The 55,022-nt window shown below is 73.3% G+C and carries 53 protein-coding genes, 1 other RNA gene and 2 pseudogenes (1 of these 56 cut by a window edge); 22 read left to right on the top strand and 34 right to left on the bottom strand.

Going from position 1 to position 55,022, the window contains the following annotated elements; genetic code table 11:
- A protein-coding gene (locus AB0B40_RS16715; RefSeq protein WP_362264209.1) for a peptidoglycan-binding protein crosses the window boundary here: on the bottom strand, window positions 1-826 show its 5' portion. Its footprint begins 95 nt before the window's first position; 826 of the gene's 921 nt are visible here — the first part of the coding sequence; the start codon lies at window positions 824-826; its stop codon lies beyond the left edge, outside the window.
- A 129-nt stretch (window positions 827-955) separates the two neighbouring features.
- Between AB0B40_RS16715 and AB0B40_RS16710 the strand changes: the two genes are divergently transcribed.
- Window positions 956-2,998 (top strand): MDR family MFS transporter, encoded by a 2,043-nt coding sequence (locus AB0B40_RS16710; RefSeq protein WP_362264207.1) that lies wholly within the window; start codon window positions 956-958, stop codon window positions 2,996-2,998.
- On the opposite strand, the pseudogene AB0B40_RS16705 reads toward AB0B40_RS16710, so the two are convergent.
- Window positions 2,982-3,305, bottom strand: a pseudogene (locus AB0B40_RS16705) (GNAT family N-acetyltransferase); the annotation flags it as partial. The gene AB0B40_RS16710 and the pseudogene AB0B40_RS16705 sit on opposite strands and share 17 nt — an antisense overlap.
- Window positions 3,306-3,415: 110 nt before the next feature.
- Between AB0B40_RS16705 and AB0B40_RS16700 the strand changes: the two are divergent.
- Together AB0B40_RS16700 and AB0B40_RS16695 are read left to right on the top strand one after the other, a co-directional pair.
- Window positions 3,416-4,096 carry a hypothetical protein gene (locus AB0B40_RS16700; protein ID WP_345047038.1) on the top strand — a complete coding sequence of 227 codons (681 nt, stop codon included), beginning with the start codon at window positions 3,416-3,418 and terminating at the stop codon, window positions 4,094-4,096.
- A 5-nt stretch (window positions 4,097-4,101) separates the two neighbouring features.
- Entirely contained in the window at window positions 4,102-5,061 is a 960-nt protein-coding gene (locus tag AB0B40_RS16695) for a hypothetical protein (protein WP_345047037.1), read from the top strand.
- Here the strand turns inward: AB0B40_RS16695 and AB0B40_RS16690 are convergent.
- Window positions 5,050-5,484, bottom strand: coding sequence for a DUF1992 domain-containing protein (locus AB0B40_RS16690; RefSeq protein ID WP_362264204.1), 435 nt, complete (start codon window positions 5,482-5,484; stop codon window positions 5,050-5,052). The two genes, AB0B40_RS16695 and AB0B40_RS16690, sit on opposite strands and share 12 nt — an antisense overlap.
- Window positions 5,485-5,583: 99 nt before the next feature.
- Here AB0B40_RS16690 and AB0B40_RS16685 point away from each other — a divergent pair, with 99 nt between their 5' ends.
- On the top strand, window positions 5,584-5,976 hold the full coding sequence (locus AB0B40_RS16685; RefSeq protein WP_345047033.1) for a hypothetical protein: 393 nt from the start codon (window positions 5,584-5,586) through the stop codon (window positions 5,974-5,976).
- Between the two features lie 25 nt (window positions 5,977-6,001).
- Here the strand turns inward: AB0B40_RS16685 and AB0B40_RS16680 are convergent, their stop codons facing one another.
- The 3 genes from AB0B40_RS16680 to proP all read right to left on the bottom strand — a co-directional run bounded on the left by AB0B40_RS16680 (window position 6,002) and on the right by proP (window position 8,888).
- Window positions 6,002-6,673, bottom strand: a complete 672-nt coding sequence (locus tag AB0B40_RS16680) for an O-methyltransferase (protein WP_345047032.1) — start codon at window positions 6,671-6,673, stop codon at window positions 6,002-6,004.
- Between the two features lie 63 nt (window positions 6,674-6,736).
- Window positions 6,737-7,114 (bottom strand): DUF2330 domain-containing protein, encoded by a 378-nt coding sequence (locus AB0B40_RS16675; RefSeq protein WP_362264202.1) that lies wholly within the window; start codon window positions 7,112-7,114, stop codon window positions 6,737-6,739.
- 394 nt (window positions 7,115-7,508) lie between these two features.
- Window positions 7,509-8,888, bottom strand: a complete 1,380-nt coding sequence (gene proP, locus AB0B40_RS16670) for a glycine betaine/L-proline transporter ProP (RefSeq protein WP_345047030.1) — start codon at window positions 8,886-8,888, stop codon at window positions 7,509-7,511.
- Window positions 8,889-9,165: 277 nt separating this feature from the next.
- Between proP and AB0B40_RS16665 the strand changes: the two are divergent.
- Window positions 9,166-9,267, top strand: a pseudogene (locus AB0B40_RS16665) (DUF397 domain-containing protein); the annotation flags it as partial.
- Window positions 9,268-9,284: 17 nt separating this feature from the next.
- Here the strand turns inward: AB0B40_RS16665 and AB0B40_RS16660 are convergent.
- Window positions 9,285-10,454: a steroid 3-ketoacyl-CoA thiolase gene (locus AB0B40_RS16660; protein WP_362264201.1), complete on the bottom strand. Its 1,170-nt coding sequence runs from the start codon at window positions 10,452-10,454 to the stop codon at window positions 9,285-9,287.
- Between the two features lie 230 nt (window positions 10,455-10,684).
- Between AB0B40_RS16660 and AB0B40_RS16655 the strand changes: the two genes are divergently transcribed.
- Complete coding sequence (locus AB0B40_RS16655; RefSeq protein ID WP_362264199.1) at window positions 10,685-11,920, top strand: cytochrome P450; 1,236 nt, start codon at window positions 10,685-10,687, stop codon at window positions 11,918-11,920.
- Between the two features lie 13 nt (window positions 11,921-11,933).
- Here AB0B40_RS16655 and AB0B40_RS16650 read toward each other — a convergent pair whose 3' ends face one another.
- From AB0B40_RS16650 to AB0B40_RS16615, 8 genes are all read right to left on the bottom strand, one after another.
- Window positions 11,934-12,620 (bottom strand): YoaK family protein, encoded by a 687-nt coding sequence (locus tag AB0B40_RS16650; protein ID WP_345047026.1) that lies wholly within the window; start codon window positions 12,618-12,620, stop codon window positions 11,934-11,936.
- Between the two features lie 196 nt (window positions 12,621-12,816).
- Entirely contained in the window at window positions 12,817-13,230 is a 414-nt protein-coding gene (locus AB0B40_RS16645; protein WP_345047025.1) for a transglycosylase SLT domain-containing protein, read from the bottom strand.
- A 332-nt stretch (window positions 13,231-13,562) separates the two neighbouring features.
- Window positions 13,563-14,423: an ECF transporter S component gene (locus tag AB0B40_RS16640; RefSeq protein WP_362264197.1), complete on the bottom strand. Its 861-nt coding sequence runs from the start codon at window positions 14,421-14,423 to the stop codon at window positions 13,563-13,565.
- Window positions 14,420-16,162, bottom strand: coding sequence for an ATP-binding cassette domain-containing protein (locus tag AB0B40_RS16635; RefSeq protein ID WP_362264195.1), 1,743 nt, complete (start codon window positions 16,160-16,162; stop codon window positions 14,420-14,422). Before AB0B40_RS16635 ends, AB0B40_RS16640 begins: the two co-directional genes overlap by 4 nt.
- Window positions 16,159-17,262, bottom strand: a complete 1,104-nt coding sequence (locus AB0B40_RS16630; protein WP_345047008.1) for an energy-coupling factor transporter transmembrane component T — start codon at window positions 17,260-17,262, stop codon at window positions 16,159-16,161. Before AB0B40_RS16630 ends, AB0B40_RS16635 begins: the two co-directional genes overlap by 4 nt.
- Window positions 17,263-17,665: 403 nt before the next feature.
- On the bottom strand, window positions 17,666-18,310 hold the full coding sequence (locus AB0B40_RS16625; protein ID WP_362264193.1) for an SCO2322 family protein: 645 nt from the start codon (window positions 18,308-18,310) through the stop codon (window positions 17,666-17,668).
- Window positions 18,307-19,530 (bottom strand): prenyltransferase/squalene oxidase repeat-containing protein, encoded by a 1,224-nt coding sequence (locus AB0B40_RS16620; protein ID WP_345047005.1) that lies wholly within the window; start codon window positions 19,528-19,530, stop codon window positions 18,307-18,309. The genes AB0B40_RS16625 and AB0B40_RS16620 overlap by 4 nt, the downstream gene beginning before the upstream one ends.
- A gap of 359 nt (window positions 19,531-19,889) precedes the next feature.
- On the bottom strand, window positions 19,890-20,942 hold the full coding sequence (locus AB0B40_RS16615) for a hypothetical protein (RefSeq protein ID WP_345047003.1): 1,053 nt from the start codon (window positions 20,940-20,942) through the stop codon (window positions 19,890-19,892).
- A 243-nt stretch (window positions 20,943-21,185) separates the two neighbouring features.
- Here AB0B40_RS16615 and AB0B40_RS16610 point away from each other — a divergent pair, with 243 nt between their 5' ends.
- Window positions 21,186-21,779, top strand: coding sequence for an XRE family transcriptional regulator (locus AB0B40_RS16610; RefSeq protein WP_362264191.1), 594 nt, complete (start codon window positions 21,186-21,188; stop codon window positions 21,777-21,779).
- 91 nt (window positions 21,780-21,870) lie between these two features.
- Here the strand turns inward: AB0B40_RS16610 and AB0B40_RS16605 are convergent, their stop codons facing one another.
- Window positions 21,871-22,896, bottom strand: coding sequence for an MBL fold metallo-hydrolase (locus AB0B40_RS16605; RefSeq protein ID WP_345047000.1), 1,026 nt, complete (start codon window positions 22,894-22,896; stop codon window positions 21,871-21,873).
- A gap of 106 nt (window positions 22,897-23,002) precedes the next feature.
- Here AB0B40_RS16605 and AB0B40_RS16600 point away from each other — a divergent pair, with 106 nt between their 5' ends.
- Together AB0B40_RS16600 and AB0B40_RS16595 are read left to right on the top strand one after the other, a co-directional pair.
- Window positions 23,003-24,454, top strand: coding sequence for an aldehyde dehydrogenase (locus tag AB0B40_RS16600; RefSeq protein ID WP_362264190.1), 1,452 nt, complete (start codon window positions 23,003-23,005; stop codon window positions 24,452-24,454).
- Between the two features lie 2 nt (window positions 24,455-24,456).
- A complete protein-coding gene (locus AB0B40_RS16595) occupies window positions 24,457-24,690 on the top strand; it encodes a ferredoxin (protein ID WP_345046996.1) in 234 nt (77 codons plus the stop codon).
- A gap of 350 nt (window positions 24,691-25,040) precedes the next feature.
- On the opposite strand, the gene AB0B40_RS16590 is transcribed toward AB0B40_RS16595, so the two are convergent.
- Window positions 25,041-25,661, bottom strand: a complete 621-nt coding sequence (locus tag AB0B40_RS16590; protein ID WP_345046994.1) for a TetR family transcriptional regulator — start codon at window positions 25,659-25,661, stop codon at window positions 25,041-25,043.
- A 220-nt stretch (window positions 25,662-25,881) separates the two neighbouring features.
- On the opposite strand from AB0B40_RS16590, the gene AB0B40_RS16585 reads away from it, so the two are divergent.
- From AB0B40_RS16585 to AB0B40_RS16575, 3 genes are read left to right on the top strand one after another with little or no spacing between them, the layout of a single operon-like run.
- On the top strand, window positions 25,882-27,300 hold the full coding sequence (locus AB0B40_RS16585) for a glycosyltransferase family 4 protein (RefSeq protein ID WP_345046993.1): 1,419 nt from the start codon (window positions 25,882-25,884) through the stop codon (window positions 27,298-27,300).
- Window positions 27,294-28,040: a class I SAM-dependent methyltransferase gene (locus AB0B40_RS16580; RefSeq protein ID WP_345046991.1), complete on the top strand. Its 747-nt coding sequence runs from the start codon at window positions 27,294-27,296 to the stop codon at window positions 28,038-28,040. The genes AB0B40_RS16585 and AB0B40_RS16580 overlap by 7 nt, the downstream gene beginning before the upstream one ends.
- Window positions 28,037-29,104 (top strand): prenyltransferase/squalene oxidase repeat-containing protein, encoded by a 1,068-nt coding sequence (locus AB0B40_RS16575; protein ID WP_345046989.1) that lies wholly within the window; start codon window positions 28,037-28,039, stop codon window positions 29,102-29,104. The genes AB0B40_RS16580 and AB0B40_RS16575 overlap by 4 nt, the downstream gene beginning before the upstream one ends.
- Window positions 29,105-29,228: 124 nt before the next feature.
- Here the strand turns inward: AB0B40_RS16575 and AB0B40_RS16570 are convergent, their stop codons facing one another.
- Complete coding sequence (locus AB0B40_RS16570) at window positions 29,229-29,519, bottom strand: hypothetical protein (RefSeq protein WP_345046988.1); 291 nt, start codon at window positions 29,517-29,519, stop codon at window positions 29,229-29,231.
- Between the two features lie 140 nt (window positions 29,520-29,659).
- Between AB0B40_RS16570 and AB0B40_RS16565 the strand changes: the two genes are divergently transcribed.
- The gene (locus AB0B40_RS16565; RefSeq protein ID WP_345046986.1) at window positions 29,660-30,226 is read left to right on the top strand and encodes a hypothetical protein; all 567 of its coding nucleotides are present in this window, start codon (window positions 29,660-29,662) and stop codon (window positions 30,224-30,226) included.
- Here AB0B40_RS16565 and AB0B40_RS16560 read toward each other — a convergent pair.
- The 5 genes from AB0B40_RS16560 to AB0B40_RS16540 all read right to left on the bottom strand — a co-directional run bounded on the left by AB0B40_RS16560 (window position 30,223) and on the right by AB0B40_RS16540 (window position 35,830).
- A complete protein-coding gene (locus AB0B40_RS16560) occupies window positions 30,223-31,233 on the bottom strand; it encodes an LLM class F420-dependent oxidoreductase (protein ID WP_345046985.1) in 1,011 nt (336 codons plus the stop codon). The genes AB0B40_RS16565 and AB0B40_RS16560 overlap by 4 nt on opposite strands.
- A gap of 104 nt (window positions 31,234-31,337) precedes the next feature.
- Window positions 31,338-32,156, bottom strand: coding sequence for a hypothetical protein (locus AB0B40_RS16555; protein WP_362264230.1), 819 nt, complete (start codon window positions 32,154-32,156; stop codon window positions 31,338-31,340).
- An 83-nt stretch (window positions 32,157-32,239) separates the two neighbouring features.
- Window positions 32,240-33,163, bottom strand: coding sequence for an N-acetylmuramoyl-L-alanine amidase (locus AB0B40_RS16550; protein WP_345046982.1), 924 nt, complete (start codon window positions 33,161-33,163; stop codon window positions 32,240-32,242).
- A 10-nt stretch (window positions 33,164-33,173) separates the two neighbouring features.
- Window positions 33,174-33,836 (bottom strand): class I SAM-dependent methyltransferase, encoded by a 663-nt coding sequence (locus AB0B40_RS16545; protein ID WP_362264186.1) that lies wholly within the window; start codon window positions 33,834-33,836, stop codon window positions 33,174-33,176.
- A gap of 248 nt (window positions 33,837-34,084) precedes the next feature.
- Window positions 34,085-35,830, bottom strand: a complete 1,746-nt coding sequence (locus AB0B40_RS16540) for an MFS transporter (protein WP_362264184.1) — start codon at window positions 35,828-35,830, stop codon at window positions 34,085-34,087.
- A 164-nt stretch (window positions 35,831-35,994) separates the two neighbouring features.
- On the opposite strand from AB0B40_RS16540, the gene AB0B40_RS16535 reads away from it, so the two are divergent.
- The gene (locus AB0B40_RS16535) at window positions 35,995-37,182 is read left to right on the top strand and encodes a beta-ketoacyl synthase N-terminal-like domain-containing protein (RefSeq protein WP_362264182.1); all 1,188 of its coding nucleotides are present in this window, start codon (window positions 35,995-35,997) and stop codon (window positions 37,180-37,182) included.
- 239 nt (window positions 37,183-37,421) lie between these two features.
- The gene (locus tag AB0B40_RS16530; protein ID WP_345046978.1) at window positions 37,422-38,990 is read left to right on the top strand and encodes an alpha-L-arabinofuranosidase B; all 1,569 of its coding nucleotides are present in this window, start codon (window positions 37,422-37,424) and stop codon (window positions 38,988-38,990) included.
- Here AB0B40_RS16530 and AB0B40_RS16525 read toward each other — a convergent pair.
- Window positions 38,956-40,155, bottom strand: a complete 1,200-nt coding sequence (locus AB0B40_RS16525) for a sensor histidine kinase (RefSeq protein WP_345046977.1) — start codon at window positions 40,153-40,155, stop codon at window positions 38,956-38,958. The genes AB0B40_RS16530 and AB0B40_RS16525 overlap by 35 nt on opposite strands.
- A gap of 326 nt (window positions 40,156-40,481) precedes the next feature.
- On the opposite strand from AB0B40_RS16525, the gene AB0B40_RS16520 reads away from it, so the two are divergent.
- From AB0B40_RS16520 to AB0B40_RS16510, 3 genes are all read left to right on the top strand, one after another.
- Complete coding sequence (locus AB0B40_RS16520) at window positions 40,482-41,339, top strand: MaoC/PaaZ C-terminal domain-containing protein (protein ID WP_362264180.1); 858 nt, start codon at window positions 40,482-40,484, stop codon at window positions 41,337-41,339.
- Between the two features lie 61 nt (window positions 41,340-41,400).
- Window positions 41,401-42,477: a Zn-dependent alcohol dehydrogenase gene (locus AB0B40_RS16515; protein ID WP_362264178.1), complete on the top strand. Its 1,077-nt coding sequence runs from the start codon at window positions 41,401-41,403 to the stop codon at window positions 42,475-42,477.
- Window positions 42,478-42,487: 10 nt separating this feature from the next.
- The gene (locus tag AB0B40_RS16510) at window positions 42,488-43,426 is read left to right on the top strand and encodes a 3-oxoacyl-ACP reductase (protein WP_345046972.1); all 939 of its coding nucleotides are present in this window, start codon (window positions 42,488-42,490) and stop codon (window positions 43,424-43,426) included.
- A gap of 101 nt (window positions 43,427-43,527) precedes the next feature.
- Here AB0B40_RS16510 and AB0B40_RS16505 read toward each other — a convergent pair whose 3' ends face one another.
- Window positions 43,528-43,686 (bottom strand): hypothetical protein, encoded by a 159-nt coding sequence (locus tag AB0B40_RS16505; protein ID WP_345046971.1) that lies wholly within the window; start codon window positions 43,684-43,686, stop codon window positions 43,528-43,530.
- A gap of 96 nt (window positions 43,687-43,782) precedes the next feature.
- On the bottom strand, window positions 43,783-45,099 hold the full coding sequence (locus AB0B40_RS16500; RefSeq protein ID WP_362264176.1) for a hypothetical protein: 1,317 nt from the start codon (window positions 45,097-45,099) through the stop codon (window positions 43,783-43,785).
- A 187-nt stretch (window positions 45,100-45,286) separates the two neighbouring features.
- Between AB0B40_RS16500 and AB0B40_RS16495 the strand changes: the two genes are divergently transcribed.
- The 3 genes from AB0B40_RS16495 (at window position 45,287) to AB0B40_RS16485 (ending at window position 48,587) form a co-directional block, all read left to right on the top strand.
- Complete coding sequence (locus tag AB0B40_RS16495; RefSeq protein WP_345046968.1) at window positions 45,287-46,126, top strand: Nif3-like dinuclear metal center hexameric protein; 840 nt, start codon at window positions 45,287-45,289, stop codon at window positions 46,124-46,126.
- Window positions 46,127-46,199: 73 nt separating this feature from the next.
- A complete protein-coding gene (locus AB0B40_RS16490) occupies window positions 46,200-46,883 on the top strand; it encodes a C4-type zinc ribbon domain-containing protein (protein WP_362264228.1) in 684 nt (227 codons plus the stop codon).
- Window positions 46,884-46,895: 12 nt separating this feature from the next.
- Window positions 46,896-48,587, top strand: a complete 1,692-nt coding sequence (locus tag AB0B40_RS16485) for a bifunctional RNase H/acid phosphatase (protein WP_362264174.1) — start codon at window positions 46,896-46,898, stop codon at window positions 48,585-48,587.
- Here the strand turns inward: AB0B40_RS16485 and AB0B40_RS16480 are convergent.
- The 4 genes from AB0B40_RS16480 to AB0B40_RS16465 form a co-directional block, all read right to left on the bottom strand.
- Entirely contained in the window at window positions 48,559-49,221 is a 663-nt protein-coding gene (locus AB0B40_RS16480; protein WP_362264173.1) for a bifunctional 4-hydroxy-2-oxoglutarate aldolase/2-dehydro-3-deoxy-phosphogluconate aldolase, read from the bottom strand. The genes AB0B40_RS16485 and AB0B40_RS16480 overlap by 29 nt on opposite strands.
- Before the next feature lie 72 nt (window positions 49,222-49,293).
- Window positions 49,294-50,076 (bottom strand): peroxide stress protein YaaA, encoded by a 783-nt coding sequence (gene yaaA, locus AB0B40_RS16475; protein WP_345046964.1) that lies wholly within the window; start codon window positions 50,074-50,076, stop codon window positions 49,294-49,296.
- Window positions 50,077-50,115: 39 nt separating this feature from the next.
- Window positions 50,116-50,718 carry a hypothetical protein gene (locus tag AB0B40_RS16470; protein ID WP_345046963.1) on the bottom strand — a complete coding sequence of 201 codons (603 nt, stop codon included), beginning with the start codon at window positions 50,716-50,718 and terminating at the stop codon, window positions 50,116-50,118.
- Complete coding sequence (locus AB0B40_RS16465; RefSeq protein WP_362264171.1) at window positions 50,715-51,455, bottom strand: MerR family transcriptional regulator; 741 nt, start codon at window positions 51,453-51,455, stop codon at window positions 50,715-50,717. The genes AB0B40_RS16470 and AB0B40_RS16465 overlap by 4 nt, the downstream gene beginning before the upstream one ends.
- Before the next feature lie 119 nt (window positions 51,456-51,574).
- Here AB0B40_RS16465 and rnpB point away from each other — a divergent pair.
- An RNA gene (rnpB, locus tag AB0B40_RS16460) (RNase P RNA component class A) lies at window positions 51,575-51,994 on the top strand.
- Window positions 51,995-52,291: 297 nt separating this feature from the next.
- Here the strand turns inward: rnpB and AB0B40_RS16455 are convergent.
- From AB0B40_RS16455 to tgmA, 4 genes are read right to left on the bottom strand one after another with little or no spacing between them, the layout of a single operon-like run.
- Window positions 52,292-52,585, bottom strand: a complete 294-nt coding sequence (locus AB0B40_RS16455; protein ID WP_345046960.1) for a DUF6087 family protein — start codon at window positions 52,583-52,585, stop codon at window positions 52,292-52,294.
- Window positions 52,586-52,602: 17 nt separating this feature from the next.
- Window positions 52,603-53,766, bottom strand: a complete 1,164-nt coding sequence (gene tgmC / locus AB0B40_RS16450; protein WP_362264170.1) for an ATP-grasp peptide maturase system methyltransferase — start codon at window positions 53,764-53,766, stop codon at window positions 52,603-52,605.
- A complete protein-coding gene (gene tgmB / locus AB0B40_RS16445; RefSeq protein WP_345046957.1) occupies window positions 53,763-54,722 on the bottom strand; it encodes an ATP-grasp ribosomal peptide maturase in 960 nt (319 codons plus the stop codon). Before tgmB ends, tgmC begins: the two co-directional genes overlap by 4 nt.
- A 5-nt stretch (window positions 54,723-54,727) precedes the next feature.
- Entirely contained in the window at window positions 54,728-54,988 is a 261-nt protein-coding gene (gene tgmA / locus AB0B40_RS16440; RefSeq protein WP_362264168.1) for a putative ATP-grasp-modified RiPP, read from the bottom strand.
- Window positions 54,989-55,022: the final 34 nt, after the last annotated feature.

Here is a 55,022-nt window from a genome sequence, read left to right as displayed (position 1 = left end):
TGCGTACGGCGTCCTCCACCGGGCGGGTGAAGGTGCCGTCGACCGGATCGGCGTAGAGGTTCAACTGCCGCAGGCGCAGCTGGAGTTCGGTGACCTCCGGGCCCGTGTCGCCGCGCCGCAGCACCGGTGCCACGGCGGGTGTGGTCCGCGGGGTGCCGGACACGGTCGTGGACGGGCCGGCCGATGCGGTGGGGGAGGCGCTGCCCGACGCCGTGGCAGACGGTGACGGCGACGGCGACACGGTGGTGGCGGAGGGGCTCGGGTCCGCCGACACCGAGGGGGAGGGGGCCGGCGAGCGGGGTGCGACGGGCGGTTCCGGTGCCGTCACCGGGGCGGGCGCCCGGGTGGTCGCGTCCGGGATGCTCTCCCTGACCTCCTGGGCCGCCGCCCGGTCCCTGGCCGGCGCGTGGTACGAGAACAGCGCGAAACCGGCCGCCGCGACGATCGCCACTCCCGCGCCTCCGGTGGCCAGCAGCACGGTACGACGCGAGCGGCGCCGGGGTCCGCCGTCCTCCCCCGGGCCGTCCGGTACCGGCCCGGCGGCGTCGACGGTCTCGACGGTCTCGTCGGTCCGCTGACCGGACCCGTCCCCCTCCCCCTCCCCCTCCGCCCCCGGGCGCGGTGACGCGGGCGGGGCGGGTGTGTCCGGGAACTCGACATACGGCCGTATCCGCAGGGCGTCGAAGTCCTCCGCCGCTGCCGCCTCGGCCGTGCGTGCCGCGCGCAGCGCCTCGGACGCCCGCTCCGTGCAGTCGCACGACGGCGATCCGTCCGGCCCCCTAGGGGCCCCGCACTCCGGGCACACGGCCCCCTGGCTCCCCGTCACCGTCCGGCCCCTCCCCTCGGGAACTTCAGAGAATATGCGGATCTCCGCCACATCCCCAGGACTCGACAGGCCATAAGCGGTGACACCGATCACGATGGAAGAGGTGCACCCGAGCCCCGGGAGGTCTCCATGGCCCTGGACACGCACGGCACGGCACAGGACGCGAGGAGCGGCGAACGCGTCCCGGGCGGCGTGCTCGTTCCGATCGGCGCCCTGCTGCTGGGGCTGCTGCTCGCCGCCCTCGACCAGACGATCGTGGCGACCGCGCTGCCGACCATCGTGAGCGACCTCGGCGGTCTCGAACACCTCTCCTGGGTCGTCACCGCCTATCTGCTGGCATCGACCGCCGCGACGCCCCTGTGGGGCAAACTCGGCGACCAGTACGGCCGCAAACGGCTCTTCCAGACCGCCATCGTGATCTTCCTGATCGGCTCGGCGCTGTGCGGCATGGCGCAGGACATGCCCCAGCTCATCGCCTTCCGGGCGCTGCAGGGCCTGGGCGGTGGCGGGCTGATCGTCCTGTCCATGGCGATCGTCGGCGACATCGTGCCGCCGCGCGAACGCGGGCGCTACCAGGGGCTGTTCGGTGCGGTCTTCGGCGCGACCAGTGTGCTCGGGCCACTGCTCGGCGGGCTGTTCACCGAGCATCTGAGCTGGCGCTGGGTGTTCTACGTCAACCTGCCCCTGGGGGTGGCCGCCCTGGTGGTGATCGCCGCCGCGCTGCGCATCCCGCGCCGCACCGCCCCCCATGTCATCGACTACCTGGGCACCTTTCTGATCGCCGCCGTCGCCACCTGCCTGGTCCTGGTGGCCTCGCTCGGCGGCACCACCTGGGCGTGGGACTCGGCGCAGATCATCGGACTCGCGGCGCTCGGCGTCGCGCTCGCCGCAGCCTTCGTCGCCGTCGAACGCCGGGCCGCCGAACCGGTCCTGCCGCTCAACCTGTTCCGCGTCCGCACCTTCACCCTGGCCTCCGTCATCAGCTTCATCGTCGGCTTCGCCATGTTCGGCGCGATGACCTACCTGCCGACGTTCCTCCAGGTCGTGCACGGCATCTCGCCGACCCTGTCCGGGGTGCACATGCTGCCGATGGTGGCCGGTCTGCTGCTGTCGTCCACGGTCTCCGGGCAGATCGTCAGCCGTACCGGCCACTGGAAGGTCTTCCCCGTGGCCGGCACCGCCGTCACCACCGTCGGCCTGCTCCTGCTGCACCGGCTCGACGAGTTCAGCACCACCGCCGAGATGAGCGTCTACTTCTTCGTCTTCGGCCTCGGACTCGGCCTGGTCCTTCAGGTACTGGTGCTCATCGTGCAGAACGCCGTGTCGTACGAGGACCTGGGCGTCGCCACCTCCGGCGCCACCTTCTTCCGCTCCATCGGCGCCTCCTTCGGTGTGGCCATCTTCGGCACCGTCTTCGCCGGCCGCCTCGGCGACAAGCTCACCGCCGCCTTCCGGGGCGTACGCCTGCCGCCCGGCGCCGGCGCCGACGCGCTGAAGTCCGACCCCCGGGGCATCGCCGCCCTGCCGCCCACCCTGCGCCCGGCGGCCCTGCACGCGTACGCCTCCGCCATCACCGACGTCTTCCTCTACGCCGTGCCGGTCGCCCTCCTCGGCTTCCTGCTGGCCTGGTTCCTGAAGGAGGACCGGCTGCGCGGCTCGGTCACCGCGCCGGACGCCTCCGAGACCATCCCGCCGAACCCCGTCGAACGCTCCTCCTACGACGAGGTGTGCCGCGCCCTGTCCGTGCTCGGCACCCGCGAGGGCCGCCGCGAGATCTACCGGAAGATCACCGAACGGGCCGGGTACGACCTGCTTCCCGCCGCCAGCTGGCTGCTGCTGCGGGTGCGCCGCTACGGCTCCGTCGAGCCGGGGGTGCTGGCAGAGAGCAGCGCGGTCCCGCTCCAGGCGGTCATGGCCGCCGCCCGGCAGGTGGAGGAGCGGCGGCTCGCCAGGCGCGAGGGCCTGGACCTCACCCTGACCGAGGCCGGGCGCGAGGTCGCCGAACGGCTCGCCAAGGCCCGCGAGGAGTCCCTGGCCGAGCTGCTCGGCGACTGGTGGCGGCCCGACCGCCCGGCCGACCTCACCCAGCTGGTGCGGGAGCTCACCGGCGAGCTGTGCGGCGCCGAGCGCGAGCGCCCGCACGACCGCGGCACGGTCACCCGGCCGGGCTGACCGTGCCGCCGGGCTCGTAGGGGTCGCTGTTGTGCGGGCCGGTCTCGGTGGAGCCGAGGCGGGCGTACAGGGCGCGGGCCTCGACCAGGTCGCCGCGGGTGTCGAGGACGATCCGCCGGGCGCCCGGCGAGCGGGCGGCCCGCTCGGCGGCTGCCACCAGCCGTGCCGCGCCGCCCAGGCCGCGCATCCCCGGCAGCACGAACACCCGGGTCGGCTCGTCGGTGTCCGGGGCGGACAGCCGTACCCCTGCCGAGCCGGCCGGTGTGCCGTCGTACCGCCCGACGAGCAACCGGCCCGTGGGCGGCGCCCGGTGCGTCCGGGCCCCGGACGCCGGGGCGGGCGGCCGTTTGCCGGGCGGGTTCCGGGTCACCCGAAGGGAGAACCGGCCGGCGGGGCCGGTCCGATCGGAAGGCAATCATGTCCACAGGGCTGATCATTTTGTTGATCGTGATCGCGGCGGTCGTGGTCCTCGGCGCAGCCACCCTGCTCCTGCGCGGCCGCGGACAGCACGGCGGGCCCAGCCTGAAGCGGCGCTTCGGGCCCGAGTACGAGCGGACCGTGGCCCTGCACGACGGGGACACCAAGGCCGCCGAACGAGAGCTGGCCGAGCGCGTCGAGCGCCACGGTGACCTGCAGGAGCGACCGCTGGACGGCGCCGAGCGGCAGCTGTACACGGACCGCTGGACGGCCGTTCAGGAACGCTTCGTCGACTCCCCGCGGGAGGCGGTGGCCGAGGCCGACCGGCTGCTCGCCGAAGTGGCCGCGGTACGCGGCTACCCGGGCGGCGAACGCTACGAGGAACAGCTCGCCGCACTGTCCGTGCACCACGCCGACCACGTCGACGGCTACCGGCAGGTGCACAGGGTGGCCCGCACGGGCGCCGGCGGCGGGGCGAGCGAGGCCGGCGCCGGGACCGAGGAGCTGCGCTCGGCGCTGCTGGGCGCCCGCGCCCTCTTCGACGACCTGATCAGCGCCGAGTCCGGCCGGCACCGGGCCACGGGCGGCACGGGCCGCACCACGACCCTCGACAAGAGCCGCACCCACGCCCGCTCGCACGCGCCGTGGGCCCTGCACCGGAGCCGACCGAAGGAGAGCTGAGCGCGATGTCGGACAGGACGAGCGATCCGGGCGACGCCCGGCGCTACGCACAGCGGCCGGCCGACGAGGCCGTGCCGGGTGACGAGGAGACGGCGTCACAGGACGAGTGGGCGCCGGGAGACGCGGCGCCGGGACGGCGCATGGCGCGGGAACCCCGGCCCGGGGAACGGCTGCCCGGAGAGCCGGAGCCGGGCGGGCACCCCGGCCGGACGGGCTCCGCCGGTCCCGGCCGGGAGGGTCTGACGGGCGACGACCGCGTCCCGGGGGACACGGTCCCCGGGGGCACACCCCCACCGCCGCCGGGGCCGGCGGGAGTCCCCGAGCCCGCGGCAGCGGGCGGTCCGGGCGCCGGGGACGCCGGGCAGTGGCACGGTACGGAAGGACTCCGTCCCGGTACGGAGGACATGGGCACCGGTGTGGACGACGGGTTCACCGCCAGCCACCGGACGGAGCGGGCCGCGCACTCGGAGGAGAGCCCGATGCCCGACAACGGGCTCGGCGCCCCCGCCGTCGCCGGTACCGGCCTGCGCGAGGCGGGCAGCACCGAGGCCCCGGGACGGGACACCTGGCCGTCGGCCCCCGGGGGCACCGCGGCACCGGCCGCCGGAACGGCCGGCGAGACCGCGGCACCGGCCGCCGGCGTGTCCGGCGGGAGTGGCGGCGCGTCCTCCGGTACCGGTACGCCGCTGCTGGCCCACGAGGAGAGCGAGCGGTGGGAGCGGCAACTGCGGGAGGTGGTCGGCGGCTTCGTGGACGAGCCCAGGGCTGCCGTCGAGCAGGCCGACCGGACGCTGGAGGAGATCGCCGCACGGTTCACCGAGGCCGTGACGCGGCGGCGCCGCACGCTTCGGATGTCGTGGGAGGGCACCGAGGGCCGCGGGCCCGGCGCCGAGACCGACACCGAGCAACTGCGGCTCGCCCTGCGCGACTACCGGGAACTCGCCGGACGCCTGCTACACGGCTGACTCCGGCGCGTCCCCCGTGGCGGCAGCCCTGCGCTGCCGCCACTCGCGTACGACCTCTTCCACGTCGTACGGCTTCTTCCCCAGCGGCGGGCCGGGCGGCGGCCTGAACATCATGTCCCGGATCCGCACGTTGACGTCCTCGATGATCTTCCTGGCGATCCGCTCCGAAGGCGCCGCGTAGGCCGCCGCCAGGGCGTCCTCCGCCTCCTTGCGCAGCGCGAGCGCGGGCGGCAGCACGGCGAGCCCCTCCCGCGCCATCTTCCGCTTGACCCACCACAGTTCGTCGTAGGTGGAGTCGACATCCGCGGGCAGCGGCGCGCCCGCCCCCGGCAGCCGGTCGAACTCCCCGCGCCGCTGCGCGTCAAGGATCTGGTGGTCCACCCAGGATTCGAACGGGACGCCCGGTGGCTTTCGCTCGGTCATGGACCCATTGTGCCGGACGGGACGGTGCCGGGCGTTTTATCATGCGGCGGCGGTACGGCGATCCGCCCACCGCGTCGGCACGTCTCAGGGGGAGCGCTCGTGCTCGAACTCACCATGGCCACCGTCTCCGGAGCGGACACGGGTGCCACCGCCGGTATGACGATGGCCGAGGCGCCCAGCGCGCCCGGCGCCGTCCTGCGGGTCGGCCGCGACGCGGCGGTGTGCCGGCTGGTCACGCCCGAGGACTGGCTGTTCGTCTCCCGCGTCCACCTGGAGTTCCGGTGCGGCCCCGACGGCACCTGGCAGGTGTCGTGGCTGCGCGGCTCACAGCCCGACCCGGCGTCCGAGGTCCGGCTCACCTCCGGACCGCACGTGCAGCCCGTCGGCTACGGCGCGAGCGTGCCGCTGCCCCACGGCGGGTCCGGCGAGATCGTCGTCCAGGACCGCACCGCGCGGCGCAGCGTCAACGTCGGCTTCTACCACGAGGTCTGAGCCCCGCCCGGGGCCGCCCCGGGCTTCAGCCCAGCACCCGGGCCAGTGCGAAGCCGTCGTAGCCCTTGCCGCCGACCGTCTGCAGCGCCGTCCCGCTCAACCGCGGGTGCGTGGCGATCAGTTCGATCGCGGCGCGGGTGCCGACCACGTCCGGCTCGGTGCTGCTCGCGTCGGCGACCCGGCCGCCGCGCACCACGTTGTCCACGACGATCAGGCTGCCCCCGCGGGTGAGCCGCAGCGCCCACTCGACGTAGTGCGGGTTGTTGGCCTTGTCCGCGTCGATGAAGACCAGGTCGAAGGGGGCCGGGTTCTCGTCGGCGAGCTTGGGCAGCGACTCCAGGGCCGGCCCGACGCGCACCTCCACGATCCGTTCCAGGCCGGCCCGGGCGATGTTGCGGGTGGCCACGTCGGCGTGCTTGGCGCTGTACTCCAGCGAGATCAGCCTGCCGTCCTCGGGCAGGGCGCGCGCCAGCCAGATCGTGCTGTACCCGCCGAGCGTGCCGATCTCCAGAACGTTCCGGGCGCCCTGCAGCAGGGCGAGCAGCTGGAGGAACTTTCCCTGCGCGGCCGTGACGGCGATGCTGGGCAGCCCGGCGGCCTCACTCTCCCGCAGGGCCGCCCGCAGCGCGTCGTCGTCCGGTGAGAGCTGGCTGATGAAGTAGTCGTCGACGTCGTCCCAGACCTGCGACCCGCTCATAGCGTCTGCTGCCTTTCCCGAGTGTCTTCCGCTGGCTGTACCGCCCTGCCCGCCTCGATGATCTCAGCCGAGCGGCGCGGGCGGGTAGACCGGCGGCGGGGAGTCACCGGCCGCCGGGCGTGCCGTACGACGACCGGCGCGGCGACCGCGACGATCACGGCCAGCCCCCCCGTCAGCGCCCAGGCCGGGATCCCGGCGACCCGGCGCAGCTCGTGGTCGCCGGAGATCCGGGCGGGGTCGGGGAAGCTCTGGGTGAGCGCCGTCAGGTACGGGGTGCCTGCGGCCAGCCTCCCCAGGGGCGCCCGTGCCGGTGCCGAGCCGGCCGGCGAACACCACGCTCGGCGGCGCGCCGCCGACGGTCCCGCTCGTCTCCATGCGGTGCGCGGCGAGCACGTACAGGCCGAGCGGCTGCGGGGTGGCGGCCAGCCGGGACAGGCGCATCGGTTAGACCGGACGGTCGGCGGCGAAGGTGAGGTGCAGCGGGTCGAGGGCGCCGTGATCGGTTCCGCCCCGCCCGTGCCCAGGAGAACGGCCTGTGACCGGGGGCGGGTGCTGGGGCCGGGGAGAAGAAGCCGGTGGCCGGCGAGAAAGGCCCGTGACCGGGGGGAACGGGCCTGTGGCCGTGCGATGGGGCCCGCAGCCGGGGAGAACGGGCCTGTGGCCGTGCGATGGGGCCTGCGGCCCGGGAGAACGGGCCTGCGCTCAGGCGGCCCGGCTCCTGGCCGGGCGGAACGGGGGCCTGCGCCCCGGGCGGTAGGGCCCGCGGCCGGGCGGGACCGGCCCGGGGGGGCGGGTGGAACGGGCCCGCGGCCGGTTGGGGCGGCCGCGGGGCCGGCTAGCCCTGGCGCTGCTCCACGGACGGCGCTGAACCCGGCAGCGGGCGGCCTGCGCACTCGGACATCCGCCACACCGCGAAACCGCCCACGACGGCCGCGGCCATCATGTAGTACGCGGGCATCATCATGTTGCCCGTCGCCCCGATCAGCGCGGTCACGACCAGTGGGGTCGTCCCGCCGAACAGCGACACGGACACGTTGAAGCCGATCGACAGGGAGCCGTAGCGCACCCGGGTCGGGAAGAGCGCGGGCAGCGCGGCCGGCATGGCCGCCGTGAAGCAGACCAGGAGCAGGCCCAGCGCGCCCATGCCCAGGCCCACCGCCAGCAGGCTGCCCTCGCGGATCAGCAGCAGGGCGGGGATGGACAGGAACAGGAAGCCCGCACAGCCCGCCGCGATCACCGGACGGCGGCCGACGCGGTCGGTCAGGGCGCCCGCGAACGGCTGGACGATCATCATCAGGGCCATCACCGCGAGCACGACCAGCAGACCGTGCGTCTCGTCGTACTTCAGCTCACTGGTGAGGTAGCTCGGCATGTACGACAGCAGCATGTAGTCGGTGACGTTGAAGACCAGCACCAGGCCCATGCACAGCAGCAGCGCCTTCCACTGGCCCGCCACCATCTCGCGCAGCGGCACCTTGGGCCGGGCGGCCTCGGCCTTCTCGACCTCCGCCGCGAACGCCGGGGTCTCCTCCAGCCGCATCCGCAGGTACAGGCCGATGATGCCCATCGGGCCCGCGATCAGGAACGGGACGCGCCAGCCCCAGGAGAGCAGGTCGTCGGAGGAGAGGAAGGCGGTCATGAGCGTGACCAGGCCGGCGCCGCCGATGTAGCCGGCGAGCGTGCCGAACTCCAGCCAGCTGCCGAAGAAGCCGCGCTTCTTGTCCGGCGCGTACTCGGCGATGAAGGTGGTCGCGCCCGCGTACTCGCCGCCGGTGGAGAAGCCCTGCACCAGGCGGGCGGCCAGCAGCAGGAGCGGCGCGCCGACGCCGATCGTCGCGTAGGACGGGATCAGGCCGATCGCGAACGTGCCCGCCGCCATCATGATCATGGTGACGGCGAGGATCTTCTGGCGGCCCACGCGGTCGCCCAGCGGACCGAAGACCATGCCGCCGAGCGGGCGGACCAGGAAGGCCGCCGCGAAGGCGCCGAACGTCGACAGCAGCTGTGCGGTCGGATTGCCGGACGGGAAGAAGACCTTGCCCAGCGTGACCGCGATGTAGCTGTAGACACCGAAGTCGAACCATTCCATCGCGTTGCCCAGCGCCGCCGCCTTGACCGCGCGCTTGACCAGCGCGGGGTCGGTGACGGTGACGTCGCGGGCCTGGGTGGCCCGCCGGGTCTTCAGATGCGGGGTGACGGCAGTGGCGGTCGCCAAAACGGAGCTCGCCTACCTTTCGACGGGGACGCGGACGGGCCCGAGACGGCGGCGGTGACGTACGCCGGGCCGAAAAACGACCATAGGGGGCTTCTGCCCCTTACGTGCTGTATGCACTTAGATGCAGAGTGCAGCTAAAACGTGGATACGCAGGTACGTCTGCCCGTTCACGCCGCGCCATTCCTCCTGCTCGATGTGATCCTTCTCGCGCTCCCGGCATGCAACCGGGCCCCCGGGACGGCGGGGCGGGAGGCCGACGGAGCGTGGCGGCGGCCAGTGCGTGGAGATCGCCGGATCCCCCCGCGCCACCATCGCGATCCGCGACTCCAGGACCCCCGTGGGGCCGATGCTCACCATCGGCCCCGCCACCTTCACCCGCTTCGTGTCCTGGGTCGGCTACAGCCGCTGGATGATCGTGCCGGTCGCCAGGCCGCCGCCCGCGCACATGGTGATGAGCGCGAACTCCTTGTCCGCTCGCTCCAGCTCGTGCAGAGCGGTGGTGATCAGGCGGGCGCCCGTCGCCCCCACCGGGTGGCCCAGCGCAATCGCACCGCCGTTGACGTTGACCTTCTCCAGGTCCTGCTCGAAGACCTGGGCCCAGCTCAGCACCACGGATGCGAACGCCTCGTTGATCTCCACGAGGTCGATGTCCTTCAGGGACATCCCCGCCTTGCCCAGCACCGCGCGCGTCGCGTCGATGGGGCCGTCCAGGTGGAAGTGCGGGTCGGCGCCGACCAGGGCCTGGGCGACGATCCGCGCCCTCGGCCTCAGTTTCAGGGCGCGAGCCATCCGTTTCGAGACCCACATGATCGCCGCCGCGCCGTCGGAGATCTGCGAGGAGTTGCCCGCCGTGTGGATCGCCTTCGGCATCACCGGCTTCAGGCCGGACAGGGCCTCCGCGGACGTGTCGCGAAGTCCCTCGTCCTTGTCGACCAGCCGCCACATGCCCTGCCCGGCGTGCTGCTCCTCCTCGGTCGTGGGCACCTGCACGGCGAAGGTCTCCCGCTTGAAACGTTCCTCCGCCCAGGCGAGGGCCGCCCGCTCCTGGGACCGCAGGCCGAGGGCGTCGACGTCCTCGCGCGTCAGGCCCCGGTGCCGGGCGATGCGCTCGGCCGCCTCGAACTGGTTGGGCAGGTCGACGTTCCACTCGTCGGGGAACGGCTTGCCGGGGCCGTGCTTGGAGCCGGAGCCCAGCGGGACCCGGGACATCGCCTCGACGCCGCAGCTGATCCCCACGTCGATCACGCCCGCCGCGACCATGTTGGCCACCATGTGGGACGCCTGCTGGGAGGAGCCGCACTGGCAGTCGACGGTCGTGGCCGCCGTCTCGTAGGGGAGGCCCATGGTCAGCCAGGCCGTGCGCGCGGGGTTCATGGACTGCTCGCCGGCGTGTGTCACCGTGCCGCCGACGATCTGCTCGACGGCGTCGGCGGGGATGCCGGTGCGGCCGAGGAGTTCACGGTAGGTCTCGCCCAGCAGGTAGGCGGGATGCAGGTTGGCGAGCGCGCCGCCGCGCTTGCCGATCGGGGTGCGGACGGCTTCGACGATCACGGGTTCGGCGGCCATGGGTGCGGGTCCTCTCCGAGAGGGCTCTCCTCCAGAACTAGTACGCGTTCTAGTTCTGTTGAGCAGTCTGCTGACGTGACGTCCATCACCGCAAGGGTCTTGCAGGTGCCGAGGGTGCGATCTGTGCGACTTCCGCACCGATTGGGGCCGCCTTACCCCTTGCGCCTTGTAGAACCCGTTACTACCTTCACGGCACCCGCTGATGGACCGTCAGATGGCTGGAGACGCCGATGCCCTGTCCAGCGCTGCCCGACGGGTTCGACCTCACCGACCCCGACCTGCTGCACCACCGCGTGCCCCTCCCGGAGTTCGCCGAACTGCGCCGGACCGAACCGGTCCGCTGGATCCCGCAGCCGCACGGCGTCGCGGGCTTCGCCGACACCGGCTACTGGGCCGTCACCCGGCACGCCGACGTCAAGCACGTCTCCACCCACCCCGAACTCTTCTCCTCCTACCTCAACACCGCGATCATCCGCTTCAACGAGCACATCCAGCGCGACGCGATCGACGCGCAGCGGCTGATCCTGCTCAACATGGATCCACCGGAACATACGCGGGTACGCCAGATAGTGCAGCGCGGGTTCACGCCACGCTCCATCCGTGCCCTGGAGGACCGGCTGCGCGCCCGCGCCGAGGCGATCGTCGCCGCCGCCCGTGCCCGCTCGGGGCCCTTCGACTTCGTCACCGAGGTCGCCTGTGAACTGCCCCTGCAGGCCATCGCCGAGCTGATCGGCGTCCCGCAGGAGGACCGGTCCAAGATCTTCGACTGGTCGAACAAGATGATCGCGTACGACGACCCGGAGTACGCCATCACGGAGGAGGTCGGCGCCCGGTCGGCCACCGAGATCATCGCCTACGCCATGAACATGGCCGCCGACCGCAAGCGGTGCCCGGCCGACGACATCGTGACGACCCTGGTGGCGGCGGAGGACGAGGGCAACCTGAACTCCGACGAGTTCGGCTTCTTCGTGCTCATGCTGTCGGTGGCCGGCAACGAGACCACCCGCAACGCCATCACCCACGGCATGCACGCCTTCCTCACCCACCCCGGGCAGTGGGACCTCTTCACGCGCGAGCGCCCCTCCACCACGGCCGAGGAGATCGTCCGCTGGGCGACTCCGGTCAACGCCTTCCAGCGGACGGCGACCCAGGACACGGAACTGGGCGGTGTGCTGGTCAGGAAGGGCGACCGGGTCGGCCTGTTCTACGCCTCCGCCAACCACGACCCCGAGGTCTTCACCGGCCCCGACACCTTCGACATCACCCGCGACCCCAATCCCCACCTGGGCTTCGGCGGAGGCGGCCCCCACTTCTGCCTCGGCAAGTCCCTGGCCGTCCTGGAGATCGACCTGATCTTCAACGCGCTGGCCGACGCGATGCCCGGGCTGCGCCTGTCGGGCGACCCCCGACGCCTGCGCTCGGCCTGGATCAACGGGGTGAAGGAGCTGAGGGTCGTCGCCGAGTGAGCCGTGGCACCGCTCACTCCCGGCCGGACGCCACCAGCGCCAGTACGGCCGAGACCAGCGCCGCGACCAGCAGCGGGACGCCGAGGCCGTGGTGCAGGACCAGCCACCCGCCCAGACAGGCGCCGCCGGCCATCGCGAACGCGGCGGTCGCGCGGCGCGGGGACCGGCGGCCCGTGCCGTCGCCGAGCCGGGACTCGGAGGCCAGGGCGGTCAGGGTCATGGTCAGGACGGTGGTGGTGAGGTCGGGCACGCCCAGTTTGCGGACCGTGGCGTTGCGCAGGCCCATCGCGAAGCCCGTGAGGGCGATCAGGGCGTACCGGGTGCCCTCGGTGTCCGGCCAGGCGAAGGCCACCGCCGCCGACCCGCCGACCAGCACCGCCTCCGCCGCCAGGGTCAGCCGGGCCCACCGGCGGCGGGAGTGACGGCCGTGGCGGGCCGCCACCCGGCCGCCGGTCACCGCGCCCAGCAGGAAGCAGGCCAGGGACGCGGCCGTGTGCGGCACGGAGAAGCCGGGGGCGCCGGCCGCGGCGAAACCGAGGACGACGACGTTGCCGGTCATGTTGGCGGTGAAGACCCGGCCCAGGCCCAGATAGCTGACGGCATCGATCAGGCCGCTGACCACGGTCAGCGTCAGCAGCACGGTCGTCAGTCGCAGCCCGCGCGTCTCCGGGTCCCGCGCCGGTGGTGTCGGCGTCGTCATCGCCCCTCCGAAGAGACAGCAGAGAAGAGACAGAAGATGAGGGGACGCTTCCCGCGCTGCCCGGGGACTCCCGGGCATCCGCCGGTATCACTCGTATCAGGGGAAAAGCAGTCCGGTCGGCCCATCGCCCGGACATGCGAGCGCACCCCCGCCCGGAGGGGCGAGGGTGCGGACCGCTGTGTCTGGGAGGGGCGGCTCAGTACCAGCCGTTGGCCTGCCAGAAGTTCCAGGCCTGGGCCGGGCTGCCGTAGCGGGAGTTCATGTAGTCCAGGCCCCACTTGATCTGGGTGGCCGGGTTGGTCTTCCAGTCGGCGCCGGCGGAGGACATCTTCGAAGCCGGCAGGGCCTGGACCAGGCCGTAGGCGCCGGAGGAGCTGTTGGTGGCGGAGGGGTTCCAGCCACTCTCGTGAGAGACGATCTTGCTGAACGCGTTGAACTGGGCGGCGTCCGGGATCATCTGGTGCGCGATCGCCTGAGCGGAGGAGGCCGACGCGGGGGCGGCCTGGGCGGGCGCCGCGGTCAGGGCCATACCGACGGTGGCGGCGGCCACGGCGGCGGTCGTGAGGGCCTTCTTCGGGGAAGCGATGCGGCGGATGAAAGAGACGGACACGAAGAACCTCTTGCGTCGGGGACGGGGGATCGCCCGCATGGGACGGACCACGCGCTGTGGCCGCATGCGTCGGCGCCGCGACCCGAGTGGGCGTTGGCGCCTGGCGACGTCGTCCAGATAAGCAGCCCGGGAACGTGTCCGCAATGACCCCCTTTACTAGTTGTGGCCGGATCAGCGAGGAACGTCCATTGTGTGGCTTGGGTCTCAATCCCCAGGTCGGAAGGGGTGCACCATGGGGCAAATAGGACAGTCGACCCTACGGCCCTCCGTCGTAGGTGACGTGGGTCATGTGGGGTGCTTCACCGACTCGCTCACGGCCCGCAGCCGGCCCCTCACCGTCCGGGAGCGTCGAAAGTGACCGCGGTCTCAAAGGCGGCCCGCCGCGTGGCCCGGCGCAGGGCCCGCAGCACGGCCGGGCCGAGGACCAGGGTCAGCGCGACCGTGCAGACGGCCCGGCCCAGGTCCCAGCCGAGCGAGGTGGCCACGCAGTAGGCGACGAAACGGGCCAGGTTGGTGCCGACCGGGGCACCGGCGTCGAAGGAGATGTTCGAGGCCGCGGTGGACAGGAAGGGCCAGCCGGCCAGGTTCATGACCGTGCCGTAGGCGAAGGCCGCGAGGAAGCCGTAGCCGGCGAGCATCAGCAGCTCGATCCGGCCGCGCCACCTCCCCCGAAGCCCCGACTCCGCGCGAGCAGGCGCCGACGTACCGCCCGGCAGCAGCCCGGCGCCCATGGCGAACCAGCCCATCGACAGCATCTGGAACGGCAGCCACGGCCCCACCCCGCCCGTGAGCAGCGCCGACGCGAACATCGTCACCGAGCCCAGCGCGAACCCGAAGCCGGGGCCCAGCACCCGCCCGCTGAGCACCATCAGGAAGAACATCGGCTCGATCCCCGCCGTGCCCGCGCCGATCGGGCGCAGCGCCGCGCCCGTCGCGGCCAGCACGCCCAGCATGGCCACGGCCTTCGGTCCCAGCGCCGACTCCGAGATCGTCGCCGCCACGACCGCCACCAGCAGCACCAGCAGACCCGCGAAGAGCCAGGGCGCGTCCTGCGCGTGGGCGCTCAGCTGCGAGGACGGCGGCGCGAGGAAGGGCCAGCAGAAGGCCACCACCCCCACCGCGCTGGTCATCGCCAGCGCGGCGAGCGAGCGGGGGCCGAGCCGGACGGCACGCACCCGTGCGGTGCGGCTCATGCCAGGGCCTCCCGCACCTCGGTCACGGTCAGCCACCGCTGCGGGGCCAGGATCTTCGTCACCTGCGGGGCGAAGGACGGCGAGGACACCACGATGTCGTCCGTCGGGCCGTCGGCTATCACCTCGCCCTCGGCGAGCAGCACCACCCGGTGGGCCAGCTCGGCGGACAGCTCCACGTCATGCGTGGCCAGCACGATCGCATGCCCCTCGGCCGCCAGCTCGCGCAGTACGGCGACCAGGCGGGCCTTGGCCGCGTAGTCCAGGCCGCGGGTCGGCTCGTCCAGCAGGAGAAGGGGAGGACGGGCGGTCAGGATCACGGCCAGCGCGAGCGCCAGGCTCTGGCCCTCGGACAGGTCCCGGGGGTGGGTGGCGTCCGCGATGTCCGGCAGGAGCCGGGACACCAGGGCCCGGCAGGTGCCGGGCGCGGCACCCGCGTCCCGGTCGGCGGCGGCGCACTCGGCGGCGACCGTGTCGGCGTACAGCAGGTCGCGGGGATCCTGGGGGACGAGACCGACCTGGCGCAGGAGATCCCCGGGCGGGGTGCGGTGGGGAACCAGTCCGCCGGCCAGGACGGTCCCGCCCGACGGCTCCACCAGTCCGACGAGCGAGCCGAGCAGGGTGGACTTCCCGGCGCCGTTACGGCCCATGAGGGCGATGGTCTCGCCGGGCGCCACCGTCAGGTCCACGTCGCGGAGTGCCTGGACACGGTCGCGGCGGACGGAGAGGGAACGGACCTCGGCGACGTGCGCCACGGGGGCGGGGACGGGGCCAGGGGAGGGGAAGCGGCGCCGGAAGAGGGACCGGCGCCCGGTGCCGGCCGGGCGCGCTGCCGCCGGCCGGGGCCGCCCGGCCGCCCCGGGGGCGCGGGTGCCCGCGGCCGCGGTGGCGTGACCTTCCCCGGCTGCGGCGCCCCGGTGGGGCCGTGCGGCCAGGCGTTCCCGCAGGCCGGCGGCGCGGCGGCGGGCGTCACGGACGGTCAGCGGGAGGGGGGACCAGCCGGCCAGCCGGCCCAGGGCCACCACCGGCGGGTACACCGGGGAGACGGCCATCACCTCGGCCGGGGTGCCGGTGACCGGGGCGGCGCCCGGTGCGGGCAGCAGGATGACGCGGTCGGCGTACTGGACCACCCGCTCCAGCCGGTGTTCGGCCAGCAGAACCGTCGTGCCCAGGTCGTGCACCAGCCGTTGCAGCACGGCCAGCACCTCCTCCGCGGCGGCCGGGTCCAGCGCCGAGGTCGGCTCGTCCAGGACCAGCACCCGCGGGTGCGGGGTGAGCACCGAGCCGATCGCGACCCGCTGCCGCTGCCCGCCGGAGAGCGTGGCGATCGCGCGGTCGCGCAGTCCGGCGAGGCCCAGCAGGTCGAGCGTCTCCTCGACCCGGCGCCGCATCACCCCCGGGGCGAGCCCCAGCGACTCCATGCCGTAGGCGAGTTCGTCCTCCACGGTGTCCGTCACGAAGTGCGCGAGCGGATCCTGGCCCACCGTGCCGACCACGTCGGCGAGGTCCCGGGGCTGGTGCGTACGGGTGTCCCGGCCGGCCACCGTCACGCGACCGCGCAGCGTGCCGCCGGTGAAGTGCGGGACCAGCCCGCTGACCGCGCCCAGCACCGTCGACTTGCCGACCCCGGACGGACCGGCCAGCAGCACCAGTTCACCCTCGGACACCTCGAAGTCGGCGCCCGCGACGGTGGGTCCGGCGGCGCCCTCGTACGTCACGCTGACATCCTCGAAGCGGATCATGAGTGCTCCCTGGAGACGGACCGGGCGACGGACTTGGGGACGGCGAAAGCGGGCAGCAGGGCGAGCAGGACGGCCGCGGCGGGCCAGAGCGGGAGCGTCGGGGCGACGAGGGGTACGACGCCGGGATGCAGCGCCTGCGGATCCCGGGCGGAGGCGAGCGCCAGCAGCGCGGCCACCGCGGCCCCAGAGCCCGTGACCAGCCAGGCGCGCCAGTCCCACGGGTCCGGGCGGTACCGCGTGCGCGGCGAACGCCGGCCGCCCAGCCGCAGTCCCGCGAGCGCGGCGACGGCTCCGGCGAGCAGCAGGGGAACGCCGTACCCACCCCCTTCGGCCGTCAGCAGCCCGTACGTTCCCGCGCACACGCCGAGCAGGCCGCCGAGGGTGAGCGCGGCCGTCGTACGGCGGACACGGGCGGGAACCTCGGCGGTACGGCCGTAGCCGCGGGCCTCCATCGCGGCGGCCAGCGCCACCGAGCGCTCCAACGCGCCCTCCAGGACCGGCAGTCCGACCTGGAGCAGGCCCCGTACGCCCCGGTCCGGGCGGCCGCGCAGCCGACGGGCCGCGCGCAGCCGCTGGACGTCCGCGATCAGGTGGGGCGCGAAGGTGAGGGCGACGACCACGGCCACGCCCGTCTCGTACAGCGCGCCGGGCAGGGACTTGAGCAGGCGGGTGGGGCCGGCCAGGGCGTTCGCCGCGCCGACGCAGGTGAGGAGCGCGGCGAGCTTCAGCCCGTCGTAGGCGGCGAAGAGCACCGCCTCCGCGGTCACCCTGCCGCCCAGCCGGATGCCCTGCGCCCAGTGCGGCAGCGGAACCTCGGGCAGGGTCAGGAGGGTGTGCGTGCCGGGGATGGGGGAGCCGAGGGCCACCGCGAACAGGACGCGGATGAGGATGACGGCGAGGGCGAGCCGGGCGAAGCCGCTGTAGGAGCGGGACCAGGGGGCGGGGGAGCGGTGCGTTGCCACGACGTAGGCGGAGGCGGCCGTGAGGAGGGCGAGGAGCAGCGGATTGGTGGTGCGGGTGGCGGCGGTGCCGAGCGAGAGGGCCCACAGCCACCAGGCCCCGGGGTGCACCGCGCTCCGGCTCCCGAAGGGGCCGCCCACCGGCGTCGGCCGGCTGCCGTGACCGGCGGGGCTGCTGCCGTGACCGGCCGGGTGCCTGCCGCGACCGGCGGTGCTGCTGCCGTCCCGGTCCCACGGCCTGCCGTCACGGCGCGCACGGGTGTGCGGCGCCCGCGGCTTCACGGGAGCGCTGGGCAGCGCCCGATCGGCCGTGACGGGCCCGCACGGGCCCGACTGGCCGCACGCGGACGTCTGTCGACAGGGGCACGACTGGCCGCCGCGCTCGCACGTCTGCCCGCGCTCGCACGTCTGCCCGCGCTCGCACGTCTGCCGGCACGGGCGCGACTGGCCGCACGGGCACGTCAGCCCGCGCGCGGACGTCCGGCGGCACGGGCACGGCTGGCCGTGCTCGTACGACTCTCCGCGCTCGCACCTCGGCCCGCACTCACCCGGACTCATCGCGCCGCCGCCGCCGTGCCTGCCAGGCCGCGGCCGCCGCGAGCAGGGCGACCGCACCGGCGCCGATCGGCAGACCCAGCGAGGGGCCGCTGTCCCGCGGGCCGCTCTTCTCCTTCGTGGCACCCCGCGCGGTGACCTGCTCGCCGCACCCCTTCGCCGGATACCCGGCGATCGCGCACAGCAGGGCGTTGGCGTCGTAGCGCAGCGGCTTGGCAACGGCGGCCAGCGCGTCCGCGCTCGTCGCGTCCGACGGCACCCGCGCACACGCCGTACGCCGGCCCGGCGGTGTCTCGCCGGACGGCGCGTCCGCGCCCGTGCCGAAGTCGAGGACCAGAGCCACCCGCTTCGTCCCGGACTTCGCGGGCGTACCCGCGCAGATCGTGTCGAAGTCCGCCGTCCCGCGCGGCCGGCTGGCGTCCGCGGAGTCCGCGCTCACCGCGAACCGGAAGCCCTGGACCGCGCCGTCGTCGGGGCGCGCCAGCGACGGGCCCTGCGTGGCGTAGGTCCAGTGGCCGCCGGCGCGCTCCCAGAAGGACCAGTAGCGGTAGCCGGCGGCGCCGGCCGGCCCGGCGGAGCCGAGGAGCAGCAGCGTGGCCAGGAGTGCCGGCACGGTACGGCGGACGGCGGTCACGGCTGCCGCTTCTTCCGGCCGCTGAGCAGGAAGCCGACGCCGATACCGGCGACGAGGCAGGCGCCGACGGTCCACCAGACGCCGCTCTTCGAGTCCGCCTTGTCGGCCTTGTCTGCCTTCTCCGCCGCCTGGTGCTCGCCGGAGTCCAGGCGCGGGGCAGGGCCCAGCGCGTTGAGGGAACCGACCAGGCTGGTGCCGTCGAAGTCCCCCGGCTGCTCCCCGACCGCGTGCGCGGCGAGGATCAGCTGGGCGTACGCGGCCGGGCCGCTCTGCGTGGCCCACTGGCCGGCGTTCTTCTCCAGCCAGGCGTACGCCTTCTTCGCGGGTGCGGTCCGGCCGTCCGCGGCGAGCGCGACGACGGTGTCCGCGGTGTTGCCGAAGTCGGGCTGGTCCTCGGCACCGGCGAGGGTGGACGTCAGGTGGCCGGTCTTCGTGACGGCCGCCGCCAGGTAGGCGCCGGCGTTGTCGGCCAGTTGCTGCCGGGTGAGGTGGCCGGCCGCCACGCAGGCGTCCTTCGCGGGGGCCCTGCCGGCCTCCGCCACGAAGCCCTTGCCGAGCGCACCCAGCAGACCGGCCGCGGTCGCGTCCGCGTTGGCGGACAGTTCGCCCTTCTTGCCCTTCTGGTAGGCGAGGGCGCCGCCGCCGTCCCGGTCGCAGGGCACGGCCCAGGCGGGCAGCGCGTCGTACGGGGACCTGCCGGACTTGCGGACGTCCGCCGGGTCCGTGCCGGCCGCGGTGAGCGCGCCGATGACGGCGGCGGTGGAGTTGGCGTCGCTCGGGTCGCCCGCGTAGTAGCCCCAGCCGCCGTCCTTGTTCTGCACGGACCTCAGCCAGTTCACGGCCTTGGTCACGGCGGCGCCGTGCCCGCCGGTGGCGGCGAGGGCCTGTGCGGCGGCGGCCGTGTTGTTGGTGTCGGCCTTGGTCCTGGCGTCGCAGGGCTCGGCGGGGGCGGCGCGGAAGGGGGCGAAGGAGCCGTTCGCGCACTGCTGTCCGGTGAGCCAGTCCACGGCCTCGGCGGCCGGCCGGTAGCCGAGCGTCCGCTGGGCGAGCAGGGTCAGCGACTGCCGCCACACGCCGTCGTTCGTCGGGTCCCCCTTGCCGTACAACCCGGACGGGAGCGTCACCTTCGGGGACGGGGACGGGCCGGCGGCCGTGGCGGGCGCGGCGGCGGCCAGCACGCCTACGGCGGCGAGAGCCGCGGCACTGCGGCGGACGTTCATGGTCGGCGACTGCCTCTCCTGCGGGGAGCCGGGCAGCGCGGGGTGACCCCGGCGGCTCGGCTCCGTGAACCTCGACGATGCGGTGCGCGTGGACCGTCGGCGCACGCGAGCCGGTCAACGTCCCGTCCGAGGCGGTCCGGCGCGCCGTCAGGGGGCCGGGGCCGCTGCACGGACCGGGGCATCCCCGGCCCGGGCGAAGCCGAGAGCCTGGGGAAGGATCGGCGCCGGAATTGCACCGGCTTCCCCCGTACGGGTGTGATGACGACTCGGGTCACTTTACCGGCCGCTCCGCGCGGGCCAGGGGGTGGCCGTGGGCACAGGGGCGCGGTGACCGGGGTCACCGCCCCGCGGGCGGTCGTTCAGGCCGCGTACGTCGCGGCCGTCGGCGTCACCGTCGCCGTCAGGTGGCGGGCCATGCGGCGCAGGGTCTCCTCGCACTCCGCGGCGTCCTCACCCGTCGCCACCCAGTGGGCCAGGCGGTCGGCGGGGTCCGCGTGCGCGGCCGCCGTCACCGGGTCGCCGGTCCGCCGGGTGAGGACCATGCGCTCGGCGGCCGGCTCGTCCGCGGCGGCGGGGTCCAGCCGCAGGTGGGTCAGGCGGCCGGTCGTGGCCGGGTAGGCGAACTGGACGGCGGCGGCCCGCTGGCGGGTCGGGGTCACGTCCGGGTGCCGACCGGTGGCCAGCGCGGCGGCGGCCCCGGCCAGGTCGACCCCGGTGGCCCGCTCCACCAGCAGCGGGATCAGGTCGCCGGGCAGGTGCGGGGCCACGCCCAGGACGCGGGGGCCGCGGGCGGTGAGCCGCAGGGTGAGGTGCGCGACCGTGTGGGTGAGGCCGAGGGCGCGCACGGCCCGCTCGACGCACTGGCGCAGGAACCGGTTGTGCAGCAGCCCGTCGTGGGCGTGGACGCAGTGCCGCAGCGGGCGGCGGGCGGGCGGCGGACCGGGGGTCGTACGGGTGAGTGCGACGATGCGGACCTCGTCGTCCAGTACGACGGCCTCCGCGGACACCAGCGGCCCGTCCGCGTCGTCGGGGTCCTCGGGCGTGGCCGTCGGCACCCTGTGCCGCGTCAGCAGCGCCCGTAACGCCACGGGGTCGGCGCAGGCCGCCGCCGTCTCGTACGGCAGGCCCGGCAGGCCCAGCCGGGCGGCGATCCGCGCGGCGCTGACCAGGTGTTCCCCCGACCAGGTCAGCACGCCGCCGACCGGGTCCCCGGCCGTGTACCGCAGCACCGCCTCGGCCGTCCGTGCCTCGGCAGGGTCGGCCGCGAGATGGCCGGCCAGATACGGGCGCGCCCAGGCGGGCGGGTCCTGATCGACGAGCAGCACCGGGTGGACCGCGGCGATCCGCGCCAACGGGAACTCGCCGCAGAAGTCCTGGCCGCCGGCCCCGAGAAGGACGACAGGCTGTGCCATGGGTGCCCCGACCTTCCGCGGGGGGAAGGCGGTCGAGAAAACGCCCCCGGTGCCGCTCCCCCATAGGCGGCACCCGGGGCGGGATCTTGCTCTCCGTGCAGTGATCCTCACCCACCGCGCCCTCAACTGTCAACGATAGCTGCCTAATTGTGCAGGGAGTGTTGTCACGCTGGTCGGCGAACGGGCGAGCGGGTAGCCTCGCGCCCAGCCACCGAACGGATGACACGCCCAGGGGGGACCTCGGTGAGTGACGCCTACGCCGCGTTGGCCGATGTCCTGGGCCGGCTCGGCGAGCTGACCGGCCGGCCCGGTCGGCTGCCGGAGGCTCTCGACGTGGCCGGCCTGTCGTACCGCACCGGTATCCCCGTGGGCACCGTCGTCGAACTGCTCCGCGGAGGGCGGACCGTCGAGACCTGCCTGGCCCAACGCGTGCGCCAGCGACTGGACTTCGTCCGGGAGAGCCGGCGCCGGCCGGACGGCAAGCGGTACTCGCTGGACGAGCTGGCCAGGATCGCCGGAACCAGCCGGCAGTGGCTGAGCGAGTGGCGCAAGAGCGGGATGCCGAGCCTGGAACACGCCGACCGGCTGCGCCGGTTCTTCGGCCTGCCCGCGGGATTCTTCACGGCGGACGAGCCGGAGGCGCTGCACGCGGCCCTGCAGCCGGTGCTGCAGGACCTGGAGGCGCAGGCGGACCCGCTGCTGCGGCTGCGCGAGTGCGGGCTGGTACGGCTGGCCGCCCGGGCCCCGCAGATGAACGCCCGGCAGCTCGCCACCCTGGCCGACCTGGCCGAGATGATCATCGCCTCGGAGCGGGCGGCGGACACCGGCCGCGCCTGACCCCTCCGACGCACCGGGGCACCCGCGGTGTGTCGCGGAAGCCCGCGCCCGCCCGCCCGGCCGACGGCGGAACCCGGTGCGGCGGCCGTTGTCACACCGCCACGTACGCCACCGGCCCGCTCCCCGGCACCGGCTCCGCGCGTCCCTGCTTCACCAGCCGCCGCAGGTGCGACTCGGCCTCCGAAACCGCGATGTTCCTCGACCCGTAGGGGATGTCGGCCCAGGGGCGGTTCCACTCCATGCGCTCGGCGAGCTGCCAGGGGGTGAGGGGCTCGGCGAGGAGGGCGAGGAGGTTGGACAGACGGCTCTCGTGGTGGCCGAGCAGCACCCGTACCCGCCCGGGGCCGTCGGTGAAGGCGTGCTGGTGGGCCGGGAGGATCTCGGCGGGGGAGAGCCGGCCGATCCGCTCCAGGGAGTCGAGGTAGTCGCCGAGCGGATCGGTGACGGTCGCGTCGTCCGGGTCCTCGTACAGCCCGATGTGCGGGGTGATTCCGGGCAGCAGGTGATCACCGCTGAACAGCCGCCCGTGGCCCGGCAGCCGGCCCGGATGCTCCTCCTCCAGGTGCAGGCAGACATGGCCCGGCGTGTGCCCCGGGGTCCAGATCGCGCGCAGCCGGCGGCCCGGCAGGTCGAGCAGCTCGCCCGGGACGATGTCCCGGTCCGGCAGGGCGGGGGAGAGCCCGGGCAGCGTCCGGCCGCGCGGCGCCCGCAACGGGGCGACGTGCTCCTCGGGCGCGCCGGCCGCCGTCAACTTGGCGGCCATGTACGAGAACCAGCGCTCCGGCCGGCTCTCCCGCGCCCGGCGCACGATCGCCGCGTCGGCCGCGTGCAGCGCCACCCAGGCGCCGGAGGCCTCGCGCACCCGCGCGGACAGTCCGTGGTGGTCGGGGTGGTGGTGGGTGACGACGACGCCGTACACCTCCCGGACCGCCGTACCGCACTCCGCCAGCCCCGCCGCGAGCGTGTCCCAGGAGTCGGGGTCGTCCCAGCCGGTGTCGATCAGCACCGGGCCCCGGCCGGTGTCCACCACGTACACCAGCGTGTGGCCGAGGGGGTTGTCCGGGATGGGCACCTGGACGGACCGTACGCCCCCGCCGTGATCGAACGTCGTCACCATCGATCCCCGCCCCCTCCGCCGCACGGCCATTGCCCACTATAACTAGAACTGGTATCAGTTCTGAAACAGCGTCAGAAAGTTGCGGTGCGGCGGGAGGCTTCCGGTCATGACCGAGCTCGTGGAACACGGACAGCTGTTCATCGGCGGGGAGTTGACCGACCCCCTGGGCCGGGAGGTCATCGAGGTGGTCTCCCCGCACACCGAGGAGGTCATCGGCCGGGTGCCGCACGCCTCCGGGGGGGACGTGGACCGGGCGGTCGCCGTGGCGCGCCGCGCCTTCGACGAGGGGCCCTGGCCGCGCGCCACGCCGGAGGAGCGGATCGAGGTCGTCACCCGCATCAAGGACGGCATCGCCGCCCGGCACGAGGAGATCGCCCGGGTGATCTCCTCCGAGAACGGCTCGCCCTACTCCTGGAGCGTCCTCGCCCAGGCGCTCGGCGCGATGATGGTGTGGGACGCGGCGATCCGGGTCGCCCGGGACTTCACTTACGAGGAGCGCCGGGACGGAGCCCTCGGGCCGATCCTGGTCCGCCGCGAACCGGTCGGCGTCGTCGCCGCCGTGGTCCCCTGGAACGTCCCGCAGTTCGTCGCCGCCGCCAAGCTCGCGCCGGCCCTGCTGACCGGCTGCACGGTCGTCCTCAAGCCGTCCCCGGAGTCCCCGCTGGACGCCTACCTGCTCGGCGAGATCGCGCGCGAGGCGGGGCTGCCCGAGGGTGTGCTGTCGATCCTCCCCGCCGACCGGGAGGTCAGTGAGTACCTGGTCGCCCACCCCGGCGTCGACAAGGTCTCCTTCACCGGCTCGGTCGCGGCCGGCAGGCGGGTGATGGAGGTCGCCGCCCGCAACCTCACCCGGGTCACCCTGGAACTGGGCGGCAAGTCGGCGGCGCTGGTGCTGCCGGACGCGGACCTGGCGGCGGCCGTGTCCGGGATCGTCCCGGCGGCCTGGATGAACAACGGCCAGGCGTGCGTGGCCCAGACCCGCATCCTCGTCCCGCGTGCCCGCTACGACGAGTTCGCCGACGCCTTCGCCCAGGCGGCGGGCGCGCTCAGGGTCGGCGACCCGCTCGACCCGGCCACCCAGGTCGGCCCGCTGGTCGCCCGCCGCCAGCAGCAGCGCAGCCTCGACTACATCCGCGTCGGCCAGGAGGAGGGCGCCAAGGTCCTCACCGGCGGCGGCCGTCCGCGGGGCCTGGAGCGCGGCTGGTACGTCGAACCGACGCTCTTCGGCGACGTCGACAACTCCATGCGCATCGCCCGCGAGGAGATCTTCGGCCCGGTGATCTGCCTTCTCCCCTACGGCGACGAGCGGGAGGCCGTGCGCGTCGCCAACGACTCCGACTACGGCCTGTCCGGCAGTGTGTGGACGGCCGACGTGGCACACGGCACCGACATCGCCCGGCAGGTCCGCACCGGTACGTACTCCGTGAACACCTTCAGCCTGGACATGCTCGGCCCGTTCGGCGGCTACAAGAACTCGGGCGTGGGCCGGGAGTTCGGCCCGGAGGGGTACGGCGAGTACCTGGAGCACAAGATGATCCACCTCCCGGCGGGAGCGTGAGCATGGGCGACCGCTGGCACGTCGAGGTCGACCGCTCCGTCTGCATCGGCTCGGCCCAGTGCCTCCACCACGCCCCCGGCGGCTTCCGCCTGGACTCGGCCCGCCAGTCCCACCCCGCCGAGCCGGAGACGGACGCGAGCGAACAGATCCTGGCGGCGGCGGAGAGCTGCCCGGTGGAGGCCATCGTGATCACCCTGCTGGGCGCCGGGGAGGCGGTGTTCCCGCCGGAGGAGTAGGGCGGAGCGGGGCGGGGCTGGAGCGGGGCGGGGCCGTCGGTCGCAGTAGGCGGGGCCGCCGGCCGCGGCAGTGGGAAACTGGTGCGAAATGGGGGGTTCTGTCGCGCATCACCGTTCTATGCTGGTATCAGCCTACGAGGCGAGTGAGGGAGTCCAACCGGAGTAGCCGACTCAGGCGAGACGCGCAAGCATCCGCCCGGGCCGACAGCGACGGTCGGGCTGAGAGGCCGGAAGGCAGCAGTCAGGCCTGACGACGACCCCCATGACCTGATCCGGACCATGCCGGCGAAGGGAACCCGTCTCGTAGGTCTTTCGCGTTCCCCCGGACGCACGCGGACGGGGGGACGCGGTCATCCGCGGGGGGCCGGCTCCGTCAGGTCGATCAGCCGGCACACCGTCTCGATGTCGATCTTCACCTGGGCGATGGAGGCACGGCCGGAGAGCCAGGTGACGAGCGCCGAGTGCCAGGTGTGCTCGATCACCCGGACCGCCGAGAGCTGCTCGGCGGTGGGGTTCTCCAGCCCCACGGCGTCCAGGATGATCGCCGTGGTCTGGCGGGAGACCTGGTCGACCTCGGGCGAGACGCTGCGGTCGGCGAAGGTCAGGGCGCGGACCATCGCGTCGGCCAGATGCGGCTCGCGCTGGAGCGCCCGGAAGGCGCGCATCAACGTCTCCGCCACCCGTTCGGCCGCCGTGTCACCCGCCGGCGGCTTCTTCCGCAGGGTGCCGTGCATGTGCTCCAGCTGGTCCTGCATGGTGGCGACCAGCAGGTGCACCTTGGACGGGAAGTAGCGGTACAGCGTGCCGAGGGCGACCTGGGAGGACTCGGCGACCTCGCGCATCTGCACGGCGTCGAACCCGCCCCGGCTGGCCAGCTGGGCGCTGGCGTGCAGGATCCTGCGGCGGCGGGCCTCCTGCCGCTCGGTGAGGGGCGGGGTGGCCGGACGCGACGTACTGGCTTCCGCAGGCATGGGTCCCGTTCCGTGACAGTCGGTGAGGGGGTCTGTAGGGCTCGTGATCAGCCGGCATGGCAGGGCCGCGCGCCGTGGCGCGAATCACCTGCTGCACTGCTCACAGCGCCCCTACCTGCCGGTAGATTCAGAGCCTCTCGAACGATCAAGTCTGAAACTTGTTCTAGATTAGCGTCCCGTCGTAGTCTCGCGGGACAGTGCAGGCAGAAGGGGGCACGGAGTGACCGCTGAGGCCCGGGAAGCGGGTGCCGGCCAGGAACCCGCCTCCGACGGGGAGCGACCGCTCGACATCGCACTCCTCACCTACAAGGGGAACCCTTTCTGCGGGGGACAGGGTGTCTACGTACGGCACCTCTCGCGCGAGCTGGCCCGCCTCGGGCACCGCGTGGAGGTCATCGGCTCCCAGCCGTACCCGGTCCTGGACGAGGGCTACCCGCGGCTCACCCTCACCGAGCTGCCCAGCCTCGACCTCTACCGCCAGCCCGACCCCTTCCGCACCCCCAGGCGGGAGGAGTACCGGGACTGGGTCGACGCCCTGGAGGTCGCGACCATGTGGACCGGCGGCTTCCCCGAACCGCTGACCTTCTCCCTGCGCGCCCGCCACCACCTGCGCGCCCGGCGCGGCGAGTTCGACGTCGTCCACGACAACCAGACCCTCGGCTACGGGCTGCTGGGCGACATCGGCGCGCCCCTGGTCACCACGGTCCACCATCCGATCACCGTGGACCGGCAGTTGGAGCTGGACGCGGCCGGCACCTGGCAGCGCCGCTACTCGGTGCGCCGCTGGTACGCCTTCACCCGGATGCAGAAGCGCGTCGCCCGCCGGCTGCCCTCCGTCCTCACCGTCTCCGGCAGCTCCCGCCAGGAGATCGTGGACCACCTCGGCGTCCGCGAGGACCGGGTCCACGTCGTCCACATCGGCGCCGACACCGACCTGTTCGCGCCGAATCCCGCCGTCCCCGAGGTGCCGGGCCGGATCGTCACGACCTCCAGCGCGGACGTGCCGCTCAAGGGCCTGGTCTTCCTCGTGGAGGCGCTCGCCAAGGTGCGCGCAGAGCACCCGGCGGCCCACCTCGTCGTCGTCGGCAGGCGGCCCGCGGAGGGCCCGGTCGCGCAGGCGGTCGAGCGGTACGGCCTCGAAGGCGCCGTCGACTTCGTCAAGGGCATCTCCGACGCCGAACTGGTCGACCTGATCCGTTCCGCCGAGGTGGCCTGCGTGCCCTCCCTCTACGAGGGGTTCTCGCTGCCCGCCGCCGAGGCCATGGCCACCGGTACCCCGCTGGTCGCCACCACCGGCGGCGCGATCCCCGAGGTCGCCGGCCGGGACGGCGAGACCTGTCTGGCCGTACCGCCCGGCGACGCGGGCGCGCTGGCCGCCGGTCTGAGCCGGCTGCTGGGCGACCCGGGGCTGCGCGCGCGGCTCGGCCGGGCCGGCCGCGAGCGGGTGCTGGACAGGTTCACCTGGGCCCGCGCAGCGGAGGGGACGGTGGCCCACTACCGCGAGGCCATCGCCCGTTCCGCGGGCCCCCACCGCTCCAAGGCCCCGTCACCGGGCCGCGCCGCGGCCGGGACCTCCGGCCGCTCCGCGGCCCCGGCAAGTGTTGCAGGCGTCTCCTCCGAAAGCAGGGCCACGTGCTGACCGTCGACTTCTCCCGGTTCCCGCTCGCCCCGGGCGACCGCGTCCTGGACCTCGGCTGCGGGGCCGGCCGGCACGCCTTCGAGTGCTACCGGCGCGGCGCCCGGGTCGTGGCCCTCGACCAGAACGCCGAGGAGATCCGCGAGGTCGCCAAGTGGTTCGCCGCGATGAAGGAGGCCGGGGAGGCGCCCGAGGGCGCCACCGCCACCGCCATGGAGGGTGACGCCCTCGCCCTGCCGTTCCCGGACGACTCCTTCGACGTCGTCATCATCTCCGAGGTGATGGAGCACATCCCCGACGACAAGGGCGTGCTCGCGGAGATGGTCCGCGTGCTCAAGCCGGGCGGGCGCATCGCGATCACCGTGCCGCGCTACGGCCCCGAGAAGGTCTGCTGGGCACTGTCCGACGCCTACCACGAGGTCGAGGGCGGCCACATCCGCATCTACCGGGCCGACGAACTGGTCGGGAAGGTCCGCGAGGCGGGCCTGAAGCCGTACGGCAGCCACCACGCGCATGCCCTGCACTCGCCGTACTGGTGGCTGAAGTGCGCGTTCGGCGTCGACAACGACAAGGCCCTGCCGGTGCGGGCGTACCACAAGCTGCTGGTCTGGGACATCATGAAGAAACCGCTCGCCACGCGGGTCGCCGAGCAGGCGCTGAACCCGCTGATCGGCAAGAGCTTCGTGGTCTACGCGACCAAGCCGCACCTGCCCCGTGTCAGCGACGAGGTGGCCGCCAAGTGACCACCCCCCGGACAGAACACCTCGTCCTGCCCGGGGTCCTCACCGCGGAGCAGGCCGCCGTGACCGTCGCCGGCATCCTCGCCGCGCAGCGGGAGGACGGCGCGATCCCCTGGTTCCGCGGACACCACCTGGACCCCTGGGACCACACCGAGGCCGCCATGGCCCTGGACGCGGCCGGCGAGCACGAGGCCGCTGAGCGCGCCTACACCTGGCTCGCCCGGCACCAGAACGAGGACGGCTCCTGGTACGCCGCCTACGCCGACGGCGCCCACGACGACGTCAGCGACCGCGCCCGCGAGTCCAACTTCGTCGCCTACATAGCCGTCGGCGTCTGGCACCACTACCTGTCCACGGGCGACGACACGTTCCTGGACCGCATGTGGCCGACCGTCTACGCGGCCGTCGAGTGGGTGCTGCGGCTGCAGCAGCCCGGCGGGCAGATCGGCTGGCGCCGCGAGGACGACGGCACCCCCACGGCCGACGCCCTGCTCACCGGCAGCTCCTCCGTCCACCACGCCCTGCGCTGTGCCCTCGCCATCGCCGAGCAGCGCGAAGAGCCGCAGCCGGACTGGGAGTTGGCCGCGGGTTCGCTGCGGCACGCGATCCGGCGCCACCCCGAGCGCTTCCTCGACAAGGACCGCTACTCGATGGACTGGTACTACCCGGTCCTCGGCGGCGCCCTGACCGGTGCCGAGGCCAAGGCCCGCATCGAGGAGTCCTGGGACCGTTTCGTCGTCCCCGGCCTCGGCGTGCGCTGCGTGGTCCCCAACCCGTGGGTGACCGGCGGCGAGTCCAGCGAACTCGCCCTCGCCCTGTGGGCGGTGGGCGAGTCCGACCGGGCCCTGGAGATCCTCCAGTCCATCCAGCACCTGCGCGACCCCGCGACCGGCCTGTACTGGACGGGCTACGTCTTCGACGACGAGGCGGTCTGGCCCCGCGAGCTGACCACCTGGACGGCGGGCTCCCTGCTCCTGGCCGTGGCCGCGCTCGGCGGCCACGAGGCCACGTGCGCGGTGTTCGGCGGCGAACACCTGCCGACCGGCCTGGCCCCGGACTGCTGCTGAGCGCTCCGCGGGGCACCAGGACGAGCCCGACGGCCACGCTCACGGCCGCCGGGCCCGGGCCGGCCGGTCGCGCCCGCGCGGCGGAACCGCACATCGCTGCGGCCCCGCGCCCCCGCGGGGCGCCTCAGTGGCGGTGCATCCGGTTGGCGATGGCGTGGCCGACGAAGAGGTAGACCACGGCGGCCAGCCCGTAGCCGGCGACCACCCGGGCCCAGGCCTCGTCGAAGGTGAAGAGGTCGTGGGACCAGCCGGCCAGCCAGGAGGCCGCGTCATGGACGAACTGCACCAGGCTGTTCGCCCGGTTCGCGTCCAGCAGGTACATCAGAATCCAGAGGCCGAGTATGAGGGCCATGATGTCGGCGACGACCGCGATGACCGTCCCCGCCTGATTCGCGCCTGTGCGATATCGAGACATGCTCTTCGGATTGCCGCTTCCGGGGCGGTGAAACAGGGCCGGGCACCCGGACGGCGTCCCCCGGGTGGCGCAGCGCGCCGCCCCGGGTGAGGCTGCCGGAGGAAACAGACCGCTCGGGGAGGACACGTCCGGAGGACCACGTGCCCGTACCGATACGGCGCCTGTTCGTGGCGCTCACCCTGTGCTGCGCCCTGGTGGCCGGTGCCACCGCCTGCGGCAGCGAGAAGAGCAGTACGAAGGACACCGCGGCGGCGCAAGCCGTCCCGGCCGCGGACTCACCCACCCCGTCCGCGTCCGCCGAACACCAGAAGCTCGCCAAGACCCGGTTCGTGGCGAACGCGGGCCTCGCCGCCGGCGCGACCTACCAGTGGATCGTGAAGCCGTGGAAGGCCGGCAAGTTCAAGAAGGGCGCCAAGGGCCGCAAGCTGGCCCTGGTCAAGGCCGGCCTCGCCGGTGCCTTCGCGTACAACCGGCTCAAGGCGGCCCAGAAGAACGCCCAGGGCGATCCGCTGCTGGCCAAGGCCATCGCGCCGCTCAGCTCCGGCATCGACTCGCTGAAGGACCTGCCGTCCAAGCTCCGCAACGGCGACGAGAACGCGGCGGGCTCCTTCGACGGCATCATCAACCAGGTGAAGGGCGCGGGGCAGGACGCCGGCGCCCCGGTCAAGAACCAGGTGCCCTCGGCCTCCCAGCTCTCCAAGGGCTAGGAGTTCAGCTCCGCCAGCACCCTGAGGGTGTGCGGGTCCGGTGACAGGGCCAGCAGGTCCGTCACCGGGCCCGCACGCCACGCCTCCAGCCGCTCGGCGATGCGTTCACGCGGGCCGACCAGGGAGATCTCGTCGGCGAAGGCGTCGGGGACGGCCAGTACGGCCTCCTCCCGGCGCCCGGCCAGGAACAGTTCCTGGACGCGGCGGGCCTCCCGCTCGTAGCCCATGCGGGCCATCAGGTCGGCGTGGAAGTTGCGGGCCGCGTGCCCCATCCCGCCGATGTAGAAGCCGAGCATGGCCTTGACGGGCAGCAGCCCCTCGGCCACGTCGTCACACACCTTCACCCGGGCCATCGCAGCCACCAGGAACCCCTCGGGCAACTCCCGGACCGCGTCCCCGTACACCTCGGGCCGGCTCGGCGCCCAGTACAGCGGCAGCCAGCCGTCGGCGATGCGGGTGGTCTGGGCGACGTTCTTCGGGCCCTCGGCGCCGAGCAGGACGGGCAGGCCGGGGCGCAGCGGATGGGTGATCGGCTTCAGCGGCTTGCCGAGGCCGGTGCCGTCCGGCCCCCGGTAGGGGAGGGGATGGAAACGCCCGTCCACCGCGACCGGGCCGTCCCGGCGCAGCACCCGCCGTACGACGTCCACGTACTCCCGGGTCGCGGTCAGCGGCGACTTCGGGAACGGGCGGCCGTACCAGCCCTCCACCACCTGCGGCCCGGACAGCCCGAGCCCGAGCAGCACGCGTCCGCCGGAGAGGTGGTCCAGGGTGAGCGCGTGCATCGCGGTGGCGGCCGGCGAGCGCGCGGCCATCTGGGCGACCGCCGTACCCAGCTTGATCGTCGAGGTGTGCGCGGCGATCCAGGTCAGCGGGGTGAAGGCGTCCGAGCCCCAGGACTCCGCCGTCCACACGGAGTCGTAGCCGAGCCGTTCCGCCTCCCGGGCGAGCGGCACATGGCCGGTGTCCGGGCCGCGTCCCCAGTAGCCGAGTGCGAGACCGAGCCGCATGTGCCTGCCTCCTGACGTACCGTCAGATATCAGCCGGGGGGCGACTGTACGGCAACGGCCCCCCGCCCGGAAGGGCGAGGGGCCGGTACGGCGGTGTGCGGGGCTCAGCCGCGCTGGATGCCGGAGGTGTCCTGGAGCACGCCCCGGCGGCCGTCCTGGGTCTGCGCGACGAGGGCGGCACCGCGCTGCTCGACGGCCAGGTACCAGGTGCCGGGCGCCAGTTCGGCGATCGGGGTCGGTGAGCCGTCCTCCGCGAACAGCGGCCGGGGCACCGGCACGGCGAACCAGAACGGGGAGAAGTCCGCGGCCGCGGGCTGCGCCGCCGGGGCGCCCTGCGCCGCCGCGGCGGGCCCGGCCGGCTGCTGCTGGCCGAACGGCTGGCCCGGCTGCGGCTGGGCACCGTAGGGCTGCGGCTGGGCGCCCGGGTAGCCGTAACCACCGTGCGGCTGGGCGCCGTAGGGCTGCGGGGCGGCCGGCTTGGCGGCCGGCACCAGCGGGCCCTGGAGGGCGGGCAGCAGCGGGGTGGCGATGGCGGCGGCGGCCAGCAGCAGCGCGGCGATGAGACCCAGGATGAGACCGGATCCCGCGCCGACGTCGAGCAGGTCCGACTTGTCGAAGGCGCCCAGCGGGTCGACGATCGTCCAGAACGCGGTCCACGCGGCGAAGAGCGTCAGGGCGACACCGACCTGGCCGAGGTCCAGGCCGACGACCTTGCGAGGCTGCGGGAGGGCACGAGCGAGGACGATCAGGACCGCGCCGACGATGCCGCCGACATACATGCTCATCACCAGGCCGAGGTTGTCCCAGGCGTTGGGTACGTCGCTGCCGTCGGTGTCGAACGTGCTGAGGAACGACGCGATGAACAGCACCACCGCTGCTCCGATCACCACGCCGTCGCCTCTAGTGAGGGAGCGGATATTCACTTCAGGTCCTTCGTAGGTCGTCTCGTCGTCGGTAGACACTATCGTCCACAAGATCCGGCTGTCCGGCCGGTCGCGTCCACCGGTCAGGAACCGTGCAGGAAACTCACGATTCCCTCAGAGATCCCCTGCGCGGCCCGCTGCCGCCAGGCGCCGTCGGTCAGCAGTGCCGCGTCCTTGCTATCGCGCATGTTGCCGCACTCGATGAACACCTTGGGAACCGTTGACAGATTGAGACCACCCAGGTCCGTCCGCGTCACCAGACCGGTACCGCCGCCGAGGTAGTTGGAGGGCGGCTCGCCCGTCTCGCGGCGGTAGCCGCCCGCGACGCGCACCCCGAGGTCGCGGGAGGGACCGACGATGCCACGGGTGTCCGCCGCACCGGCGTGCACCGATCCCGGCAGGATGACGTGGAAGCCGCGGTTGCCGGCGGCGGAGCCGTCGGCGTGCAGGGAGATCGCCGCGTCCGCGTGCGCGGTGTTCCCGATCCGGGCCCGCTCGTCCACGCACGGCCCCCAGGGCGGACCGTCGCCGTCATGGGTCAGCTTCACCGTGGCGCCCTGCCGTTGCAGGAGCGTTCGCAGCCGGTGCGCCAGGTCGAGCGTGAACCGGGCTTCGGTGTAACCGTCGTTGGTGGACGTCCCCGTGGTGTCGCACTCCTTGCGGTTGGTTCCGATGTCCACCGGGCGGTTGATCTCGGCCGTGTGCCGGAAGTTGCCGGGATTGTGGCCCGGGTCGACCACGACGACCATCCCCGTGAGCGGGCGCGCGGAGTCCGGCCGGCCGGCGGCCGGGGCGGACGGCCTGCCGTCGTCGCCGGGGGAGGACGCCGGGGCGGAGGGCACCGAGGAGGCCGTACGGTCCTCGCCGCCCGGCCCGCCGCCCACCGCCTCGTACACCACCCAGCCGAGCAGCGCACCGGGCACCAGCGCGGCGAGCGCGACGGTCAACGGGCCGCGCCGGAGCCGGCGAGGCTGCGGAGGATCGAAGTCCGGTCCTGTGTACGACACGTCTGCGACTCTAACCGCGGCCCCGGATCCCCGCCTCCGTTCGCCTCAGGACACGCAGCGAGCCGGTCGCCGAGACCTCCGTGAACGCCCCGGAGTCGAGGGCCCGCAGGTACACGCGATACGGCGCCTGGCCCGTGAACTCGTCCTCGGGGTGCGGGAAGACGTCGTGGATGACCAGCAGCCCGCCCTCGGCGACGTGCGGCGCCCAGCCCTCGTAGTCCGCGCCGGCGTGCTCGTCGGTGTGGCCGCCGTCGATGAACACGAACCCGAGCGGGGAGTTCCAGATCCGCGCGATCTGCGGGGAGCGCCCGACGAGGGCGACCACGTGCTCCTCCAGGCCGGCCTTGAACAGCGTGCGGCGGAAGGCCGGGAGCGTGTCCATGAGGCCGGTCTCCGGGTCGACCGTCTCGGGGTCGTGGTAGTCCCAGCCGGGCTGCTGCTCCTCGCTGCCCCGGTGGTGGTCGACGGTCAGCGCCGTGACCCCGGCCGCCCGGGCCGCGTCGGCGAGCAGGACCGTGGAGCGCCCGCAGTACGTACCGATCTCCAGCAGCGGCAGCCCCAGCCGCCCCGCCGTCACCGCCGCCGCGTACAGCGCGAGCCCCTCGTCCACGGGCATGAACCCCTTCGCCGCCTCGAACGCGGCCAGGATCTCGGGCTGGGGTGCGGCGGGCATGGGTGCCTCTCGGTCGTACGGCTGTCTGGGCGCCCATGCTGCCGCACCCCCCGTCGGCGATACGACAGGGGGTGCGGCAGCGCCCCGGAAAGGGCGCGGGTCCGTGTGGAGGTGCGGTGCGGTTCCGCCGTCCGGGCGACCGGCCACGCGGCGGCGCCGGAAGGCCGCGGTCCGGCCGGTCCCGGCGCCGGGCGGCCGGGGCTTCCCGTCCGGATCATGCCGGGCTCGCCCGATCCGGGCGCAGGACCCTAGGCGCGCACCCTCTCCCCCGGCAGCGAGAGGTCCATTTCGACGGCCCCCTGCTCACCCGAGTGCGTCGCGGACGAGGCGAGCGGCCCGTGGCCGGAGGCCCGCGCGGCGAGGACGTACGCGCCCTGTGCCGGAACGGCGAGGGCGTACGCCCCGTCCTCGCCGGAGACGGTCGAGCCCGCCTGGCGGCCCCGCCGGTCGATCAGGGTGACCTTGGCCCGGGCCACCGGAGTGCCGTCGGCACCCAGGACCCGGCCGCGGAAGCCCCGCAGGATCTCCTCGGCGCGCTCGAGTACGGCGTCCTCCTCGCTGCTCGCCCGCAGTTGCGGGTGCTGCTGGGCCGGGCGGCCGGCCTTGGGCAGGAAGAGCGCGAGCAGCAGGCCCGCGGCCACGGCGGCCGTGGCGATCAGGAAGGACACCCGGAAGCCGTGCATGGTCGGCACCGCGACGCCGCCCACGTCGTTGGCGGTGTTGGCCAGCACCATGCCGATGACGGCGCTCGACACCGACGTGCCGATGGACCGCATCAGGGTGTTCAGGCCGTTGGCCGCGCCGGTCTCCGAGGCCGGGACCGCGCCGACGATCAGGGCGGGCAGCGAGGAGTAGGCGAGGCCGATGCCGGCGCCGAGGATCACGGACGTGACGATCGTCTGCCAGGCCGCGTCCATCAGGCCGAGGCCGCCGCCGTAGCCGACGGCGATGACGAGCAGGCCGATGATCAGGGTGACCTTGGGGCCGTAGCGGGCCGACAGACGGGCGTACACCGGCGCCGTGAACATCATCGTCAGACCCAGCGGAGCCACGCACAGGCCCGCGACGACCATCGACTGGCCGAGGCCGTACCCGGTCGCGGCGGGCAGCTGGAGCAGCTGGGGCAGGACGAGGGAGACGACGTAGAACGCCACGCCGACCATGATCGACGCGAGGTTGGTGAAGAGGACGGCCGGCCGCGCGGTGGTGCGCAGGTCGACCAGGGGCGCCGCGACGCGCAGTTCGAACAGGCCCCACAGCAGGAGCACGACGACGGACGCGGCGAACAGGCCGAGCGTGGTGCCGGAGGACCAGCCCCAGTCGCTGCCCTTGGTGATGGGCAGCAGGAGCAGCACCAGACCGGTGGACAGGCCCAGCGCGCCGGTCAGGTCGAAGGAGCCCTCGGCACGCATCGGCGACTCGGGGACGACGAGCAGGGTGAGAGCGATGGCGAGCACGCCGAGGCCGGCCGCGCCGTAGAACAGGGCGTGCCAGTCGGTGTGCTGGGCGACCAGGGCCGCGGCGGGCAGGGCGAGGCCGCCGCCGACGCCGATCGAGGAGCTCATCAGGGCCATGGCCGAGCCGAGCCGTTCGCGCGGCAGCATGTCCCGCATCAGGCCGATGCCGAGCGGTATCGCGCCCATGGCGAAGCCCTGCAGGGTGCGGCCCACGATCATGGTCAGCAGCTGGCTGGTGAGCGCGCTGACCAGGGCGCCGACCACCATCACGGCGAGGCTCAGGATGAGCATGCGCCGCTTGCCGTAGAGGTCGCCGAGCCGGCCCATGATCGGGGTGGCCACGGCGCCGGACAGCAGGGTCGAGGTCAGGACCCAGGTGGCGTTGCTCGGAGCGGTGTCCAGCAGCTGTGGCAGGTCCTTGATGACCGGCACGAGCAGCGTCTGCATCACCGCGACGACGATGCCCGCGAAGGCGAGCACCGGAACCACCGCGCCACCCGCTCCCCGGGTGGGCTGGTCGGTCGTCGTGTCTGTCATGGAGTGAGGCCTTCCGCGTGTCATAAGTGCCGGGTAAACCTCGTATGCACAGGCAACTATTCCGTTGCTTCGGGCCTCTAACGAATCCTTGACCCGGTCATGGGTTTCTGACGGAGCGTCATGAGTCTGGCTTCTCGCTGGAACGCGTTCTAATCTGACGCGCCATGAAGGCCTATGTCGCCGGGGTCGGGATGACCAGGTTCGAGAAGCCCGAGACCCGTGAATGGCAGTACTGGGACATGGCGCGGGAGGCGGGCGGCGCGGCGCTCGCCGACGCCGGGATCGCCTACCGCGAGGTGGAACAGGTTCCCGTCGGCTACTGCTTCCAGCCCTCCACCGCCGGGCAGCGCGCCGTCTACGAACTCGGTCTGACCGGCGTCCCCGTCTACAACGTCAGCAACAACTGCGCGACCGGTGCCACCGCCCTGATGCTGGCCCGCCAGCTCGTCGAGGGCGGCGCCGGCGACTGCGTGCTGGCGCTCGGCTTCGAGAAGATGAAGAAGGGGGCGCTCGGCGGCGGGGCCGACGGAGGGGACTTCGCCGCGTCCCCCGTCGCCCGGCACTACGGGATCATGGCCGCCCGGCACGGCTTCGCTACGGCCCCGCCGACCGCGCAGATCTTCGCCGCCGCCGCCCGCGAGCACATGGAGAAGTACGGCACGACCGAGGCGCAGCTCGCCGCGGTCGCCGCCAAGAACCACCGCCACTCCGCGCACAATCCCAACGCCCAGTTCCGGGACGTGTACGACGTCCAGGACATCCTCGCCGCACGCGTGGTGCACCACCCCCTCACCAAGCTCCAGTGCTCGCCCACCTCGGACGGCGCCGCCGCGGCCGTGGTCGTCTCGGAACGGTTCGCGCGGCGGCGGTCCCTGACCGGCCTGGTCGAGATCGCCGGCCAGGCCATGGCCACGGACACCGAGGAGTCCTTCGCCTCCGGCTCCTGCGTCGACGTCGTCGGACAGCCGCTGTCCCGGGCGGCGGCCCGGCAGGCGTACGAGCGGGCCGGGCTCGGCATCGAGGACGTCGACGTGATCGAGCTGCACGACTGCTTCTCCGTCAACGAACTGCTGACCTACGAGGCGCTCGGCATGTGCGCGCCGGGGGAGTCGGGCCGGCTGGCCGAGTCGGGAGCGACGACGTACGGCGGCCGGTGGGTGGTGAACCCGTCCGGCGGCCTCATCTCCAAGGGTCACCCACTGGGCGCCACCGGCCTGGCGCAGACGGCCGAACTGGTGTGGCAGCTGCGCGGCGAGGCGGGCGCACGGCAGGTACCGGGGGCGCGGGTGGGCCTCGCGCACAACATCGGTCTGGGCGGCGCGGCGGTGGTGACGGTGCTGCGGGCGGCGTAGAGGGGGCCGGGGCTTCGCGGAAGACTTCCCCGACAGTCGCCGGTCAAAGACTTGGCATGGTCCGGTGCGGCGGGGGTTGACGGCTTCCGGTGGCGCCCGAACAATCGCGTCTGCATTTCCAGAAATCCCCGGTAATTCCACGGGTATAGCGGTTCGGTATTTCGATCGAACGCCGTTCGGGATACCGAACGTACACGAATCCCACCCCGCACCGCCCTACGACGAAGCCGAGGTGCACCGTGCTCCTGAGATCCCCCCACGCCCGCTCCCGGCGGCCGGGAAGCGTCCCGCTCTCCCTGCTCGCCGTCTGCGCCACCCTCGCCGCCCTGCTCCTCGGCGTCGGCGCGCCCCCGGCCGCCGCCGCTAGCTCGCTGCCCTGCGACCTGTACGGCGCCGCCGGCACCCCGTGTGTCGCCGCGCACAGCATGGTCCGGGCGCTGTACGCGTCGTACAACGGCCCGCTCTACCAGGTGCGGCGGGCCTCGGACGGGGCGACCGCGAACATCGGGCCGCTGTCCGCCGGCGGGTATGCCGACGCCGCCGCGCAGGACTCCTTCTGTGCCGGCACGACCTGCGTCGTCACCGAGATCCACGACCAGTCCCCGCGCCACAACGACCTCACGGTCGAGGGCGCGGGCGGGGCCGGGGCCGCCGACGTGGGGGCGCCCGCGGACGCGCTGCCGGTGACCGTCGGCGGCCACCAGGTCTACGGCCTGGAGATCTCCGCCGGTATGGGCTACCGGGACAACTCCACCTCGGGCGTGGCCGTCAACGGCCAGGCGGAGGGGATGTACATGGTGACCTCGGGCACGCACGTCAACAACCGCTGCTGCTTCGACTACGGCAACGCGGAGACCAACAACATGGACACCGGCAACGGTCACATGGACGCCATCAACTTCGGCACCGAGTGCTGGTTCTCGCCCTGCTACGGACAGGGCCCGTGGGTGCAGGCCGACCTGGAGAACGGGCTGTTCCAGTCCGACGCCGGCTACAGCAGGAACAGTTCCAACACCGGCACCGGGCCCCTGCCTTTCGTCACCGCGCTGCTGAAGAACAACGGCCAGAACCATTTCGCGCTGAAATACGGAAATGCCCAGTCGGGTGGATTGACGACCACCTATTCCGGGGGTGAACCGACCGCGGGCGGTTACTCGCCGATGCACCAGGAGGGCGCGATCGTCCTCGGCACCGGCGGCGACAACAGCAACGGCTCCATCGGCTCCTTCTTCGAGGGCGTGATGACCTCCGGCATCCCGACCGACGCCGCCGACAACGCCGTCCAGGCGAACATCGTCTCCGCGGGCTACGGCGGCCCGACGGGCAGCACCGGGACGCTGAGCCCCGGTTCGGAGATCTCGCTGCGCGCCACCACCTCCTGCTGCACCGGTCACTACATCCGCCACCAGGGCGACGCGGGTGTCCTGTCCACGGTGACGTCGAGCAGTTCCTCCCTCGACAAGAACGACGCCACCTGGATCGTCCGCCGCGGCCTCGCCGACCGTTCGTGCGTCTCCTTCGAGTCCCGGAACTACCCCGGTGACTTCCTGCGCCACTACGACTACCGGCTCCACCGGCAGCCCATGGACGGCACCGCCCAGTTCCGGGCCGACGCCACCTTCTGCCCGCAGGCCGGGAAGAGCGGCACCGGCACGTCGTTCGCCTCGTACAACTACCCGACGAGGTACCTGCGCCACTACGCCTACAACCTGTACATAGCGAGCAACGGCGGATCCCACGACTTCGACAGCAGCACGTCGTGGCCGGACGACGTCAGCTGGGCGGTCGGCGCGCCCTGGGCGCCGTAGCCGCCGACGCCGACGCGTCGGTGCCGAGGGGGAGGTCGGCGACGACCGTGAAGCCGCCGCGCGGCGCCGGGCCGGCCATGAGGGAGCCGCCTGCCGCCGCGAGGCGCTCGGTCAGCCCCTTCAGCCCCGTACCGCCGATGCCCGCCGGGGCACGGGTGCCCGCACCGGCACCCGTGCCGTCGTCCGTGACCGTCAGCCGCACCCGCTCGGCCGTGCCCTCCACCTGGATCTCGCAGCGGCCGGCGCGGCTGTGCCGGACCACGTTGGTGACCGCCTCGCGCACCACCCAGCCCAGCAGCGCCTCGGTCTGCGGGTCGAGCGGCGTCCCGGACTGCCTGAACACCGGTTCCACGCTCGCCGCTGACAGCGCCGACCGGGCCCGGGTCAGCTCGGTGGCCAGGCTGCCCTCCCGGTAGCCGGTCACCGCCTCGCGGATCTCGGTGAGCGCGTGCCGGCCCACCGACTCGATATCGGTGATCTGTGCCAGCGCCGCGTCCATGTCGCGCGGGGCGAGCCGCCGGGCCGCCTCCGACTTCACCACGACCACCGACAGGGTGTGCCCGAGCAGGTCGTGCAGATCGCGGGAGAACCGCAGCCGCTCCTTCTCCACCGCGCGCAGGGCCAGTTCCTCGCGGGCGGCCCGCAGTTCCCGTACGGCCTCGGTCAGGCTGAGGATCGCCGCGGTCACCACGCTGGAGAGGAAGGTGGCGTAACCGGTGTCGGACGCGTCCCCCCAGCCGCCGCGGAGGTAGGAGACGGCACCCGCGTACACCGCGAGCAGCACACCCGTACGCCCGAGCCGGGGGCCGCGCAGGGCGGCGCCCGCCGCGAGTCCCAGCAGCGGGAAGAAGGTCAGCCAGTCACCGCCGTACCCCAGGGCCAGACCGGTGGTCAGCAGGCACATCAGCCCCAGCGCCACCCGGGTGGACACCGACTCGCGCTCGGCCCGGTCGAAGGAGCGGAAGGTGACGTAGATGTACAGGGAGTCGAAGGCGAGGAGGCCCAGGGCGCCGATCCAGGGGTGCGGGATCCGGCCCTGGAGCAGACTCGAGAGGGGACCCAGGCCCAAGAGCAGCCAGGGCAGCAGGACGAAACCGGTCGGGGGCGGACCCGGGTGGTCGAGGTCCGGGAACTCGCGTTTCCTCACTCTGTCCCGCCATGTCATGTCTCTGTCTCCCCCGATCGGACGGTGCCCCGCCTCGTGGCGGTACGACCGCACAGCGTACGAACGCACAGCGTACGAACCGAAGGTGACGGAGCCCGCCCCGCTCCGGTGGACGCACAGGGACGGAGTGCCGGTTGCGCGCACGTCACGGGCGCCGCCCCTTGGCTGACGCGGCGTCAGGAGCCTTCCCATGTGCGGAGCGCTGGGCTATACAGAGGGCGCCGGACTGGAACGCGTTCTAGAGTTCGGCCCGCAGCGACCCCGGTGCGGCCGACGGTGCGGACGTCCGCGCCGGGGTCTTTCGCCGTCACTGTTTCAGGAGCCCCATGCCCATCGACGCAGCGAAGGCCCTCGCGGCCGAACCCCGGACCGGCGAGATCACCTGGAACCACAAGGACGTGCTGCTCTACCACCTGGGCGTCGGGGCCGGCCGGCCCGCCACCGATCCCGACGAGCTGCGCTACACGCTGGAGTCCCGGCTGCACGTCCTGCCGAGCTTCGCCACCGTGGCGGGCAACGGCTCGCCCGGGGTGATCAGCGGGCTGTCCATGCCCGGGGTCGAGGTCGACCTGGCGCGCGTCCTGCACGGCGGACAGACCCTCGGCGTCCACCGTCCGATCCCCCCGGCGGGCACCGCCACCGCCACCGGCCGGATCGCCGCCGTGTACGACAAGGGCGAGGCGGCCGTCCTGGTCATGCGCACCGAGGTGGCGGACGCCGACGGCCCGCTGTGGACCAACGACGCCCAGATCTTCGTACGGGGAGAGGGCGGCTGGGGCGGCGACCGCGGCCCCTCGGCCCGGCTCGACCCGCCCACCGGCGACCCGGACCGGACCGTCGAGCGCCCGGTCCGCGAGGACCAGGCCCTGCTCTACCGGCTCTGCGGCGACTGGAACCCGCTGCACGCCGACCCCGACTTCGCCAAGCGCGCCGGCTTCGAACGGCCCATCCTGCACGGGCTGTGCACCTACGGCATCACGCTCAAGGCGGTCGTGGACACGCTGCTCGGCGGTGACGTGACCCGGGTGCGCGGCTACAGCACCCGCTTCGCCGGGGTCGTGTTCCCGGGGGAGACCCTGTGCGTCCGCATGTGGCGCGAGGCGGGGCGGGTGCGGGTCACGGTGGGCGCCCTGGAGCGGGACGACGCCCCGGTGCTCGCCGACACCGTGGTTCAGCACTCCTGACAGAACGCCGGACAGCACTCCTGACAGCACGCCGGACAGAGCCTCCGAGGGGAGCCGCAGCATGCGCGCAGCCGTACTGCACGAGACAGGTCAGGAAAAGCTGGAGGTCCTCGACGACGTCGAGGCGGTGGGCTTCGGCCCCGGCAGGGTCAGGGTGCGGGTACGGGCCACCGGCCTGTGCCACTCGGACCTGTCCGCGATGAGCGGGGCGCTGCCCCAGCCGGCCCCCTTCGTGCCCGGCCACGAGGGCGCCGGCGAGGTCCTGGAAGTGGGGGACGGAGTACGGCACGTGAAACCCGGTGACCGGGTCGTGCTGTGCTGGCTGCCGGCCTGCGGGGTCTGCCCGGCCTGCAGACGGGGGCAGACCCAGCTGTGCCTGGCCGGGTTCATGAACGCCGGAACGCCCAACTTCCGGCGCTCCGGCGGCGATGTCTTCGGCTTCGCGGGCACCGGCACCTTCACCGAGGAGGTCGTGGTCGACGCCGGCTGCGCCGTGCCGCTCCCCGACGACGTGCCCTTCGACGTCGCCGCGCTGATCGGCTGCGGGGTGACCACCGGTCTCGGTGCCGCCCTCAACACCGCCGACGTGGCGGCCGGTTCGTCGGTCGCCGTGATCGGCTGCGGGGGCGTCGGCATCTCGGCCGTCCAGGGGGCCCGGCTGAAGGGCGCCGCCGAGATCGTCGCCGTGGACCCGGTCGCCTCCCGGCGCGAGTCCGCCCTGCGGTTCGGTGCCACCAAGGCCGTCGCACCGGAGGCGCTGGCCGACGTCAAGCAGCAGGTCACCGGCGGTGAGGGCTTCGACTACGTCTTCGAGGTCGTCGGCCGGTCCGCCACCGCCCGCACCGCCTACGAGAACACCCGCCGCGGCGGCACCCTCGTCGTGGTCGGCGCCGGCGCCATGGACGACCTCCTCCAGCTCAACATGTTCGAGCTGTTCTTCGACGAGAAGCGGATCCTGCCGTCCCTGTACGGCGGGGGCGACATACTGCGCTCCTACGAGCGGACGATCGCCCTGTGGCGGGCCGGCCGGGTCGACCTGGAGGGCCTGATCACCCACCGGGTGCCGCTCGCGGGGATCAACGAGGCACTGGACCAGATGCGCACCGGGACCGCCCTGCGTACCTGCATCGAGATCTGAGGACGCGCCCATGCCACTGCCACTGGAGGGACTCTCCGCGATCGTCACCGGCGCCGGGCGCGGCCTCGGCCGGGCCGAGGCCCTGGAACTCGCCAGGCTCGGCGCGGCCGTCGTCGTCAACGACCACGGACAGCCGGGCCGGGACGGATCCGGCGAGGCGTCGGCCGGCCCCGCCGAGCAGGTCGCGCAGGAGATCCGCGCGGCCGGCGGCAAGGCCCTCGCGCACTGCGGGGACATCGCCGACTTCGCGCAGGCCGGTGAACTGGTCGACCTGGCCGTCACCGAGTTCGGGAAGCTGGACGTCCTCGTCAACAACGCGGGGATCCTGCGTGACCGCATGGTCTTCTCCATGACGGAGGACGAGTGGGACTCGGTGATCCGCGTCCACCTCAAGGGACACTTCAACACCACCCGGTTCGCAGCCGCGCACTGGCGGGAACGTTCCAAGGCGGCCGGGGCGGCGGTGTACGGGCGGATCGTCAACACCTCGTCGGAGGCGTTCCTGGCCGGGTCCGCCGGCCAGCCCAACTACGCGGCGGCGAAAGGCGGGATCGTCGGCCTGACCACGTCCACCGCGCTCGCCCTCGCCCGGTACGGCGTCACGGCCAACGCCATCTGCCCGCGCGCCCGGACCCGGATGACCGAGGACGTCTTCGCGGGCTTCGGGCGACCCGACGAGGGCCTGGACCCGCTCGCCCCCGAGCATGTCGCCCCGCTCGTCGGCTATCTGGCCTCACCGGCCGCCGCAAGGGTCAACGGGCAGCTGCTCGTGGTGCACGGCGGCATGGTCGCGATCGTCGAACGGCCCCGGGTGCGGGCCAGGTTCGACAGCAAGCAGGACACCTTCACGTACGACGAACTCGACGCCCTGCTGACCCCGCACTACGCGGACCGGCCGGCGGGGGAGACGTTCGCGGCGGCGGAGGTGCTGGGGCTCAAGCGGGGCTGAGTCCGCACGGGAGGGAAGGCGGGAAAACGGGGTGAGTCCGCAAGGGATGAGGCAGGAAAAAGGGGGCACCCCGTCGGGTGCCCCCTGCCTCCGCACTGCCGTCAGGCAGCCGCCTCGGCCCTCTCCTGGACCGGCTTGCGGTGCCGGCCGTGCGGATCCGTCTCCCTCTCCTGGGCCGCCACCGGGCCCCGGTGCCGGCCGTGGCCGGCGGTCTCGTAAGAGTCGGCAGACAGCTTTTCAGTGGTGCTGGTGTCGCTCATCGGACGTTTTCACCCCGTCAACATGATCTTTCGTACAGCCGGGCGAGTTTAACCGGCGCACCACGGGCCGAATCCAGGCGCACACGCCAACCGGCACTAGTTCGTTACAAGACGTCCCAGAGGCGCCTGTTGCAACGGCACCGGACGGGTCACCACCAGCACCGGAGGCTCCAATTCCGCTGCCGGAGGGTCCGGTTCCGCAGTTGGAGGGTCCGGTTCCGCGGTCGGGGATCCCGCCTCCGCCGCCCGCCGGCCCCGCTCGCGCGGCTCGGACCGCGGCGCTGTCAGAGCCGCCACGCCGCACGGAGTCGCCGGCGTCGCGTACGGCAGCCGCAGCACCCCGCCCTCCGTCCACAGTCCGGCCCCCGCCAGCCACCCCTCGGGCGCCGGCAGGTGCCGGACCCGCCGCTCGGCCGGCCGCCAGGTTCCCACCCAGGTGCCGGACGCCCCGTCCACGCGCAGCGCCACCGCGCAGTTCTCCGGCGTCAGCACCTGCCCCGGCTGGATCGCGAACGGTGTCACCGCGCACTCCGGCAGCCGCAGGCACTCCGGGAACCGCACCGGCAGGGTGCTGCCGAGCACCCCCCAGCCCAATCGTTCCTGCCCGGGGGAGGGCGCGTCGGAGGAGATCAGCAGCAGTCCGCTGTCGGGGTCGGCGAGCAGCAGCCGGTCGTCACTGCCCTCCGCGATCAGCAACAGCGGCGAGACCTCGCCCGCGCGCCCCAGGTCCACCACGACCGTCTTGGTGTGCCCGTCCAGCTCCCGGTCGAGCGCGAGCAACCGTCCGCCGTGGTCCAGCCAGACCCCGCCCGAGCAGCGTCCCGGCACCTCGGCGAGCCGCTCCGGGCCGAACGCCCCGCCCGCCACCAGCCACACCACGCTGGAGCGCGGCCCGACGGCGAGGGCGTACGCCCGGGTGCCCCCCGGTGCCGGCGGCAGCAGGGTGAGCCGGGCGCCGGGCTCGGGGCACTCCACCGCGCCCAGCGGCAGTTCGCCGGTGCCGGGGTCGGTCGGGTACAGCAGTGAGAAGGCGTGCCGTCCCGCCACCAGCCGGTGGATCAGCACCCGGCCGTCGCCCATCGGCTGCACTCCGGTGCCGGGCTCCTCCGGCTGGTTGCCCGGCAGCGGCACGGCATAGGGTTCCGGGCCGTCCAGGGTCCAGCGCTCCGGGAACCAGGAGTCGCCGTCCAGCGCGAGCCGGGCGGCGTACGTCCCGTCAGCCGTGATGGCGCAAGCGGCCCCGCCCACCGCCGTGCCGGCGTAAGCGGCCCCGCCCACCGCCGTGCCGGCGCACCCGGCCTCGTCGTCCGCCGCCGTGCCGGCACATCCCGTCCCGTCCGCCGCCGCGCCGGCACATCCCGTCCCGCCGCCCTCCGCACCGGTCGACGGGGGTTCGATCGCACAGGCCGTCATCGTTCGGTCACCTCCGGCGACGAAGCTAGTTTTCGCACGCACGGGCGGGGGACCCGCCGACGGCCGCTTCACACATACGGGTGGCGCAGAAGCGATTCACCTGAGGAAAACGGGGCGTCTGTGCTGAGCGGGGGCGGAGCGGACGCATGCGGTACAGCCGCACCGAACAGCCAGGTAGCCTTGCCCCGTGCCCCGTCTGTCTGAAGTCATCGCCGCGCTGGAGAACCTGTGGCCCGCCGAGCGGGCCGAGTCCTGGGACGCGGTCGGCACGGTCGTGGGCGACCCCGACCAGGAGGTCACCCGGGTCCTGTTCGCCGTGGACCCCGTGCGGGAGATCGTCGACGAGGCGGTGAAGCTCGGCGCCGACCTGCTGGTCACCCACCACCCGCTCTACCTGCGCGGTACGACCACGGTCGCGGCCACGCACTTCAAGGGCCGGGTCGTGCACACGCTGATCAAGAACGACATCGCCCTGCACGTCGCCCACACCAACGCCGACACCGCCGACCCGGGAGTCTCCGACGCCCTCGCCGGCGCGCTGGGCCTGCGGGTCGTACGGCCCCTCGTACCGGACCCCACGGATCCGCACGGGTGCCGGGGCCTCGGCCGCGTGTGCGAACTCGACCACCCGCTCACCGTCCGCGAACTGGCCGCCCGCGCCGCCGAGCGGCTGCCCGCCACCGCGCAGGGCATCCGGGTGGCCGGCGACCCCGAGGCCGTCGTCCGGACGGTAGCCGTCAGCGGCGGCTCCGGCGACAGCCTCTTCGACCAGGTCCGCGCGGCCGGCGTCGACGCCTTCCTCACCGCCGATCTGCGCCACCACCCCGCCTCCGAGGCGGTGGCCCACGGTCCCCTCGCGCTGCTCGACGCTGCGCACTGGGCCACCGAGTGGCCCTGGTGCGAGCTGGCCGCGAGCCAGCTCGACGAGATCTCCGACCGCCACGGCTGGGACCTGCGCGTCCACGTCTCCAAGACGGTCACCGACCCCTGGACCGCCCACGCGGCGTCCATCACCACCTCTAGCTAACGGGAGCCCCCAACTGAACGCCGCGCCCGCCGACCAGATCCGCCTCCTCGACGTCCAGGACCTCGACGTCCGCCTGCAGCAGCTCGCGCACAAGCGGAATTCCCTGCCCGAGCACGCCGAGATCGAGTCGCTGACCAAGGACCTCACGCAGCTGCGCGACCTGCTGGTGGCCGCGCAGACCGAGGAGAGCGACTGCTCCCGCGAGCAGACCAAGGCCGAGCAGGACGTCGACCAGGTGCGCCAGCGCGCCGCCCGCGACCAGCAGCGCCTGGACTCCGGCGCGGTCACCTCGCCGAAGGACCTGTCCAACCTCCAGCACGAGATCGCCTCCCTCGCCAAGCGGCAGGGCGACCTGGAGGACGTGGTCCTGGAGGTCATGGAGCGCCGTGAGGCCGCGCAGGAGCGGCTGAACGAGCTGACCGAACGTGTCGCATCGGTGCAGTCGAAGATCGACGACGCCACCGCGCGCCGGGCCGCGGCCTTCGAGGAGATCGACGGTGAGGCCGCCTCGGTGACGAAGGAGCGCGAGGTCGTCGCCGCGTCCGTCCCCGCCGACCTGCTGAAGCTCTACGACAAGCTGCGTGGGCAGCAGGGCGGTATCGGCGCGGCCAAGCTGTACGCCCGCACCTGCCAGGGCTGCCGGCAGGAGCTGGCCATCACCGAGCTGAGCGAGATCCGCGCGGCGGCGCCGGACACGGTGGTCCGCTGCGAGAACTGCCGCCGCATCCTGGTGCGCACGGCGGAGTCGGGCCTGTAAGGAGTCTCAGGGGTGAGGGAGTTCATCGTCGAGGCCGACGGCGGATCACGGGGCAACCCCGGACCCGCCGGTTACGGCGCCGTGGTGTGTGACGCGGCGACGGGGCAGACCCTGGCGGAGGCGGCGGAGTACATCGGTGTCGCCACGAACAACGTCGCCGAGTACCGCGGCCTCCTGGCCGGCCTGCGTGCCGCGTACGCCCTCGACCCGTCCGCGTCGGTCCACGTCCGCATGGACTCCAAGCTCGTCGTCGAGCAGATGTCGGGCCGCTGGAAGATCAAACACCCCGACATGAAGCCGCTGGCGGCCCAGGCCAGGTCCGTCTTCCCACCGGACCGGGTCACCTACGAGTGGATCCCCCGCGACCGGAACAAGCACGCGGACCGCCTGGCCAACGAGGCGATGGACGCGGGGGCGAAGGGGCTGCAGTGGTCGCCGTCGGCGTCCCGGGCCGACCTGGACACCCCGTCCGCCGTACCGGAGCCCTCGGGGCCGCCCGGGGACGCGGCGGCGGGCGCGGCGCGTGCGCGGGCGGCACTGTCGCAGGGCCGTACCGCCGGTTCACCGGTCCCGGCCGGGGACGACGCGGAAGCGGAAGCAGAAGCGGTACGGCGGAGCGGGGCAGTCACGCCCCCCGAGGCCACCGAAGCCGCGGGCGACCGCACCACCACCACCACCACCGCCGCCGCTGAGGACCGTACCGCCGAAACCGTGGATCGCACCGCTGCTGCTGACGGCCGTACCGCTGCCGCGGACGATCGCGCCGTCGCTGACAGCCGCACCGCTGTAGCCGCGGACGATCGCCCTGCCGCAGCCGCGGACAGGCCCACCGCTGCCGCCGTGAGCGGTCACGCCGCCCCGACTGCGGAGGGCCGCACCACCGAAACTGCGGACGACCGCACCACCGAAGCCGGGGGCGACCGCACTGGGGTCGCAGCCGGGGGCGGTCGGCGGCCCGGGGTGGCGGACGAGCGGCGTGGCCGTGCCGGTGAGCGGCGTGGCCGTGCCGGTGAGCGGCGCGGCGGTAGCGGTGAGCCGCGCGTCTCGACGCCCGGCTGGAGCGCCGCCCCCGACCTCGGTGCCCCCGCCACCTTCGTGCTGCTCCGCCACGGCGAGACCCCGCTCACTCCGCAGAAGCGCTTCTCCGGCAGCGGCGGCACCGACCCGGCCCTCTCCGACGCGGGCCGCGAGCAGGCCCGGCGCGTGGCCGAGGCCCTGGCCAGGCGCGGCACCATCCAGACCGTCCTCGCCTCCCCGCTCGCCCGCACCCGCGAGACCGCCGGCATCGTCGCCGCCCGCCTGGGCCTGGACGTCACGATCGAGGACGGCCTGCGTGAGACGGACTTCGGCGCCTGGGAGGGCCTGACCTTCGGCGAGGTCCGCGAGCGCCACCCGGACGACCTGACCGCCTGGCTCGCCGACCCCGAGGCCCGCCCCACCGGCGGCGGCGAGAGCTTCGCCGAGACGGCCACCCGGATCGCCGCGACCCGGGACAAGCTGGTCGCGGCCCACGCGGGCCGCACGGTCCTGCTGGTCACCCACGTCACCCCGATCAAGACCTTCGTGCGGCTCGCCCTCGGCGCCCCGCCCGAGTCGCTGTTCCGGATGGAACTCTCGGCGGCCTCCCTGTCGGCGGTGGCGTACTACGCGGACGGCAACGCGAGCGTAAGGCTGTTCAACGACACGTCCCACCTGCGTCCCTGAGCCCGGCCGCGGCCCGCGCCAGCTCCTCGATCCGGCCCCAGTCCCCGGCGGCCACCGCGTCCGCCGGGACCATCCAGCTGCCGCCGACACAGCCGACGTTGGGCAGGGCCAGGTACTCCGGCGCGCTGGCCGGACCGATCCCGCCGGTCGGACAGAAGCGGGCCTGCGGCAGCGGCCCGGCCAGCGACCTCAGATACGGCGCACCGCCCGCCGCCTGCGCCGGGAAGAACTTCATCTCCCGCACCCCGCGCTCCAGCAGCGCGACGACCTCCGAGGTGGTGGACACCCCCGGCAGGAACGGCACCCCGGACCCGCGCATCGCCTCCAGCAGCGCCTCGGTCCAGCCCGGGCTGACGAGGAACCGCGCCCCGGCCGCCGCACACGCCTCCACCTGCTCCGGCGTGATCACGGTGCCCGCCCCCACCACGGCCTGCGGGACCTCGGCGGCGATCGCCCGGATCGCGTCCAGCGCGGCCGGGGTCCGCAGGGTCACCTCGATCGCGGGCAGCCCGCCCGCCACCAGCGCCCGCGCCAGCGGTACGGCGTCGGCGGCGTCGGCGAGCACCACCACGGGCAGGACGGGAGCGAGGTCCAGGACGGAGGCGGCGGAGGGCGAGGGCACCGGCGAGGTCATGTCCTCATCGTGCCCAGCGACTGCACCACGCGCAATGAGCGTTGCGTATAGTGCAACGCCAGCCCGTCGGGGTCAGTGGATCTGGTCCACCAGCACATCCAGCGACCAGGCCCGGCCCGCCCTGCCCGGCGCCTCCGCCTCCACGACGTACCCCAGGGCCCGCAGCACCTCCACCAGCTCGGCGGGTTCCTGCGGCGCGCTCCCGGCCGTCAGCAGGCTGCGGACGATCCGGCCCTTGGTCGCCTTGTTGAAGTGGCTGACGACCTTCCGCGTCGGCGCGTGCAGCACCCGCACGGTCGCCGTCCGCCCCGCGACCTCACCCTTGGGCCGCCAGGCCGCCGCATAGGCGGAGGACCGCAGATCCAGCACCAGACCGTCCCCGGCCACCGTGGGCAGCACCTCCGCCATCGGCGCCCGCCAGTGGCCGGCCAGCGCCCCGAGCCCCGGCAGCTTCACGCCCATCGAGCAGCGGTAGGAAGGGATCCGGTCCGTGACCCGCACGGCGCCCCACAACCCCGAGAAGACCAGCAGCGAGTGCGCCGCGCGCTCCCTCGCCGCCGCGTCCAGCGTGGCCAGGCCGAGCGCGTCGTAGAGGACACCGGTGTAGATCTCCCCGGCGGGGCGGGTGCCTGCCGTGCGCAGCCCGGCGTTCTTCGCGACCTCGCCGCGCAGCCCCTCGCTCAGCCCGAGCACCTCACGGGCCTTCTCCTCGTCCCCGGAGCACAGCTCGACCAGCTCCCCGAGCACGGCCTCCCGCGCTGCGGTGAGCCCCGGCAGGGACAACGACTCCAGCACCGGCGGGGCGCCCTCGCCCGAGTTCGCCTTTCCTTCGGAGGGCGGCAGCAGGACCAGCAACACGTACTCCTTACGTAGACCTCCGCGCCAGGGTACGGCTCACCCGGGCCGGTCCGGGCACGGCGAAGACCCTCCTCCCCGCTGTGTGAGGGCCCGGACGAGGGAGCCGGCGTCGTCGGCGTACAGACGCACCACGCTCACCCGCCTGCGGCGGCCGAGCACGCTGGTGTGGACGACGGGCTCGGCGAGTTCGAGGGTCACCGTGGTCTGGGAGCCGACGGCGAGGGCGAGCGTGTCCGCCTGCGGCTCGTGCGTGGTCCGGGTCTCCCGTCGCACGGCGGTGATCGTGGTCAGCGGGATCCGCAGGTCCACATGGGCGCCGTACCGCACCCGCAGCGTGTCCGGGGTCAGCACGTGCGGACGGACCGCGCAGGCCGCGTGCAGACCGACCACGAAGACCACGGTGTAGACGTCCAGCACCAGCATCACGTCGTGCGCCACCGGCACGCCCCGCAGCATGACGGCCACGCCGACCGTCTCGACGAGGCACACGAAGGCGAGCCCCAGCATCGTCGCGCCCTGCCCGCGCGCGTACCCGAACGCCCGGCCACCGGCGGTCCCCTGCGTGCGCCGGACCAGCCACAGCGCCAGACTGGCGAAGAGCCGCAGCTCGTGCCTGGCCAGCCGGTACACCGTGGTCATCTCTCCTCCAGGATCAGCAGAGTACGGCGGATCACCTCGGCCTGGGCGGGGCCGAAGTCGGCGTAGAGAGCGCGCAGGAATCCGTCATGGTCCGGCAGTCGACCGCCCGTCAGCACACCGGCCGGCACACAGTCGGCCAGCGTGCGCGCCGCCTGTTTCACGCGAGGGTCGTCGGGGGACGCGTCGGCCAGCGCGTCCAGAAGCGCGTACGCCTCGCGGGTGCGCGCCACCATGTCCGGGTCCTCCAGGGCGCCGCGCAGCGCGGACAGCAGCCGCTCCCGCTCCCGTGGGGACGCCCCGGTGTCGACCAGGGCGAGGATCTCACGGTCCTTGGCGGCCATGGGGGAGTCCTCCACGGACAACGTGGCGAGCAGTCCGGCCAGCTCGGGCGAGAAGGGCCCCTCGGCGGGCAGCTCACCGGCGTCGAGGAGCGCTCGCAGCCGCTGCCGGCGCTCCCGGATCGCCGCTTCCTGCCGCGCCAGGTCCTCGTCGAGTTCGGTGAGCACTTCGGTGAGGTCCTTGCCGGCGTCGTCGGCGAGCACGTCCCGGACCTCGGTGAGGCCCAGACCCAGTTCGGTCAGCCGCCGGATCCGGGCGAGGACGACGGCGTGCCGGAGGGTGTAGGTCCGGTAGCCGTTCGCCAGCCGCTCGGGCTCGGCCAGCAGGCCGAGGTGGTGGTAGTGCCGCACCGTGCGCGTCGTGACGCCGACGGCGGCGGCGAGTTCTCCGATCCGCATGCGACCAGTACAGACGTTGACGTCACGGCAGGGTCAAGCGGTGGCCCGCGGGGGCGGTACGGCGATGGCCGCTGGTCCGCGGTGGGGTGCGCGCCCGGTACCATGGTCGGTACGGCAGACGAGCCGGGCGGACGGCCGCGTGGAGTCCCCTCAGGGGGCTTCCCGAGGAACGTCCGGGCTCCACAGGGCAGGGTGGTGGCTAACGGCCACCCGGGGTGACCCGCGGGACAGTGCCACAGAAAGCAGACCGCCGCGGCTGCGCTCTCTTGCAGAGGGCGGCCCCGGTAAGGGTGAAACGGTGGTGTAAGAGACCACCAGTGCCCAGGGTGACCTGGGCAGCTAGGTAAACCCCACCCGGAGCAAGGTCAAGAGGGGCGCCGTGAAAAGCGCCCTGCGCGGACGTTCGAGGGCTGCTCGCCCGAGTCCGCGGGTAGACCGCACGAGGCCGGCGGCAACGCCGGCCCTAGATGGATGGCCGTCGCCCCGGCGCCCGCGAGGGCACCGGGGAACAGAACCCGGCGTACAGCCCGACTCGTCTGCCCCTCAGAGCCTCTGACCAGCGAAATCGCAGGTCAGGGGCCTTTCTCGTGGAGTCGTGGGCGTGGCCTCACCCGTTCCGTACCGGTTCGAACCGGACCTCGCGGCTACGAAGGCAGCCATGAAGGTAGCCACGCTGGGCGGCTTGGTGTGGGTGTCGGCTGAGCCGGGGCCCTCCTTGGGCCCACGGGGCATCGGATATGTCGTTGCTCACGGGCGTCATTGTGCCGTCGGTGCTCTACCAGGCGGGAGCAGATTTCAGAGGTACGGCATGGGCTGCCGCTCTCCTGCTGAGTTATTCAGGGCGTCGAAGGCTTCCGATGTTTGCCGGTCCCGGGACCGAGCTTTGGTGACGCCTCAGGAGTGGCGGCAACCTCGGCGTGGGGAAACAGGATGCGCCGTGCCTCCGCGAGGTTCGCCGCGAAGCCGTGCGGCTCCCACAGATGGCCGTTCCATCGCTGGATCGCACGGGGCGCATCGGGGTTCAGATGCGATGCACGCGGGCCGTCGCCGGTCACGAGTGGTACGGCGCGGAGCTGCCCGATCCTCGCGTCCCGGCGCTCGGCCCACTGGGAGAGCGGTTCGTCGTCCATGTCCGGAGGGTAGTGGGTCAGGTGATCTGGTGCTCCCAGCGCAGGGAAGGCGCCTGGGCGATCCAGTACCGGTGGGACGCGGGCGTCACGTGGAGCCGTACGGAGTCGATCTCCGGGGCGCCGGCGTCCTGCCAGGCGACGAGCGAACGTTCCACGTCGTCCCACAGGCCGACCGGGCCGCCTTGGCGGACAGTCCAGCTTTCGCCGTCGGCGAGGAACTCGGCGAACGACTCCTTCTCCGGATCGAACAGATACAGCATGGGTGACCCGTCACCGTCCGTCGCGCGCACGAACTGAGCGCCGGGCGCGGCCAACTGTGCCAGAAAGGCAGGCATCCATTCCTCGAGGACCAGAGGGGACAGCAGAGCGGGCCGCTCACTGTCCGCGTACGCGGTCCGGGCGGAGAGATCGCCAGCCACGGGGGCCACTGCCTGGGCCCGCGCCTGCATGAAGGAGGAGCGTCCGACGATCGGGCCCTCGGCGGTGCCGTCATCGCCGACGGTCAGTTTCGCGAGGCCGGTTCCCCACGGCCACGAGCCGACCGTGCCGAGGACAACGCCTCCGGGTTTCGTCTGCCTGATCCACGCGTACGGGATGCGGCGGACCGAGCAGGTGGCGATGACCCGGTCGTACGGCGCCCGGTACGGGTGTCCGAGGAGCCCGTCGCCCGTCACCGTCCACGTCGAGAAGCCGGCGGCTTCGAGAGCGGCATCGGCGCGCGCGGCCACCTGTGCGTCGACCTCGACCGTGGCGACGTTGTCCTCGCCGAGGTAGTGGCACATCAGGGCTGTGGAGTAGCCGGTGCCTGTGCCGATCTCCAGGACTCGGTGGCCCGTCGCGAGGTCCAGGGCCTCGATCATGCCGACGACGGTGGCCGGGTCGGTCGAGGAGGACGTGGGCACGCCCACGACGGGTTCACCGGCCTGGTCGGCAGTGAGGTGGCCGTCGGGCTGGGTGGTGAGGGTGTCGACGCGGTATGCGATCTTCAGCCACTCGTCCGGGTCCGTGCCTGCGGCGGTGACGGGCCGCCAGGCCCGCCCCTCGTCCAGGAACACTCCCGGGTGGAGGAACCGCTCGCGGGAGACGGTCTCGACGGCCGCACGCAACCAGGGGGATCTCAGGACGCCTTCGTTCACGAGCACTTTCGCCATGCGGCGTCGCTCGGATGCCGGGTCGGTCATCGGCGATCTCCTTGTGCAAGTAGGTCGGCGAAGGCAGCGGACATCGGGAGGCCGGTTTCGGTCTCCAGCCACCCCCATTGCCCGTTGGGATTCAGTTCCAGCCACCAGTAGTCCCCCGCCCGGTCGACCGCGAGGTCGAAGCTTCCCGACACCAGATCCATTCGGTCCAGGTAGGCGTGCAGTGCCTTGTCTACCTGGTCGGGTAGGTGCACCACGGTGTAGGTCAGGGCGCTGTAGTCCTTGCGCCAGTCCAGGAGGTCGGAGTCGATGCGTACGGCGAACGTATGCCGACCTACGAGCAGTACGCGAACGTCGGCGACCTTGTCCACGCGGGCCTGGAACAGGTGCGGCGCGACCCGAACGCTGTCGTCGATCTCGTCGGGGGCGACGGGGGCCGCCCATCCCGTCACCGGCACCCTGTCACGCGTGTAGGGGGTCCATCGCAGTGTCTTGAAGATCGCCTGACCCTGATCGTGGACGAACTCGCGGGCCTCGTCCGGGTCATTGGTGACGAGGGTGGGCGGGATGGTGAAGCCGAGTCGCTGGGCGAGAACGAGCTGCGCGGGTTTGTAGTCGGCTGCGGCAACGCGCAGGGGGTGGTTGACCCAGAGCGGGCCGCCCAGGGCGTAGAGGGTGCCACCGAGTCCGTAGCGGACCTGTGCCGCCGCGAACCGGGAGTCGTCGGCGGACAGGTGGGGAAACGTAGGCCATTCCGGGCGGCGCCAGTACACCGACCGGACCTGGGTCACATCAGCGGTTCTCGACGGGGTGCGTACCTGCCCGACCACCGGGGCCGGGCAGGTGCCGAACCGAGCCGAGACCGTAAGGTTTTCGCCGATGTCGGCGAGGTTGAACCGGACCACCGGCACATCGCGCCGGTTGAGTTCAGTGATCACCATGTCGGCGGTGACGTCGTCCGCCTCGGTGGCCACCAGAACCGGCCTCTCCTCGGTCATGGCCATCAATCCTGGTTGCTGTCCTGGTCGTGGCCCTGGTCGTTCTTGGAGTCCGAGTTCGTCGTCGTGGAGGTCTCGGTACCGGAGCTGGTGCCGTGTTTGCCCATCTCGACCACCTGCCCGACGCGGTCGCGGAACACCCCGAGCTGCGTCGTGGGGTCGATGGCGACCGTGGCGTGGGGTCGGCGGATGACCGTCGGGTAGGGCGCGAGTCGGCTCGCACCCCACGGCCGTGTGGGGGAGGGGAGTGTGGCAGAGGCGGTCATGAGACTCCTTGGGTTGAAGGGGGTGGTGCGGGAA

Origin of the sequence: Streptomyces sp. NPDC042638 (assembly GCF_040647235.1) — a bacterium.
GTDB classification, from domain to species: domain Bacteria; phylum Actinomycetota; class Actinomycetes; order Streptomycetales; family Streptomycetaceae; genus Streptomyces; species Streptomyces rameus.
The sequence above is the reverse complement of the archived record's forward strand: the minus strand, read 5'-3'. Positions and strand labels throughout refer to the sequence as shown.

Excerpts from the sequence above, each read along its gene's own strand:
- AB0B40_RS16700 (WP_345047038.1), top strand. The coding sequence starts at position 3,416 with ATGTCCACAGGGCTGATCATTTTGTTGATCGTGATCGCGGCGGTCGTG.
- AB0B40_RS16690 (WP_362264204.1), bottom strand. The coding sequence starts at position 5,484 with ATGACCGAGCGAAAGCCACCGGGCGTCCCGTTCGAATCCTGGGTGGAC.
- AB0B40_RS16710 (WP_362264207.1), top strand. The coding sequence starts at position 956 with ATGGCCCTGGACACGCACGGCACGGCACAGGACGCGAGGAGCGGCGAA.
- AB0B40_RS16660 (WP_362264201.1), bottom strand. The coding sequence starts at position 10,454 with ATGGCCGCCGAACCCGTGATCGTCGAAGCCGTCCGCACCCCGATCGGC.
- AB0B40_RS16615 (WP_345047003.1), bottom strand. The coding sequence starts at position 20,942 with ATGGCACAGCCTGTCGTCCTTCTCGGGGCCGGCGGCCAGGACTTCTGC.
- AB0B40_RS16595 (WP_345046996.1), top strand. The coding sequence starts at position 24,457 with ATGGGCGACCGCTGGCACGTCGAGGTCGACCGCTCCGTCTGCATCGGC.
- AB0B40_RS16500 (WP_362264176.1), bottom strand. The coding sequence starts at position 45,099 with ATGACGGCCTGTGCGATCGAACCCCCGTCGACCGGTGCGGAGGGCGGC.
- AB0B40_RS16540 (WP_362264184.1), bottom strand. The coding sequence starts at position 35,830 with ATGACAGACACGACGACCGACCAGCCCACCCGGGGAGCGGGTGGCGCG.
- AB0B40_RS16455 (WP_345046960.1), bottom strand. The coding sequence starts at position 52,585 with ATGGACGACGAACCGCTCTCCCAGTGGGCCGAGCGCCGGGACGCGAGG.
- AB0B40_RS16480 (WP_362264173.1), bottom strand. The coding sequence starts at position 49,221 with ATGACCTCGCCGGTGCCCTCGCCCTCCGCCGCCTCCGTCCTGGACCTC.
- AB0B40_RS16465 (WP_362264171.1), bottom strand. The coding sequence starts at position 51,455 with ATGCGGATCGGAGAACTCGCCGCCGCCGTCGGCGTCACGACGCGCACG.
- AB0B40_RS16515 (WP_362264178.1), top strand. The coding sequence starts at position 41,401 with ATGCGCGCAGCCGTACTGCACGAGACAGGTCAGGAAAAGCTGGAGGTC.
- AB0B40_RS16635 (WP_362264195.1), bottom strand. The coding sequence starts at position 16,162 with ATGATCCGCTTCGAGGATGTCAGCGTGACGTACGAGGGCGCCGCCGGA.
- AB0B40_RS16675 (WP_362264202.1), bottom strand. The coding sequence starts at position 7,114 with ATGCGCCTGTCCCGGCTGGCCGCCACCCCGCAGCCGCTCGGCCTGTAC.
- AB0B40_RS16650 (WP_345047026.1), bottom strand. The coding sequence starts at position 12,620 with ATGACGACGCCGACACCACCGGCGCGGGACCCGGAGACGCGCGGGCTG.
- tgmA (WP_362264168.1), bottom strand. The coding sequence starts at position 54,988 with ATGACCGCCTCTGCCACACTCCCCTCCCCCACACGGCCGTGGGGTGCG.
- tgmC (WP_362264170.1), bottom strand. The coding sequence starts at position 53,766 with ATGACCGACCCGGCATCCGAGCGACGCCGCATGGCGAAAGTGCTCGTG.
- AB0B40_RS16695 (WP_345047037.1), top strand. The coding sequence starts at position 4,102 with ATGTCGGACAGGACGAGCGATCCGGGCGACGCCCGGCGCTACGCACAG.
- AB0B40_RS16560 (WP_345046985.1), bottom strand. The coding sequence starts at position 31,233 with ATGCGGCTCGGTCTCGCACTCGGCTACTGGGGACGCGGCCCGGACACC.
- AB0B40_RS16680 (WP_345047032.1), bottom strand. The coding sequence starts at position 6,673 with ATGAGCGGGTCGCAGGTCTGGGACGACGTCGACGACTACTTCATCAGC.
- AB0B40_RS16525 (WP_345046977.1), bottom strand. The coding sequence starts at position 40,155 with ATGACATGGCGGGACAGAGTGAGGAAACGCGAGTTCCCGGACCTCGAC.
- AB0B40_RS16520 (WP_362264180.1), top strand. The coding sequence starts at position 40,482 with ATGCCCATCGACGCAGCGAAGGCCCTCGCGGCCGAACCCCGGACCGGC.
- AB0B40_RS16605 (WP_345047000.1), bottom strand. The coding sequence starts at position 22,896 with ATGGTGACGACGTTCGATCACGGCGGGGGCGTACGGTCCGTCCAGGTG.
- AB0B40_RS16505 (WP_345046971.1), bottom strand. The coding sequence starts at position 43,686 with ATGAGCGACACCAGCACCACTGAAAAGCTGTCTGCCGACTCTTACGAG.
- tgmB (WP_345046957.1), bottom strand. The coding sequence starts at position 54,722 with ATGACCGAGGAGAGGCCGGTTCTGGTGGCCACCGAGGCGGACGACGTC.
- AB0B40_RS16510 (WP_345046972.1), top strand. The coding sequence starts at position 42,488 with ATGCCACTGCCACTGGAGGGACTCTCCGCGATCGTCACCGGCGCCGGG.
- AB0B40_RS16470 (WP_345046963.1), bottom strand. The coding sequence starts at position 50,718 with ATGACCACGGTGTACCGGCTGGCCAGGCACGAGCTGCGGCTCTTCGCC.
- AB0B40_RS16570 (WP_345046988.1), bottom strand. The coding sequence starts at position 29,519 with ATGTCTCGATATCGCACAGGCGCGAATCAGGCGGGGACGGTCATCGCG.
- AB0B40_RS16545 (WP_362264186.1), bottom strand. The coding sequence starts at position 33,836 with ATGCCCGCCGCACCCCAGCCCGAGATCCTGGCCGCGTTCGAGGCGGCG.
- AB0B40_RS16620 (WP_345047005.1), bottom strand. The coding sequence starts at position 19,530 with ATGAACGTCCGCCGCAGTGCCGCGGCTCTCGCCGCCGTAGGCGTGCTG.
- AB0B40_RS16600 (WP_362264190.1), top strand. The coding sequence starts at position 23,003 with ATGACCGAGCTCGTGGAACACGGACAGCTGTTCATCGGCGGGGAGTTG.
- AB0B40_RS16535 (WP_362264182.1), top strand. The coding sequence starts at position 35,995 with ATGAAGGCCTATGTCGCCGGGGTCGGGATGACCAGGTTCGAGAAGCCC.
- AB0B40_RS16655 (WP_362264199.1), top strand. The coding sequence starts at position 10,685 with ATGCCCTGTCCAGCGCTGCCCGACGGGTTCGACCTCACCGACCCCGAC.
- AB0B40_RS16590 (WP_345046994.1), bottom strand. The coding sequence starts at position 25,661 with ATGCCTGCGGAAGCCAGTACGTCGCGTCCGGCCACCCCGCCCCTCACC.
- AB0B40_RS16640 (WP_362264197.1), bottom strand. The coding sequence starts at position 14,423 with ATGAGCCGCACCGCACGGGTGCGTGCCGTCCGGCTCGGCCCCCGCTCG.